Source organism: Pseudoflavitalea rhizosphaerae (assembly GCF_003991355.1).
In the GTDB taxonomy this organism is placed as follows: domain Bacteria; phylum Bacteroidota; class Bacteroidia; order Chitinophagales; family Chitinophagaceae; genus Pseudobacter; species Pseudobacter rhizosphaerae.
This window is the reverse complement of the sequence record NZ_RCSU01000010.1, coordinates 115,343-173,013: the sequence shown is the minus strand read 5'-3', so window position 1 is coordinate 173,013 and position 57,671 is coordinate 115,343. Positions and strand designations below refer to the sequence as shown.

Annotated in this window: 34 protein-coding genes (2 of these 34 running past the window's edge); 25 read left to right on the top strand and 9 right to left on the bottom strand. The window is 45.7% G+C overall.

What is annotated here, in order from left to right:
• Positions 1-242: the 3' end of a tetratricopeptide repeat protein gene (locus D9Y29_RS17840; RefSeq protein ID WP_127130708.1), read on the top strand. 754 nt of this gene lie to the left of the window's left edge; 242 of the gene's 996 nt are visible here — the last part of the coding sequence; its start codon lies off the left edge, out of view; the stop codon is at positions 240-242.
• 91 nt (positions 243-333) lie between these two features.
• Here D9Y29_RS17840 and D9Y29_RS17835 read toward each other — a convergent pair whose 3' ends face one another.
• The 3 genes from D9Y29_RS17835 to D9Y29_RS17825 form a co-directional block, all read right to left on the bottom strand.
• Entirely contained in the window at positions 334-3,468 is a 3,135-nt protein-coding gene (locus D9Y29_RS17835) for a metallophosphoesterase (protein WP_127130706.1), read from the bottom strand.
• Positions 3,469-4,016: 548 nt separating this feature from the next.
• Positions 4,017-5,411: a RagB/SusD family nutrient uptake outer membrane protein gene (locus D9Y29_RS17830; RefSeq protein ID WP_127130704.1), complete on the bottom strand. Its 1,395-nt coding sequence runs from the start codon at positions 5,409-5,411 to the stop codon at positions 4,017-4,019.
• A gap of 14 nt (positions 5,412-5,425) precedes the next feature.
• Complete coding sequence (locus D9Y29_RS17825; protein ID WP_127130702.1) at positions 5,426-8,398, bottom strand: SusC/RagA family TonB-linked outer membrane protein; 2,973 nt, start codon at positions 8,396-8,398, stop codon at positions 5,426-5,428.
• Positions 8,399-8,716: 318 nt separating this feature from the next.
• On the opposite strand from D9Y29_RS17825, the gene D9Y29_RS17820 reads away from it, so the two are divergent.
• From D9Y29_RS17820 to D9Y29_RS17775, 10 genes are all read left to right on the top strand, one after another.
• Entirely contained in the window at positions 8,717-9,106 is a 390-nt protein-coding gene (locus D9Y29_RS17820; protein ID WP_127130700.1) for a DUF1801 domain-containing protein, read from the top strand.
• Positions 9,107-9,577: 471 nt separating this feature from the next.
• Entirely contained in the window at positions 9,578-10,189 is a 612-nt protein-coding gene (locus D9Y29_RS17815) for an RNA polymerase sigma-70 factor (protein WP_164735461.1), read from the top strand.
• A gap of 67 nt (positions 10,190-10,256) precedes the next feature.
• Positions 10,257-11,510: a FecR domain-containing protein gene (locus D9Y29_RS17810; RefSeq protein WP_164735460.1), complete on the top strand. Its 1,254-nt coding sequence runs from the start codon at positions 10,257-10,259 to the stop codon at positions 11,508-11,510.
• Between the two features lie 213 nt (positions 11,511-11,723).
• On the top strand, positions 11,724-15,335 hold the full coding sequence (locus tag D9Y29_RS17805) for a SusC/RagA family TonB-linked outer membrane protein (protein ID WP_127130694.1): 3,612 nt from the start codon (positions 11,724-11,726) through the stop codon (positions 15,333-15,335).
• A 19-nt stretch (positions 15,336-15,354) separates the two neighbouring features.
• Positions 15,355-16,773 carry a RagB/SusD family nutrient uptake outer membrane protein gene (locus D9Y29_RS17800; protein WP_127130692.1) on the top strand — a complete coding sequence of 473 codons (1,419 nt, stop codon included), beginning with the start codon at positions 15,355-15,357 and terminating at the stop codon, positions 16,771-16,773.
• A gap of 26 nt (positions 16,774-16,799) precedes the next feature.
• The gene (locus D9Y29_RS17795; protein ID WP_127130690.1) at positions 16,800-17,729 is read left to right on the top strand and encodes a hypothetical protein; all 930 of its coding nucleotides are present in this window, start codon (positions 16,800-16,802) and stop codon (positions 17,727-17,729) included.
• A gap of 224 nt (positions 17,730-17,953) precedes the next feature.
• On the top strand, positions 17,954-18,883 hold the full coding sequence (locus D9Y29_RS17790; protein WP_127130688.1) for an ABC transporter ATP-binding protein: 930 nt from the start codon (positions 17,954-17,956) through the stop codon (positions 18,881-18,883).
• A 21-nt stretch (positions 18,884-18,904) separates the two neighbouring features.
• Positions 18,905-21,232: a Gldg family protein gene (locus tag D9Y29_RS17785; protein ID WP_127130686.1), complete on the top strand. Its 2,328-nt coding sequence runs from the start codon at positions 18,905-18,907 to the stop codon at positions 21,230-21,232.
• Positions 21,233-21,246: 14 nt separating this feature from the next.
• Positions 21,247-22,593 (top strand): MutS-related protein, encoded by a 1,347-nt coding sequence (locus tag D9Y29_RS17780; RefSeq protein WP_127130684.1) that lies wholly within the window; start codon positions 21,247-21,249, stop codon positions 22,591-22,593.
• Positions 22,590-23,909 carry a MutS-related protein gene (locus tag D9Y29_RS17775; protein WP_127130682.1) on the top strand — a complete coding sequence of 440 codons (1,320 nt, stop codon included), beginning with the start codon at positions 22,590-22,592 and terminating at the stop codon, positions 23,907-23,909. Before D9Y29_RS17780 ends, D9Y29_RS17775 begins: the two co-directional genes overlap by 4 nt.
• 87 nt (positions 23,910-23,996) lie before the next feature.
• On the opposite strand, the gene D9Y29_RS17770 is transcribed toward D9Y29_RS17775, so the two are convergent.
• The 3 genes from D9Y29_RS17770 to D9Y29_RS17760 form a co-directional block, all read right to left on the bottom strand.
• Positions 23,997-26,537 (bottom strand): DUF5686 and carboxypeptidase regulatory-like domain-containing protein, encoded by a 2,541-nt coding sequence (locus tag D9Y29_RS17770; RefSeq protein ID WP_127130680.1) that lies wholly within the window; start codon positions 26,535-26,537, stop codon positions 23,997-23,999.
• A gap of 79 nt (positions 26,538-26,616) precedes the next feature.
• The gene (locus D9Y29_RS17765; RefSeq protein WP_127130678.1) at positions 26,617-27,768 is read right to left on the bottom strand and encodes a FecR family protein; all 1,152 of its coding nucleotides are present in this window, start codon (positions 27,766-27,768) and stop codon (positions 26,617-26,619) included.
• Between the two features lie 43 nt (positions 27,769-27,811).
• Complete coding sequence (locus tag D9Y29_RS17760) at positions 27,812-28,357, bottom strand: RNA polymerase sigma-70 factor (protein WP_164735459.1); 546 nt, start codon at positions 28,355-28,357, stop codon at positions 27,812-27,814.
• A gap of 180 nt (positions 28,358-28,537) precedes the next feature.
• On the opposite strand from D9Y29_RS17760, the gene D9Y29_RS17755 reads away from it, so the two are divergent.
• From D9Y29_RS17755 to D9Y29_RS17710, 10 genes are all read left to right on the top strand, one after another.
• The gene (locus D9Y29_RS17755; RefSeq protein ID WP_164735458.1) at positions 28,538-32,002 is read left to right on the top strand and encodes a SusC/RagA family TonB-linked outer membrane protein; all 3,465 of its coding nucleotides are present in this window, start codon (positions 28,538-28,540) and stop codon (positions 32,000-32,002) included.
• 9 nt (positions 32,003-32,011) lie between these two features.
• The gene (locus D9Y29_RS17750; protein WP_127130672.1) at positions 32,012-33,463 is read left to right on the top strand and encodes a RagB/SusD family nutrient uptake outer membrane protein; all 1,452 of its coding nucleotides are present in this window, start codon (positions 32,012-32,014) and stop codon (positions 33,461-33,463) included.
• A gap of 206 nt (positions 33,464-33,669) precedes the next feature.
• A complete protein-coding gene (locus D9Y29_RS17745; protein WP_164735457.1) occupies positions 33,670-34,422 on the top strand; it encodes a DUF4843 domain-containing protein in 753 nt (250 codons plus the stop codon).
• A gap of 37 nt (positions 34,423-34,459) precedes the next feature.
• Positions 34,460-36,004, top strand: coding sequence for a PKD-like family lipoprotein (locus tag D9Y29_RS17740; protein WP_127130668.1), 1,545 nt, complete (start codon positions 34,460-34,462; stop codon positions 36,002-36,004).
• Positions 36,005-36,257: 253 nt separating this feature from the next.
• A complete protein-coding gene (locus D9Y29_RS17735) occupies positions 36,258-37,181 on the top strand; it encodes an ABC transporter ATP-binding protein (protein ID WP_127130666.1) in 924 nt (307 codons plus the stop codon).
• A gap of 12 nt (positions 37,182-37,193) precedes the next feature.
• Entirely contained in the window at positions 37,194-39,512 is a 2,319-nt protein-coding gene (locus D9Y29_RS17730) for an ABC transporter permease subunit (protein WP_127130664.1), read from the top strand.
• A gap of 1 nt (position 39,513) precedes the next feature.
• Entirely contained in the window at positions 39,514-40,857 is a 1,344-nt protein-coding gene (locus D9Y29_RS17725; RefSeq protein WP_127130662.1) for a MutS-related protein, read from the top strand.
• Between the two features lie 78 nt (positions 40,858-40,935).
• Positions 40,936-42,249 (top strand): MutS-related protein, encoded by a 1,314-nt coding sequence (locus tag D9Y29_RS17720; protein ID WP_127130660.1) that lies wholly within the window; start codon positions 40,936-40,938, stop codon positions 42,247-42,249.
• Between the two features lie 304 nt (positions 42,250-42,553).
• Positions 42,554-43,555 (top strand): SPFH domain-containing protein, encoded by a 1,002-nt coding sequence (locus D9Y29_RS17715; protein ID WP_127130658.1) that lies wholly within the window; start codon positions 42,554-42,556, stop codon positions 43,553-43,555.
• 5 nt (positions 43,556-43,560) lie between these two features.
• The gene (locus D9Y29_RS17710; RefSeq protein WP_127130656.1) at positions 43,561-44,655 is read left to right on the top strand and encodes a TFIIB-type zinc ribbon-containing protein; all 1,095 of its coding nucleotides are present in this window, start codon (positions 43,561-43,563) and stop codon (positions 44,653-44,655) included.
• A gap of 17 nt (positions 44,656-44,672) precedes the next feature.
• Here D9Y29_RS17710 and D9Y29_RS17705 read toward each other — a convergent pair whose 3' ends face one another.
• From D9Y29_RS17705 to D9Y29_RS17695, 3 genes are read right to left on the bottom strand one after another with little or no spacing between them, the layout of a single operon-like run.
• The gene (locus tag D9Y29_RS17705; RefSeq protein WP_127130654.1) at positions 44,673-45,590 is read right to left on the bottom strand and encodes a helix-turn-helix domain-containing protein; all 918 of its coding nucleotides are present in this window, start codon (positions 45,588-45,590) and stop codon (positions 44,673-44,675) included.
• Between the two features lie 34 nt (positions 45,591-45,624).
• On the bottom strand, positions 45,625-48,981 hold the full coding sequence (locus D9Y29_RS17700) for a PKD domain-containing protein (protein WP_127130652.1): 3,357 nt from the start codon (positions 48,979-48,981) through the stop codon (positions 45,625-45,627).
• Positions 48,959-49,291, bottom strand: coding sequence for a hypothetical protein (locus D9Y29_RS17695; protein ID WP_164735456.1), 333 nt, complete (start codon positions 49,289-49,291; stop codon positions 48,959-48,961). Before D9Y29_RS17695 ends, D9Y29_RS17700 begins: the two co-directional genes overlap by 23 nt.
• Positions 49,292-49,656: 365 nt before the next feature.
• Between D9Y29_RS17695 and D9Y29_RS17690 the strand changes: the two genes are divergently transcribed.
• The 4 genes from D9Y29_RS17690 to D9Y29_RS17675 form a co-directional block, all read left to right on the top strand.
• Positions 49,657-51,288 (top strand): hypothetical protein, encoded by a 1,632-nt coding sequence (locus D9Y29_RS17690; protein ID WP_127130648.1) that lies wholly within the window; start codon positions 49,657-49,659, stop codon positions 51,286-51,288.
• A gap of 36 nt (positions 51,289-51,324) precedes the next feature.
• Complete coding sequence (locus tag D9Y29_RS17685; protein ID WP_127130646.1) at positions 51,325-55,197, top strand: T9SS type A sorting domain-containing protein; 3,873 nt, start codon at positions 51,325-51,327, stop codon at positions 55,195-55,197.
• Positions 55,198-55,410: 213 nt separating this feature from the next.
• Positions 55,411-56,175 carry a carboxypeptidase-like regulatory domain-containing protein gene (locus tag D9Y29_RS17680; RefSeq protein ID WP_127130644.1) on the top strand — a complete coding sequence of 255 codons (765 nt, stop codon included), beginning with the start codon at positions 55,411-55,413 and terminating at the stop codon, positions 56,173-56,175.
• A 1,070-nt stretch (positions 56,176-57,245) separates the two neighbouring features.
• On the top strand, positions 57,246-57,671 hold the 5' portion of the coding sequence (locus tag D9Y29_RS17675; RefSeq protein WP_127130642.1) for an ATP-binding protein. 765 nt of this gene lie beyond the right edge of the window; only the first 426 of its 1,191 coding nucleotides appear in the window; its start codon is at positions 57,246-57,248; its stop codon lies beyond the right edge, outside the window.

Here is a 57,671-nt window from a genome sequence, read left to right as displayed (position 1 = left end):
ATGCTGAAGACTTAATAAAAGCATTTGACTATTCAGTAATTGATTATTCAAAAAGGGGCGATGGGTTTATCCTAGCTGAAATTCTTAGTATTTACAAGGAGCTTCATGAAATTGACCCTGATAATAGCACTTATCGTAAAAAGAAAATAATATCTTTAATGATAAAGCATGTCCGGATTTCGAAAACTTTTTTTTCTGCGATTGGTCGAATAATATTTCATAAACACAATCCTGTCAAATAAGTATTCCAAGTTATGTTAGATGTACTCGAGCTTTTTTCTATGTGGCCTACTCTTTGGCATAACTTAATTTAAGGAAATATAGTAAAAATTATTAGTCTCTATCTTTTGAGCGCTTTAGTAAAAGAACTTTCTTTGTTTTTTCAAAGCTTTGCTCGAATTTTTTTAGATCCATTTCAGGATTAATATGAAGGTTGACTTCTCTTATCTTTTCCCTTAGGAATGCAATCATTCTGTCATCATCGTAGCATTTGAATAACAACAAATAAAATAGCTTTATTTGAATAGACGATTTTATAATTGTCATTTTTGAAATAGAAATTAGCTCATCAATTTTAGATTTGTGTTTTTTGAAATCAATATCTAACAACAAACAATATAATATAAATAGCTTGTACTGGTTTACTCTAAAATTCTTTTTAAGTTCATCTATTCTCGAAAGTATTATAGTTTCAAGATTTATGTGTCCCATACTTTCATGAATAAATGTTTGGACGACGCTAGGTAAATAGTTGTTGAATAGTTGATAGATAATGTCAGGAGTTTCTGAATAACGCACTTCTTCTTGGTTTTCTCCATTTTTAATATTTTCCTCCAACTCCTCGATTAATAGAAATCCTATATTACAACTCGATTCAATAATAAAATCAAAAATTTCAATTATGAATGCTTCATCTTTTACGTTTTCGATGTTCTTGAACACTCTTCCATTGATAAACAGAAATCTTTCTAGTATATCAAATCTTTTTATGCTTACATCATAAATTTTCTTTGAACGAACCTCAACCGTCTTCCCTGGGTCTGCTTGGACTTCATCAAAGAAATCATCTTTTTCTTCTTCGGTTAATGGCGCCATTCCATTTGATTCAATAGATGCAAGCGTTCTGCTCATATCTAATGTTTGCTTCCCTTCAATTACAGACTGCAATCTTAGATCCAGTTCGCCATGCATCCTTTGGTTGAGTTCATTTAAAATACATCTTGTTTTTCCATAGATTTTATTTAGTAATTCTTTATTTTCGGCCTCACTTCGAAGAAACCCACTGTAAATCTCAAACTCATTTTTGAATGACAAATAGATGTTGTCATCATCGATTATCTGGTTTAGAAATTCTCTATTTTCGATGAAATAGAATGCAAGAAAATATTCAAATACTCCATTTAGCCTAAATGTAATGTAGTCGTCATCATTTTTTTTCAAAACACCACGATCTAAGAGGTAATTAATAATCTCAGAAGTTTTACCAACTCTCTTGGGATTTGCTTTCATGAAGGTGTCTACAAAAGTTGTGAAATCTGCATAATAAATTGAGTAGTTTTTGTCACTAAGTTCTATTAATAGTTTGTGTGCTAATTCTGATAATAATATTTTATAGTTTTGGTAGGAGAACCGGTTTTCAGGGTCACTTGCCAACCGATTACGATCCAAAAGATCATCAATATATAGATCAATTAGCTCTGAGTTGTTGTTAAAGTTAAGTGTGTTTTTTCCTGAAAAAATCCAAAGAAATATGGAGATTGTCCAGTAGTTAAAAGGCATACTATGTTGCTTTAATACTTCAATTATTTTATCAACAAATGCCTCTCGCTTGTTTTCTGGGATACTTGGCCATTTATATGTCAACTTTCTAATTTCCGACCTTGATATGTCATGTATAAATAGAGGCTCATATCCATCAATTCCGTAATCGATTTTTTCTAAGCTTCGCGCAATTGTTTGATCAGTTACGATCACATATTTGCAATTTGAATATTCAGTAATAAACTTGTTTAAGATTTCGTTTTGTTTTTTTGCTGTAGGATCAAAATTGTCTATTAGGAGTCGGATTTTATATTTAGTAAGTATTGTTTTAGCTCCCTCATATGAAGTTTCAAGGAATCTGGAAAGTAGTTTAATAAAGTCTATTGTTGAACCAGATCGAGCATAATCAGAAAGATTAATATAAATGGGTATTTCCGAAGATTGACTAAACTCTTTTAGTAAATCAATGTTCAACTTGTACAACAATGATGTTTTGCCGGTTTTGTCTTTTCCAAATATTAGGTAGTTCTTTCTTTCAAAAAGCACCCGAAATGGTAACTTTTTATTAGGGATGACATAGTTGTCTACTTCAAAGTTGGGATTAGTTCTCAAAACAGGATCGATAAATAGATCCAAGAAGCCACTCTGTGAAAGCTTATCTTTGGAGTGCACAAATAATTCATTTGCCATCTCTATTACTTCTTCCGTACGTTTCCGAATAACTTTAAACAATTTGAATTGATTTCGCTTTTCTTCATTCACCGGAAGTATGTAAGATTGCTTAGGTAGAGAAAAGAAGAAACGTTCTTCAAAGTCATACGATTTTCGATCTATCTTTATTTCAAGTTCATCCAGATCAATTTCTATGATACAAAACCCAATTTTCCCGTCCTCTTTTTTTGTAAATGATGCGTGCGCGTATGAACAAAAAATTCCCTCATTTTGAATTAGCCTTAGGCTATCTTCCCTTTTATGTAAATGTCCGGAAAGCATAATATTGAACTCTGAGTAAATTATATCTTCAAGTTCTGACTTATTAAATTCTCTCAAGAAATATAAAGGATGGTGAAGTAGTAGTATTTTTAAAGCGACGTTTTTTTCTTTTAGTTCTTTGACTGCTTTTTCCAATTCACTCTTTGGGAAAAATAAATTCGATGCATCATCATCTCCTGTTGAGCACCAAGCAGTGTTTATGCAAGCAAATCCAATTTTTTTATTGCCAATTTCTCTTGTATGTGTAGAGTAAAGCGGTCCTATTTTTGAGATTTCTAACTCTTCTCCTTTTTGGTATATTTTCTTTTCAAACAGAAAATAATTTTCGGTTGGCTTACAACTAAGCCCCAATTCGTCTTTTTTATTATTCTCGACGATTTTAGTTAAGTCTTCTCCCTTTCTTGACGCTCTTATAAAATCTTTTACTGGTATGCTTACATCTTTTCTATTTACGTCATGATTTCCAGGACATAATATTATGTTTCTTCCAAGTACATTAGTGGCTGATGCAACCTTTACTAAAAATGAATTGTAAGCAGAAATGAAATCATTCTTATTTTCTCCTGAGAAAACTAGATCTCCTGTAAATAGAATGAAATCAATATTTTTCTCATTTTTCAAATTTTCGACAAGTTTGTCAATAAGTAAGTCCTGAGCGGCTATATCTTTCTTTGAGTTCTTGAAATGGAAATCTGAAATGTGTAATATTTTCATGGGAAAGGTTATTAATGCAATAAATCAATGTATTAAAAGTTGTTTTCACTTACAAAATGAGTTTGATAAATCGAGAAATATTGCCTTATGTCAATTCATTTGTAGAGTTTTCGTAGATTTGAATATGTTATAGGCAAGTTAGCGAGTAATTATTGATTGCCTTTTGCCAAAAGCCCAGGTGTCAAATTCGGTGCACCAACCCATCTTGTCGAACCTAACATATTGAAAATAAAAGCGTCCAGGGACCCGGTTCATTTCCCTCCCTCACCGCAAAGAAAAGGTTCATAAAACGAAAGTTTTGTGAGCCTTTTTAGTTTTATAAAATTCTCAAATACGCTTCAGGTTGAAGAGGAGCCGGATCAAGGGATCAAGTTGAAAAATTTAGGGTCTATTTTTTCGCCCCCAAAATTCCAGTAAGAAAAACTTGATGCAAAGTTTAAGTGCATTGCCTGGTAGTAATTATTCAATTCATACAACCTAAATGAAAGAAGGGTGCCATTATAGACACCCTTCTTTTAGCCTGGCATAAATTTTATCTTATTACCTTATCAGTTGCAGGGATACTTTGAATCCCAATCCACTTCAGACAACAATCGGGGGAACTCAGTCCAAACCTGGTGTCCTGAGTTGTCTTTAGGTAATGTACTCAACCGGTCATATCGGCGCATATCGAACCAGCGATGTCCTTCCATGAACAGTCCATAGCGGCGTTGGTTCAGCAGTTCATCCAACACGGCAGCTGATGTTACTGCACCTGCATAATCATTCAGTCCGGCTGCGTCCCTTACAATATTCAGAACACGCACTGCTTCATCCAGATCGTTGGACTGTATGGCCGCTTCCGCTTTCATCAGCAACAACTCTTCATTACGGATGATGCCTACCGGCGAAGAAATCGTTTCAAACATCTGTACTTCATATTGCATCAGTGGAAATCCTGTTGGAGCCAGTGGATTAGTTCTTTGCTTCACTTTGGCTGTGCCATCCTTTTTGTTTTTAGGTACACCGAAAACACGTTTATCACCAGCTTCAGCTTCAGGCACAAAATTAACCTGCACCAGTGTGGTTGTATTTGTAGCGTTTTCGTTTTGAAAAAATGGATTGGTAGCATCATTGGCTGTTGTAGAATAGGTGAATTTCGGACCTGCATCCATAGATCCGGTCTCATTGATGAAAGACTCGTTCAATGCACTGCTCATGCCTGCCCAATCTTTCTGGTACATGGCAACGCGGGCGGCTACAGCACGGTTGAATTTCCCGAATTTATCAGGAGTTTCAAACCCGGCCCACCCTGTAGTCATAGGGAATGGAAATGTAGTGCTACCTGTTTTCAATGCCGCATTACCATCTTCCACCAATTGTTTAACATAGGCCAATGATTGCTCATAAGTGCTGAAACAGCCTGGCCTCAACATATCGCCGGGCACACGGAGATCAGTAAAGGAAGTGCGGATACCTTTGGAGTAAGCCATATTCGCAGCATTGAGCATAACGTAGGCCTGTACGGTTTTTACAAACCCTTTCACCGCAAGTTTTTCAGCATCGGAAAGTGCAGAGGACTTCTCTGCAGATTGGTGAAGGATTTCGGCACGGCGGCGGGTTTGGCTGGCAGCGCTGTACCAGGTCATCATCAAACCACCCGGATCGATGGGTTTGCTGCCCTGAAGTTCTTCATGGAAGCGGCTTTCTGTGGAAGCATAATAAACAACTTCCCTGCCTATACAACCGCTCCAGGTATAATTTGCGGAAAGGCCGTTACGCATTACAGACTGCACTCCAACTCCAAGCTGATTGATCTGTTCTCTGGAAGCATTGTTCAATACGGTTTCAACAGCCGGATAATTCGGGTCGGTGACCAGTTCGGTTTTGGTACAACCTTTCAACAGCAAGCCTGCTGCAAAAAATGTTGCCAGTGATATGCTGAACTTATTATTTATTCTCATGATAGCAATAGTGTTTAAAATTCAAAATTTAAGTGGAAGAAGAATCGGCGTACAGCAGGGTGGGGTGCCAGGTCAACGCCGGTGGATAAAGCGCCGCCTGCGTTGCTGGTATTGAAGTTGGAAGCTTCGGGATCATACCCATAGTAATCAGTGATCAGAAGCAGATTTGATCCTGAGATACCTACACGAACGCGCTCAGGTCCTTTTTTCAAAATGCTCTTCAGCGCAGATTCGGGAATAGTATAATAAAGAGATGCTTCTCTCAGGCGAATGAAGCTGGCATCAAAAATGAAATTACTGATTACCTCTGCCTGTCTTTCCCTGCCAATAACATCCTCTTTTCCTGGCTGGCTGTAATCATGTGTAGTACCACCTTCATCTTTCAGCAATTTGGTGAGTGAGGCATTATGTCCACCCTGGCTGGTATGCCAGAACATACCGAACTCGAATCCTTTTCCAAATCGCACAGTGTTTCCCCAGCTCATCTGGAATTTCGGTTGTGCCTCTTTGTAAGGAACAAGCGTCTTGTTTTCATCAGGACCATACCACAGAGTAGGAGATTGACCCTGCACCAGGCGTTTCCTTCCATAACTACCAAACCCTGAACTACCAACAAATGCAGGCGGAACATCCAGGCGGGTAATAAGCGATTTGTTAAACCACCATTGAATGTTGGTAGACCATTCAATATCTTTCCTCCTGATGATAGCAGCATTGAGACCCAATTCAACACCTTTGTTTTCCATATCTCCCACAGGGAAAACTGAAAGGCTGCTAACACCTGTTCCTGCCGACAGTGTGAACGGGAAAAGGAAGTCCTGGATCTTCTTCTTATAATAGGTGGCTTCCAGCACAACACGGTTGCCAAAAAGACCCAGATCAAAACCGAACTCCAGCTCGGTTGCCCTTTCAGGTTCCAGGCGGCTTAGTCCAAGGGTTACCGGTGCAGCCACACCCAGCTGTCCACCATAGTTTATCGGAGACATGCGTGAATAAGCTCCGTTGAAAGTGGGGAATCCGGAAGTTTGTCCATATGCGATACGCGGCTTCAACATCGTTACAGGAGCCACATTCCAGAAAGCAAAATTGGTGAGATTAACAGCCAGTGAAGCTCTGGGAAAATAGAACCATTTGTCGAAATTCAAACCTGCCAATGTGGATTTATCGGCCCTTACACCTACACGGCCGATCACTTTATCGTCCCAGTTGATATCCTGGCTGAGGTCAAGCGCCACTACCGCTTCTTTTTCTACCAGGCTTTCAGTAATCACACGCTGACCTGTGCTGGGGTTACGTTGACCACCGAGCAATCCATCACCCTGGATCCAGGAAATATCACGGCGCTGATCATCACGTAATACCACAGCGCTGGTGGTGAGATCGATATTCTTTCCAACATTCACATTGTATGCCAATGATGTTTGGAGATAGGTATAAAATATTTTATTGAGTGAGTAACGTGTAGCTCCTTTCAAACTATTGCCAGACTGGAACTGCATGTCTTCCGGCATATATGCCCTTGGCTCGGAAAGAATAAAATCGATACCGCTTCTGAATCCGAGCTTCAGGGAGGATCTTTCCTTACGCAGGAGCCATACGTTCATTTCACCTGAATACAGGAAACGGTTGGTCCTTTCCCTGTTCTCTGCCCTGTCTACCACTTCGAAAGGATTTTGACCGGTATTGGGAGACTCAGGATACTTACCATCTGCCGTTTTGTTCAGGTTAATGAAATTAGGAATATGGGCAATGGAATAAGCCAGTGCCACTCCATTATTGTCGTTACCGGCAAAACCGCGGCTGGTATTGGTGTTCAGATAATTGGTACTAAGTTTAAGATCGATGAAATCAGTAAGCTTATGGTCCAGGTTGAGACGGATGCTATGACGTTTGTATCCTGTATGTTTCTGGATGCCTGTTTCGCTTTGCATTGATCCTGCAATGAGGAACCTGGTTTTATCAGTTCCGCCGGATACAGTGGCATTGGTATTACTGATTAAGCCTGTATTACCCCAGATCAGTTTTTCATAGTCCCAGGTTTGTCCGTTGGCGGCACGGAACAATTCCAGAGTTCTATCCTTACTCAACGCATAACTTCCGTTGTCCGCATCAAAGTTGTTGATCTTTTCCTCAGTCCAGTTTTCTGAACCCAGTAACTTCAATGCGCGGCTCATACCAACGTCCTGAGAAACATTGATCCTCGTTTTACCTGATTTACCGCGACGGGTAGTGATCACAATTACACCACCATTGGCGCGTGTACCATAGGCAGCGGCTGCTGAAGGTCCTTTCAGAATATCGATTGATTCGATATCACCGGGATTGATATCCGAGATCCTGTTAGGGGCCTGGTCTTCAGATCCTGCATTGGCGCCTACCGCACCACTGAACGAATTCGTTCCTGCACCCGAAGGCAACTGACTGTTGTTTACGATGATACCATCGATCACATATAACGGTTCTGAAGAACCGATAACTGTAGATACGCCCCGAAGACGGATAGACATACCTCCACCCGGAGCACCAGTATTGGCTGCAATTACAGCTCCTGATACTTTACCGTTCATAGCGGCATCCAATGTGGGAGGACGTGTGCTACCTGTAAGTTCTTTGGCACTCAGTCTTGTAACAGCATTTGCTGCGTTCCTTCTTTTGATACCGCCTGCCAGGCCGGTAACTACCACCTCACTTAAGTTGATGGCTTCTTCCGACAAAACAATGGTGAGGTCGGCAGCAGCAGCCACGGTGCGTGTGGTAAAGCCCACATAAGAAACTGTAAGCTTGTCTTTTGATGCTACTGTGATAGTGAAAGTTCCGTTAGAGGAGGTCTGAATGGAATTTCCGGCTTTATTGATTACTGTTGCGCCGGAGAGTGGTAAACCATTTTTGTCTGTTACTTTGCCCGTGATTGCTTCCTGGGCAAATGAAAGGAATGGGAATAAGAGGGCCAGTAGGAGCAGACTGACCCCTCGAGTCAATTTCATCATGTGTTAATTGTTTGGTTTTTTTTAACTTAAACCGCATAATTAACAATTAGTTTCTGCTCTGATTATATACTTAATGACGAACTAAACAAATACCAATCTGAATCATTGTAGTATCAACTTGTATTCCCGGCTACAAAACACCGGAAATGAAAATAACCCTTCTGAATGCGCAATTTCCATATGTTATGTCAAATGAAAAACATCTATGAGCGCCGGTTTGGAGCTGTTGACAGCTGTTGTGAATACTAATAGCACATTCACAATACAGTGCAATAATTATCTATCTTTATTTACCTGTTCACCAAAACTATCTTCTCCATGCAAGAAGACATACTCGCCTACAACAACAATCAAACAGCCACTGACAAAAAGATCTGCCAAAAACTTTCGAAAGAAATCCTCCAGCAAATGCAAGATGCTGAAAGCAAAATATGGCACCGTCATCCGGTTTGGTTTCTCGATGGAAATCCGATCGTCGGCTACAGCAAATTAAAAAATTGCATACGCCTCCTGTTCTGGAGCGGGCAGTCCTTTGAAGAAGAAGGATTACAACCGGAAGGAAGCTTCAAGGCTGCGGAGGCTCGCTATACTGATGTAAAACAGATCAACACAGATGACCTTCACCGATGGCTTCAAAAAGCCCGAGACATCCAATGGGACTATAAGAATATTGTTAAACGGAAAGGTGTGTTGGAAAGACTATTCTAGCAGTGGAACTCTCATCAAAAGAATGCTGGAGAATTTGATATCAAACTTAACGGTATGCTATACCTGCTTTCCGTTAACCTGTATATCGCAGAGCTTAAATTTACAGCATATCCTCTTTGTAGCCCACTCCATTAGGATTTTGGCCCTATCCTTCCATGTAAGAAATCAACTGGAGACGGTATCAAAAATTGCAGACCAATCTTTGCGAACTCTCGTAACTCCTTCAGTCTCCCATTCATTTATTCCCGGATACTCATCTTGCCTCAACCGCCGTTTCCGTAACACATACATCCATTGTACTATCAATTACAATTACGCACTGCATTGCAGCAATCATTCACTTGTATGAGAAATACAACAAGAAGCGTATGCAGGCTTCCTTTTTCCCAAAATTCCCCTCCCCATTGACTAATTTACTCCTCTTTTCAGACCATTTCATTTTTATCTTTTTACATTTGTTCCCACCAAACTTTGGAAACCAGCTACTCATCATACCAGGAAAATGAACTGATCGCAACCTTCCGCGCCGGCAATGAACAAGCTTTCGCGGAAGTGTACAAGCGCCTGTACAAGCGGGTTTACCTCTTCGCCAGCAAATACCTAACCCAACCAGCCGATGCACAGGACCTCACTGCCGAAACCTTTGTCCAGCTCTGGAACAGGCGTTCTGATTTCCATAATTTAGACGGCATCGCCGCCTTCCTCCACGTCACCGTACGCAATAAATGCTTCAACCTCCTCAAGCACCAGAACATGAAGGAGGACAAAAAAGAAGAACTGCTTCAGCTCTTGAATGAACAAAACACTGAAGACTTCTACCTGGAGCGTGTACAGTCCGAGCTCCTGCACCGCATTTACGCCGAAGTGGACAAACTTCCGCCTCGCATGCGCGAAATATTCCTCTTATCCTATCGTGAAGGACTTAAACCAGCGGAGATCGCAGCAAAACTACAACTCCGTGTCCAGACAGTCACCAACCAGCGCGTAAGCGCTGTCAGGCTTCTGCAGCAGGCGCTCCGACAAGATCCCCTGGCCATTATCCTGCTGGTCATGCTTACAGAAGGCACCGGACTCTTATCCTGAAAAAAAATCAAAAAAATGTAATGATCGGATGGTTGTTTTTGATCATCCGGTTGTAGAATATAATAGTATGACAACTGTTGAGCAGATAGCAGACATATTACTAAAGCATCTTCAGGGAACTTTATCCGATGCAGAACAGGAACAGCTCCGGCAATGGCTGTCTGTTTCCGCGCAACGTCGCCATTTCTTTGCGCAGCTGGATGATGAAGAAAAACTGCGTGAACAGCTGCTGCTTTTCATTCCGGAAACAGAAGCGTCAACAGAAGACGCCATCTTCGCAAAGATCAATGCTATCAGGCATCAGGAGGAAGAAGCATTGGTTGTTCCTCTACGGAAACGAGGCTGGATACGCTATGCAGCGGCTGCCGTAATATTAGTAGGAGCTGTCAGTTATTTCTGGATCACCGGCAGCAAAGACCAGCCTTCACAGGCTAAGCCCGCACTGGCCAAAACCGAGATCCTGCCTGGAACTACTGGGGCAGTGCTCACACTGGCAGACGGCAGACAGGTAATACTCGACAGCGCGGGCAATGGCCTCATCGCCACCGAAAGCGGAACAGCAGTGGTATTGGAAAACGGGAAACTTCTTTATGGTACCAATGATGAAGGAACCGGCAAGACATCTTTCAATACTATGACCACGCCCAAGGGAAGGCAATTCCAGCTAATCCTTCCCGACGGCACAAAAGTCTGGCTCAATGCCAACAGCTCTATCCGCTACCCTGTTGAATTTGCCGGCCACGAACGCAAAGTATACATAGCAGGCGAAGCATATTTTGAAGTGGCAAAAGATATGCGCAGACCATTTTTTGTAAATGTGAACAATCTCGCAGACGTTGAAGTGCTCGGAACAGAATTCAACGTGAATGCCTACGATAATGAAAAACTGATCCGCACAACACTCATCAATGGAAGTGTGCGCGTAGCGGCTCTCGAGGCAGAACCCCGTACAGACGGGCGTTTGAACGAACTGATCTTAAAACCAGGACAAGAAGCGCAGGTAATAAATGTAACAGCCGCTCAAAAACAAAACCAGCGCAGGAACGCAGTTACCTTATCAGATGAAGTGGATATCGAAAAAGTCACCGCCTGGAAAAATGGTTACTTCAATTTCGAGAATGCCGATTTAGGTGAAGTGATGAGACAGCTCGAACGCTGGTACGATATAGAAGTTGTATACGAGAATAGTATACCTGATATTGATTTTGTGGGAGAGATCGGCAGGAATTTCCCGCTCAAAGATGTTCTCGATTTCCTGCAACGTGCAGAAGTTTCTTTCCGCCTGGAAGAAGGCAGGAGACTGGTGGTGCTCAATAAATAAAAACCTTACCCATATTCGAATAGTTCATCACCCGATTGAATAAAAAACCGCCACGGGTGCATCCGTGACGGCAAATGATTTCAGTCGGTCATAAATGGCTTTGCATTCACATTTACTAACAACCAAACCACTTTGCAATTTATGCAAAAAAACTGCTATTGGCTACCGGACAGGTTCAAAGAAATCCGGCGGCGCACAAAAACCATGCTGGTTATGAGATTGACTACTTTGTTACTGACTGCGGCCATCTTACAGGCCAACGCTTCAGGTCTCGCCCAAACCGTGACCGTATCAGGGAAGAACATCCCCCTGAAAAAACTCTTTTCCACTATCAAACAGCAGACGGGCTACGTGATCTTCAGCAATGCCATTGCATTCAAAGATGCTCACGGTTTCACGCTTTCTGTACGCGACATGCCACTGCGCACACTGCTGGATTCCATCACAAACGACCTGAACCTCACGTATGTGATCAAGGAAAAGACCATCGTACTAAGCCGTAAAACAACAAGCCCGGTAACCATTGATCCGGTGATCGCAGCGGCTTTCATTCCTCCTGCAAAAGTTTCAGGTGTGGTACGCAATTCAGATGGAGAACCGCTTGTTGGTGCTTCTATTTCCCTGAAAGGCCAGACGGTTGGTAAAGTAACTGGCTCCAAAGGTGACTTCAGTCTCAGCTCACTCCCTGAAAATGCTGTACTCATCGTAAGCATGCTGGGCTACGAACCACTGGAGATCAGCATCCGTAAACTAAATGACGGATATACTGCCGTTCTTGCAAACGCAGCGCTCAACAAAGGTTCTATCAAAGTAAGCTCCGGTAATAATGTAATCATCGATATCACATTGATGTCGAGAGAAACAAAAATGAATGATGTGGTGATCACAGGTTACATGACCATCGATAAAAACAAATATGTAGGCGCCGTTACCACCGTTGATCCGGAAAAGATCAAAGTAGCGGGTGAAGTTAGTATCGATCAGATGCTGCAGGGACATGTACCCGGTATGCTGGTGACTGTACCCTCCGGACAAGTAGGCTCCACGCCAAAGATCAGGGTGCGGGGCACTTCCACCATTCTCGGTAACCAGGAACCGCTCTGGGTGGTGGATGGTGTGATCCAGCGCGATCCCCTCCCCATGCCCAATGGAAGCGGCTCTCTCGCCGGTGATATGGGAGAGCTGAGGCTTATCGCTTCCAATGCCATTTCCTGGCTCAACCCTAACGACATTGAATCGATCACGGTATTGAAAGATGCCTCGGCAACTGCTATCTATGGTTCACAGGCCGCCAATGGTGTGATCGTACTCACTACCAAAAAGCCAAAGCCCGGACAAATGGCCGTGAACTACACCGGCAGCTACACTGTTGGTCAACGCCCACGTTACTCCATGTATGATCTCATGAACTCACAGGAACTGATGCAGTTCTCCAAAGAAGTGTATGAAGCCCGCGACAGCTATACTTACGAAGTACTGCCAATCGGTTACGGAGGTCTGATCCAAAAACTCCAAAACAAAGAGATCGATCAGGCTACCCTCGAGAAAGAATACAGGAAAATGGAATCGATGAATACAGACTGGTTCGATCTTCTCTTCCGTAATGCTTTCAGCCAGAACCATAGTATCAGCCTTTCAGGCGGTACCGAAAAACTCAGCAACAGAACAGCCTTCAATGTACAACAACAAAAAGGCGAAGCCATCGGTAACGACCTGCTGACATTCTCCGCCACATCCAATACCACCGCTCGTTTCAACGATAGACTTACCATCAACCTCCTGTTGAATGGAACAGTTCGTGAAGCCGACGGTTTTGCTTACGGAGTAGATCCATTCGAGTACGCTTACAACACTTCCCGAACAATCCCCATGTACAATGATGATGGCACACTTGCCTACCATTACAAAAGAGGAAATAGCAGTAATTCATTGCCAAGCAAATTCTTCTATAATTACAATATCCAGAATGAGCTGAACAACACAAATAATAACAACAATACGAAATCATTATCATCTACCGTTGATGCAAGATTGAAGATCACGAAAGACCTGCAGTACCAGGGCCTCTTCTCTTACAATATCGCAGCTACAGATGTGAAGTCGTATGCCACTGAGCTTTCTTATTATATCACGCAGCACAGAGGGTACGAATTCGGTTCTGTGTTGAGCAACTCTCCACAGGAGCTGGCCAGCGCACTGCCTTTCGGAGGACTGGTGCAATTGCAGTCGAGCACCAACAGGGGCTATACATTGCGCAACAGCCTTGTGTACAACAAGGTGTTCAATGATAAGCACGCAGTCACTGCACAGCTCGGAACTGAAGCCAGGTCTACCATTACGGAAGGAAGTGCGAATACCCGTTATGGCTACCTCCGTTACCGCGGAGAACAGTTCGCTCCCGTTCCTTTAGCCCCGGTGTCCAATGGAAACGGAACTGCAACGCCGCTTCATGAAGCCATGCGCCAGAATTCATCCATCGTGAATACCGAGCTCAACTACCTGAGTGAATATTTTTCAGGTGTATATGCTTTTGACCAGCGCTATATCTTCAACGTGAATGCACGCCTGGACGCCAGTAACCGTTTTGGTCAGGACAAGAACAAACGTTTCCAGCCTACCTGGTCTATCGGTGGTAAATGGAGGATCGGTAACGAACCTTTCCTCAGTAGCCTCCACTGGCTCAACAGTTTCGACCTTTCTGCATCTTATGGGTACCAGGGAAATACTGTGGAAGCTGTAAGTCCATACCTCATCGCAACGGATGGTGGCTTGAGTACGCTCTTCAAACAATACACGCTTTCCATCAAATCACTTCCTTACCTGGAACTGGGATGGGAAAAAACGAAATCCTGGAATTTCGGTCTTGATTTCTCTTTCCTCAGCGGCAGGCTGAATGCCACACTCAATTATTACAAAAAGACCAGCAATGTTCTTGCATCCAGGGAAGTGCCTGTTGAGAATGGTATGAACTCCGCCACAGTGTTCGGTTCTGAGATGGAGAACAAGGGATATGACCTCATCGTGAACGTGGTGCCTGTGCGTACCAAAGATTTCACCTGGCAGTTCTCTGTGAACACAGGATTGGCCAGGAATACACTCAAGGAAAACCAGCGTATCAATACCAGGGCTGATTTTCTCACTGGCCAGGCCATTGTGAACGGACAATCGTATTCCACTTTCTATTCCTATTCATATAAAGGATTGAATCCTTCTACCGGAAGACCCGAATTCAATAAAATGGATATCAAGCTTACTGCCAACGACCTGGACTACCTGGTGAAAAGCGGTAAGCTGGAGCCGGACTTCAGCGGAGGTTTCAATACTTCTGTTCGCTGGAAGAGCTTTTCATTCAGTGCACAGTTTGCCATGGCATTCGGAGCGCAAAAGCGCTTACCTGTTTTCTACAACAACAGTGGGGCGCCAACACCTGAACAGAATGTACCGAGATTACTGAATGATCGCTGGAAACAGCCGGGAGACGAGGCTTTCACAAATATCCCTTCTGTTCCTGCAGGTAATCCGAACAGGCTTTATGTGAACCTGCCTACAACTGTTCCCGTGAATATTTCAGCTTATGAAATGTACAATAATTCTGACCTGCGTGTAGCTGATGTTGATTTTATCCGTTGCCGCCAGATTTCATTGGCATATGATCTGCCACAGTCCCTGGTGAAGAAGATCCATTCAAAACGTTTGAATGTAGGCTTCAGTCTGGCTAATCCCTTCCTGGTATCATTCGATGATAAGTGGAATGGATACGATCCTGAAACCGGAGGCTGGCCTGCTAGAAGGACTGCATCATTGTCAATTAACCTGGCGCTCTAAACATTAATGATCGATCACAATGAAAAAGAAACTTTTCTATATAACTGCCATACTGGGAGCAACGCTTTTCGGAAGTTGTTCCAAATTCCTCGAAGAGAAATCGCAGAGCGAAGTGATCCCGAAAACAACTGTCGATTTCAGGGAACTACTCATGGGATCAGGTTATTATCCTGCACAGGAACCTGCCGACTTCCTGTATTTCATGGATGATGATGTGGAGTTCAATTCCACCTATGATAATGGATCGGCAGTGGGAAGCTCCACGGCCAGGATGTATTACCCAACTTTTTCCTGGCAGCCATCATTTGTTGACTTCAACGGATTGGGAGATCCTGTAGCACAGGACCCTGGTACTACCGGATACGCTACTTACTACAACTGGATCAAAGGTTGTAATGCCGTGCTAGATTATATCGATGAGGCCATCGGAACACAGGCGGAACGCGACCGGGTAAAAGCGGAAGCATTGGCTGTACGTGCGCTCTATTACTGGCGGCTCGTGAACCTTTACGGAGATCCATACAATGCCAACCCCAATGGACTGGCTGTTCCGCTGAAGCTTAACTCCACTATCGATGAGCAATACTCGAAGCGGGCTACAGTGAAGGAAGTATACGACGTGATCGTGCGGGATCTCAAAGAAGCGGCCCGCCTGATGGATCCGCTGCCTGTTGTTCGCACAGATTATCATATCAATCAGCCGGCCATTCATATCCTGCTTTCACGTGTATATCTCTTTATGGAAAACTGGGAAGGTAGTGTAGCTGAGGCCGATAAAGCCTTCGAACAGGGAAGCCGCCTCTGGGATATGACGCAGCTCACTGCCGCTTACCTGCACAATTATACCAACCCGGAAGTGGAGTGGTTGTACGGTGGCAGCACACAGCCTGATCAATCCACCTATATCCCTTCCAATCATTTGCTGGGTATGTTCGATGAGAACGATGCACGCCGTAAATATGGATTTGGTCTGAGTAACCAAAATGCCAATTATGTACTGGTTACCAAACTTGCTACAGGCGTTGATCTCAGGCAGAGCATCCGTACCTCCGAAGCTACCCTTAACAAGGCGGAGGCGAATGTGCAGCTCAATAAGCTTACCGAAGCAATGAATGATCTCAACGCATTGCGCAGGTACCGCATCCCCAACTATGCGGATGAGAATATTACAGACAAGTCACTGTTACTGCAAGCTATCCGCGATGAACGCAGAAAAGAATTCTGCTATGAACTATTCCGCTGGTTCGATCTCCGCCGTTACGGAATGCCTTCCATTTCCCATGTATACAGGCATGAGCCCGGTCAACCGGATCAGACCTACATACTGAAAGAGAAGGACCCTATGTACGTGTTGCCCTTCCCCAATAGCCTGCTGATCCGTAATCCGGCGCTGGAACAGAACCCCTCCGCACAAATGGGAGAAAGGCCAGGTAATTGATTTACTAACGCTTAACATTATTCGAAATGAAAAATATATTCATAGCCGGATCACTTGCTGCCATGCTTTTCGCTTCCTGCAAAAAGGATAAAGCCATCGGTCCGCCTGTAGAAATAAAACCAGACTATGTATTGCCCCAGGGCAATGCATCCACAACAGATAACAACAGGATCCAACAGCTTTTCAATACCTATGGTTCCTATTTCCTTTATGTATACACGCAGAAAGATTTCGAATGGACACAAGCCACAAGTACGGGCAATTCCAGGATCGATACAGCCGTACTTCCCCATCCGCAGTATGTAGGCCAGATGATCGACTTCCTCGATGATGTGTGGCTGAAGTTCCTGCCGGATGCATTCAAAAAGAAGGGTGGCATCCCTTATCGGGTATTCCTGGCCGATAGTATCAGGCAATACAGGACCGGCTATCCGCCAGGTATGGAATATCTCTATTCAGACATCAAGGTATCTGGTAAAGCCATCGGATTTGCCGGCGCAAACTCCGGACTGGCTGTAATGACGCCCGCACAGAAGTTGACAAAGAAGAATGCCATTACTACTGCAGTCTGGAATTATTACCTCGGCAATAATATCATTGAGATCCCTGCTGCCTTTTACAATGTGAGCAACTATGCAGCGGCAGCGCCCACAACTCCTTTGAACGCGTTGAATCCTGCCAATGTGGAGGCTTACCGTCAGAAGGGTTTCCTGCCGAGCTCTTACAATACAGTAACGCAGGCTCCTTTTGAATGGCATAACGGCGCCTATTCCTGGACCAACGCAAAAACGAATGATATCAACTCATTCATTTTTAACCTGACCCAGCGTACAGATGCACAGATGTCTTCTTATCTCACTTATCCGCTGATCAAAGAGAAGTGGGATATCCTCGTGAATCACTTTCAGACAAAATATGGTATCGATGTGCGTGCAATAGGCAACGCTGCGTACTAACTGCAATTCACCGGCTGTTACATTGAGCCGGAGTGCTGCCAGTCGCTCGCCTCCCGGCGAGTGACTACTGTTCCGTCGCCTCCGGCGACACAGTGTTCGCCGGAGGCGAACAAATAAAAGTCACTCGCCGGGAGGCGAGCGACTGGCGGCACTCCGCTTTAAATAAAAAATTGTAAGCGAAAGCTTACCCAGGCATCTTTTTCCCAAAAACTAAAGTTGAATGAATGGAAAATCCCATTGTTAAAGTAGAAAACCTGAGTCACCGCTACACCGCGCAGTGGGCTATCAGGGATATAAATTTCGAGATCCGCGATAAAGGCGTTGTAGGTCTGCTGGGATCCAATGGTGCAGGGAAGTCTACCACCATGAACATCATCTGTGGTGTGCTCAAGCAAACCAAAGGAGATGTGTTCATCAATGGCATCAACCTGAAAGACAAACCGGTGGAGGCGAAGCGCAATATCGGCTTCATGCCCCAGAAACTCCCGCTGCACCTGGATTTTACCGTGGAAGAATACCTCACTTACTGCGCCGATCTCCGCATGATCGATAAGCACAAAGTGAAAGAGATGGTAGGTGCTGCCGCAGAAAGATGCGGGGTGGCGCATTTCCGTGGCCGACTGCTTCGCAACCTCTCCGGTGGTTACCAGCAACGCGTAGGCATCGCCCAGGCCATTGTACACAATCCCAAATTTGTGGTATTGGATGAACCTACCAATGGCCTCGATCCCAACCAGATCCTGGAAGTGCGTAACCTTATCAAGGAAATCTCGCAGGACAGGTCCGTTTTGCTTTCCACGCATATCCTCACGGAAGTTCAGGCAACCTGCCAGGATATCAAGATGATCGAAGAAGGCAAGATCGTGTTTGCCGGCACCATCGAGATGTTCGACAACTACATCGAACCCAATTCACTTATCCTTAGCCTGGATATACCACCCCTGCAGGATGAGCTCCTGAAACTCGATGGCGTTAAGTCTGTAGAACAAATGGCTTCTTACAAATTCAGACTGGGATATGATGGCGATAAACGTACTGCGCAAAAAATCGCGGCTGCCAGCGTGAACAATGGCTGGGGCCTCATGGAAATGATGATCGAAAAAAGTTCACTCGATGCTGTGTTCGCCAGCCTGTCGAAGAAAAATCCAAATTAGAAAACTGATAAAAAGAAATAAATGAGACGGATTTTAAAGATCGCGAAAGCAGAATTGTTCACCCTGTTCTATTCACCCATTGCCTGGATGATCCTGATCGTATTTGCATTCCAGACAGGAATGACATTTGCTGAACTGCTGCAGGGTGTAGTACGCGCGCAGGATACCGGCTTCGGTAACTCATTCATCACTGCCGGACTTTTCGGCGGTCAGTTCGGACTACTCAACAAGGTGCAGGAATACCTTTACCTCTACATGCCACTGCTCACCATGGGTCTCATGAGCCGCGAGCTCAGCAGCGGCTCCATCAAACTGCTTTATTCCTCACCTGTTACCAGCACGCAGATCATCCTCGGCAAATTCAAAGCCATGATGGGTTTCAGTCTCATACTGATGATCCCCTTGTTCATCTACACCATCATCAGTGGAATAACGGTGGAGAATTTCGACCTGCCCAATGTCATCTCAGGATTGCTCGGCATCTATTTACTGATGTGTGCTTACTCGGCTATCGGCCTCTTCATGAGCTCACTCACTTCTTACCAGGTGGTGGCAGCGCTTGGAACCCTGGTTGTACTGGCAACACTGAGCTATATGAACAAGGTTTGGCAGGACATTGCTTTCGTGCGCGATCTCACGTACTGGCTGAGCATTTCAGGCCGCACCACAGAAATGATCAATGGTCTCATCAATAGCGAAGATGTGCTTTACTTCTTCATTGTAGTGAGCATGTTCCTGATGCTGAGCATCCTCAAACTACAGGCCAACCGAACACATGCGTCTTTCTCGGTAGTGTGGGGCAAATACTGCGGCGTGGTGCTGGCAACGGTATTGCTCGGGTATATTACTTCCAGACCAGTGCTGATGGGCTACTATGATACTACTGCCACCAAACGAAATACGCTTACGCCGAAAAGCCAGGATGTGATGAGTAAACTCGAAGGAGGACTCACCATCACTACCTACGTGAACCTGTTGGACCGCGAGTATTATCACGCCATCCCCAGTAAAGTGAACGAAGACCTCGAACGATTCAAACAGTATATCCGCTTCAAGCCGGAAACAAAAATGAAGTATGTATACTACTATGATACTCCAAGCAACAATCCCTGGGTTGAAAACCGCTTCCCTAAAATGACACTGGCCGAACAAGCCAAAGCCGTGGCGGATATGCGCGACCTCGATGTGGATATCTTCATGCCGCCCGCAGAACTGAAGAAGACAATCGATCTCACGGATGAAGGGAACACATTCGTGCGCCTCGTGGAAAGAGAGAATGGTCAGAAAGCATGGCTCCGTATTTATGACGACTTCCTTAAATTCCCCGGCGAAGCAGAAGTGACTTCAGTATTCAAGCGCATGGTGATGAAACTGCCAAGGATCGGATTCCTCGGCGGACATGGAGAGCGCATCATCACCGGCGACAAGATCAAGGATTATTCGCTCTTCGCTTCCGCCAAAACCTTCCGCTATGCGCTCACCAACCAGGGCTGTGATGTGGAAACCCTCGACCTAAGCGGCAACAATGAGATCCCCAAAGAAATGGATGTGATCGTACTGGCCGACCTCAAGACCAGTCTTGATGCCGCCCAGCAACGCAAACTGGATGAATATATCGCCAAAGGCGGCAACCTGATCATTGCCACCGAGCCTGGTAATGTTGTGATGGATTCACTCTTGTCGCAATTTGGTGTAGGTACCATGCAGGGGCAGCTGGTGCAACCCAAGGAAGAAGTGCTGGCCAATATCGTACTCACCAGGCCAACCACTGAAGGCATCGCGCTTAATGAGCATTTCAAATTCCTCAATGAAAGAAGATTGTTCGTTGGTATGTCCGGTGCAGCCAGCCTGGTACAGACTGCCGATAGGGGATACAAGATCGAACCCATTCTTCGTACGGATTCCATCAAGCTCTATGCAGTACCCGATACTTTCGCTACCTGGAATGAAAAAGAGACTATCGATTTCATGAACGATTCACCCCGCGTGAACAATGCAATGGGTGAAGTGGTGAAACAACATATCACTGGCATGGCTGTTTCAAGAAAAGTGGGAGCGAAAGAGCAACGCATTATCATCCTCGGCGATGCAGACTGCATCAGCAACGGAGGCATGCGTCCACAAACAAGAAGATTCCAGACCTCCAACTTCACACTGATCCCGGGAATGTTCAACTGGTTGTCTTATGGCAATGTGCCTGTAGATGTGAGCAGGCCTCCTTCGAAAGACAATGAGATCGGGCTCACCAAGAATGGAGCCAAGAGGATCAAGTATTCATTGATGTGGGTGATCCCCGGTATTGTACTGGTGGCCAGCACCATCCTGCTGATCAGAAGAAAAAGGAAATAATTAAAACGAAGTGCATGAGCCTCATCACCGATAAACAAACGCTCGACGATCTGAATATATTCGGAAAGAGGGGAGCGAACGCGATCTACAATATTTATAACCGCGCCTTCACTCGTGGGGGCGCGGAATTGCTGGAGGAAATTTTCCGCCGCCCGCTCGCTGATACGGATGCCATCAACCAGCGAAGCGCTACCATCCGTTTCTTTGCATCATCATCCATCCCTTTCCCATTCGAGAACGAATGGTTCGATGCAGCGGAACATTACCTTCAGCAAACCGATAACCGGAGCATGCTCAGCGAAACCGGGAATACGCTCGGCAGAAAATTCAACCAGCTCATCTCGGCCGATACTGAGCTGAAAGAGATCCAGAAAAGCGTGGCGGCCCTGGTGCAGATCCTCCGTAAAACGGATGAGCTGCTGAAGGAGATCAGTCCGAAAGCGGCTGGAACGCCCTATGCTGAAGAGTTACAACAGATGCAGCTGATTGTGCAGTCGCCCGAACTGGAACCTGCCTTGCAGGAATCCGCTCCGCAAAAACTGCCCTTTAACAAACTGGCTGAATTCGACAAGCTGCTCCGTTTCAAACAACGCAATAACCTGTTGAAATTGCTGGCGAAGATCTATCAGCTGGATGTGTACATGGCTGTTGCGCGCGTTGCGGTGGAAAAGAAATTCGCGTTCCCTGTGGCAAGGAAAAAAGAAGAGCAAATGTTAGTGCTGGAAGATTTCTATCATCCTGCCCTTCAAAACCCGGTAGTGAACAGTCTCACCATCACGCCACAAAGCAATATCCTTTTTCTCACCGGCGCCAATATGGCCGGGAAATCCACTTTCATGAAATCCCTGGGAGTGGCCATGTTCCTGGCGCATATGGGATTTCCTGTTCCTGCTTCGCGCATGGAGTTCTCTGTACGTGATGGAATATTCACCACCATCAACCTGCCTGATAATCTCGCGCAGGGCGCTAGCCATTTCTATGCGGAAGTATTGCGCATCAAGTCCGTGGCGGCTGAACTGAGTAAAGACAAATATCTCTTCGTGATCTTCGACGAACTTTTCCGCGGCACCAATGTGAAGGACGCCTATGAAGCCACAGTGGCTATCACGTCTGCCATTGCCAGGAGAAAGAACTGCATGTTCGTGGTGAGCACGCATATCATCGAAGCAGGAGCTGTGCTACGTGAGAAATGCAATAATATAAATTTCATTTACCTGCCTACACTGATGGAAGGTAACAGGCCCGTATATACGCATAAGCTGGCATCGGGCATCACTTCAGACAGGCATGGGATGGTGATCATCCGCAACGAAGGGATCCTGGATATTCTTACAAAGAAAAAAGCGGAGGTGATAGCATGAACTTCATAGCCGATACTCAAACACTGGAAGACCTGGCCCTGCTGGGCAAATTCAATCCCAATTCAGTTTTCAGCCTCTTCAATAAAGTGAAAACAAGGGGAGCAGAGAAACTGCTGGACAGGATGTTCCGCCATCCAATGACCGATGCGGATTCCATCAATGCGAGGAGTCAATCGTTCCGGTATTATTATGATAACGCAGTTTCATTGCCTGTGAGCGGTGAGCTGGTGGAAAAGCTGGAAGCCTATCTGGATGAGGCCCGGGGCGGTTCTTATGTAAGCAATCTCTGGACCAGCATGCGGAAGAAAGTGATGGCTTCACTCGTAAAGGACGAAAGCTATGGCCGCATTGAAGCTGGCGTACAACAATGCATCCTGTTCCTGCAGCAATCAAAGGAACTTTTACAAGAGCTGGAACAACTCAAGCAAAAAGAAAAAGCGCCCTGGAAGGAATGGGCTGATACATTGCTTAGCATCACCGGACATAGTTCATTGAGCGATATGCCTGATGGAAAAGATCGGCTGAGCCTGATGCAGGTGTCCAAACTGCATCACCTGTTTTCGCAAACAGTTCGGGAACCATTACAACAGTTGCTGGAGCTAACCTATGAGCTGGATCTGATGGTTACTGTAGGGCATGTGGCGCGTGCGCATAATTTCAATTTTGCAGTAGCCGAAGAAGGAGATCTGGCTGTTCTCGATGTTCAGGATTTGAGACACCCTTCGTTGAAACAGGCTGTTCCCAATAATATCCGCTTCGATACTGCGGGTAATACCCTGTTCCTGACCGGCGCGAATATGGCCGGTAAATCAACGCTGATGAAATCGGCGGGTATTGCAGCATACCTGGCGCATATGGGATTCCCCCTGGCCTGCTCCTCCATGCGCTTCACGGTGATGGACGGATTGTATTCATCCGTGAATGTGCCGGATGACCTGAATAAAGGTTACAGCCATTTTTATGCGGAAGTGCTTCGTGTGAAAACGGTAGCGGCGGAAGTGGCTTCGGAAAAAAAGCTTTTCGTGATCTTCGATGAGCTGTTCAAGGGAACGAATGTGAAGGATGCTTATGACGCCACACTGGCTGTAACAGCAGCTTTCGCTTCATTTCGAAAATCATTCTTCATTATCTCAACACATATCATTGAAGTGGGAGAGGAACTGATGCGCAGTGATGATAGTATCCGTTTCGTGTTCCTGTCAACCGTGATGCGCGGAACAGTACCAACCTACACTTATACATTACAGAAAGGAATCACAGAAGACCGGCAGGGTATGATCATCCTCGAAAATGAAGGCATCCTTCAAATGTTGTAAAGCCATGAATAGTCCGGCCCTTTGCAGTGAAGCCTGGGAGCAGGATCATCCCGTTTAATCCTGCTCCCGGCTCCTGCAAATAATAAACTATTTGAATTGAAGAGCTCCGCCCAGCAGTCCGCCTAATCCCAGTCGCAATGCTACCTGCCCTTTATTCCCGTTCAGGTATGAACCCACTACATCCACGCGCAGCACTTTGAAAATATTCTCCAGCCCTGCAAATACCTCCACATAATTGTTATCCTTGTTCACAAAGAAGGCATTGCCTCCGCCTACAAGATGCCAGTTCAGTTTTTTGAATAATGGAATTTTATTGGTGAGCATTCCATTGAAATGATGTTCGAGATGTGCAGCAGCATAAAATGATGCTGTAGTACTGTTGAGGTAATACGGAGCCAGTTGAAAACTGTTCAGGTATTCGCTGGCAAAAAGCAACTGGTTGCCATTGAAATGCTGGTAATCCTGGATCGGCACTTTCTTGTCGTTGATAAATCCGCCAATGGATACGCGGTATTTCATTGATCCGCGGAGTTTGAAATTCACATCATCGGACACGGAGAATTTCCATTTATCAAAATCCACATCACTGCCCAATACTTTATCGATGCCCTTATGATAAGCCAGTGTAAGCAAAGGATATTTCGATCCGATGGCCACCTTCCTCGTTGGATATTCGATGAATTGCTGTCCGGGTCTGTATTGCAGCTGTACGCGTGCAATAACGGCCTGATGACGGAAGAACTGGCTTCCCAACTTCTCGAAAGGATAATTGGGAGTGAAGATCTTGTCTTTATCCTTGAATATAGAGAAGTCGGTTGTGTTGTCCAGTGGCAGACGGTCTTCAAATAATACTCCACCGGTGATGCGCAGATCATTATCAAAACGCTTGTTGTACACCAGCTCGCCGAAGTAGTTCTCATAAATCTTCATATAATTCCGGCGATCAAATAGCGTATACAGGCTGTTGAACAAAGGCCAGATAGGATTTGCCTGGTTGAATTGGCTTACCCGCTTGCCGCCATTGATTGTCCAGGAACTGTTTTCGGCTGTAAGTCCTGTTCCGTCCCTTTCCAGTTTTTGTTTTGCAAACTGCAGGGTGCCCCAGGCGTTCAGGTGTGAATTGCTGAAACCGTAACGGAGATTGGGCGTAAAAGAGATCGTGTTCCCTGCCTTGGGCCACCAGCGGCGATAAGTGGCGCTGGCGCCAACCACCAGGCCTTCAACCGTATTGTACTGGACCTGTTTCAGCAATGGCTTCCATGTGATGTCTGCGGGCCGTTCCTTATTGAAGTTTGAAAAGCGCAGCCCATCGGTCCATAATACTTTCATAACGGTAATCCTTCCCTGTTTTCTACGCATGGAGTCGATATAGGCTTTGGACCAGGCGGAATCACTGCGATACGCATGCAGGCTGTCTTTGATCCTGTAATCCTTAATTTCTTCCGGCTCCAGGGCAACCGGGCGAATGGAATCCCAGTAGTTTTTTGATTTCTTATTGATGCTGGTATCGTAGCGGACGATCACATTATTGAAGTAATTGCGCTTGAACTCCGGCGTTAGTTCGTACTTGTTGTAAACATTCAGGAAAGTGCCAGTGGCATCGATGCCGAACTGGTTGAAGGTAAAATACACTACCTGGTCCTTGGTCTGCCAGATATCTTTCGCTACCGGCACATGGATCTGGCGGATCACCATGGTGTCCAGTATTTCCAGTTGCGATTGTTTGGTGAGGGTAAGTTCCAGGCTGTGAATGCGCCAGTCGCCTTCCGTGATATTGATGGTGCCTGCAAACAAGGGTTCATAGTTCCTGCGTGGGATCACCTTGATCTGGTTCACTTCTTTTCCATCTTCCCAATAGGACCCCAGGTACTGGTATTTGTAATAGTTCAAAGCCGCGTCGGCAATAGGGGAAACAAACCCCCGCGGATTGATCTGGTTGGCCAGAACGTTTACATTATTGTTGTAAAAATTAATGAAAGTGGGGAAATTGAAACCATAGCCCCCGGAGCCGCTTTCACGACCGGATAATACTTCCAGTTTTAACTTTCCCGGTTTCCTGTAAGCGATCTTTGTGAGGGATTCGGAGAGAAAGATCACGCCCTTGCCAATTGAGTCAACGCCCATATCCTGTTTGTCTTCGTCCTTTATTTTTTGCCCGAATACTTTCTTCGGCAGTTTGCGGGTCTTCATCAGTGTTTTGATATAAGCCTCGCAGGTAAAGGAATCGAGGGGAGCGAGGTAGTCTTTTCGCTTGCGGATGGCATTCCGGATGATCTCATATGCCGGGTCCTCTGCATTGGCCCGCACCACCACTTCATTCATGGTGGTCTGCTGCACCGCCAGCGTAAAATCGACAGAAACTGTACTGTTGCCGGATCCTACACTAACTGTTTTCTCTATACGCGCATAGCCAATGTATTGGCATACCACTGTATAGTTGCCGGGGGCAAGCTCCAGGAAATAGATCCCCTGGTTATTGCTGGTTGTGCCCTGGGTGGACCCTTTGATAAAAACTGATGCGTAAGGAAGGATCTCGCCTTTTTCATTGGTCACCCTGCCGGTTATGCGCCCGGCACGGGAAGAAAGAAAGCATAAGAAAAGGAAGGAAAGGAGTAAAGATTGTTTCATGCCGGCATGATACGGAATAGTATGCTGAAAGTTACAGCCTCCCCTGTTAAAAGTTTTTGAAAGGAAATATCCGGAATGGCTATTTCAAATGCAGGTTTCCATCCTTATCGAACGAGGATTCAATTTTTGCGATGGCTTTCAGATCGTCCAGGAATACTGTCACTGGCTTTTTCCTGTCGATCACCCCTGTAAACCTCCGGTCATTTATTGCAGGATTATCGATTTCCAGGTTTATCCCGAACCAGCGTGGCACAACTTTGCTGATTTCAGCGAGGCTGGCATCGTTGAAATAGTACAGGCCATTTCTCCAGCTCAGTACATATTTGGGATCGAAGGCTTCCTGGGCCACTGTCTGGCCGGCAGTATAGACTGCCTGGTTACCCGGGATTATCCTGCTTTCGCCTCCGGGAACTTTGAGGCTGACAGAGCCTTCCACCAGCGCCACTTTTTCTATTCCCCCATCATAGGTGTTCACATTAAAGGCGGTTCCCAGCACCTGCACACTGCTCTGCGGCAGGTGCACGATAAATGGTTTCGTGGCATCCTTCGCCACTTTGATATATGCTTCCCCATTTACCCTTATCTCACGCGTGGTACCGGTGAAGGATAGTGGAAATTCAAGTCTCGTTTTCGAGTTCAGCCAAACCTCCGTACCATCTGCCAGATTGATCCTGTAATCCGCGCCCACAGGCACATTCAGGGTACTGTTCCCGGGTGCAGCAGATCCGGTAAGTGAATAGTTCAGCTGCTTGCCGGTATTATTCAGTTTCGCAGGTCCGGCATCGATAGTTCCCTGCTGTTTGGAGAGATCGATCACTTTTCCATCTGCAAGTATCAGTTCAATGCCTGGTTTGGCAATGCCGGCCACAGGCGCCTTTGCTTCTTTTGCGGCGAATGGCTTCAGCAGGAACATCAATCCGGCGCCGATGACCAGTCCGGAAACCACTGCAGCGGCAAACCATTTCTTTTTATAGAACGGGACCAGTTTTGCTGATACCGGATTGCGAATATCTGCTGTTAGGTCCTTCCAACTTGGATTTTGCTGGCGATTGGAGAAATATTCAGCTGTGTTTTTTACAGGTATCTCATGCTTCAGTTCTTCATAGGCGGCATTGGCATGCGGATTCCGGCTGAACAATGCTGCCAGCTCAATTTCTTCTTCCGGGCTCAGCGAGCCGCTGATCTTGCCCAGTAGCAGAAATATTTCTTCCTCAGTTAATTTATCCAGCATATTAGAATGACTGTTTTTTCGATTGTAGTCACTAACCAAAAGCCTAATTTATTTTTAATTGCTGCCTTAGCATTTTAAGCGCCCGCGTCATATGATTGCTGATAGTGGCAGTGCTGATGCCCAATTCCTCTGCAATTTCCTTGTAGCTCTGCTTTTCAACATAATGGAGGCGGAAAACTTTGGCCGGCATCGGCGGCAGGCTGGTGATGGCGGCTTCCAGCTCCTGGCCGAGTTCACGATTCACCAGTTTGTCGCCCTCCTGAAAATTCCCGGCCTCTATCTCCCCGAACTGCCTTTGCAGCAATTTCCTGCGTTCTTCTTTTTTCTTCAGATCGATACTGCGATTACCAACAGACCTCACCAGGTAACCCACCAGGCCGGAATGGATATTCATGAAAATTTTGTTCTCCCAGAAATCAATAAAGAAATCCTGTACCAGGTCCTGCGCTGCTACTTCATCTTTCAGAATGGAAAAAGAATAGGCAAAGAGTCGTTCCCTCGTGCTGCGATACAAGGTATCAAAAGCAGCCAGATCAAAGGCCTTCAGCGCTTCTAACAATAGGGAATAATCTGTTGACTCGTTTTGCAAGCAGCAGTTTTTGGAAAAAGAATGATGGACGAATGTACATTTTTTAAAAATATTTCAATCCGGCTTAGTGACTCTTTCCTGAAAAACCGTCATTATGATAAGCGCTGAACTTTTCAACTGATCTAACAACCAAATCAACTGCGATTTATGCACGTAATGCTTCGGGTCAACTTATTGCTTGTGTCGATCTTCATTTTTTCATCTTCCACACTCTTTGCCGGTCCGGTATATGAACAGGGAAAGGAACAGACCAGGATCACCCTGAGTTTTAAAAACGTTCCCATCCGGCAGGTTTTCACATCTATCGAAGAAAAAGCAGATGTGATCATCATGTATGAGAATACTGACGAGATGAAAAGTACTAAGATCAGCATCAATGCCTCCAATATGAAGGTGTCTGATGTGCTGAACCAGATCCTGAAAAACAAATCACTGGAATGGACCATCAGGGATAATGTGATCCGCCTCGTTCAAAAGAAAAAGGAAACAGGCGTCAATGGCGGTGAAGCCGGTGGTAATGATAGCCATGAAAAAAACAATCTTTTCCAGTTCATCGTTTGTAAGGTGGTTGATTCAACCGGTGCTCCAATTGCCAGCGCCAGCTTTTCCATTCGCGGAACAGACAAGAAAGGTGCGGCAGACAATACCGGGCGTTTCGTATTACCTGATATAAAACTTACAGACGTCCTTATCCTTTCCGCAGTAGGCTATGTTCAACTGTCTGTTCCCGTTTCAGACATGTTGAGCATGCCGCCCGGAACTCCACTTTCACTAAAAAATGGAAAAGTGAAAAGAGGAGCAGGTACAGAATTCACTTTTATTTTATCGCTCCAGGAAAAGGAAATGGAAGAAGTGGTGGTAAGTACAGGTATGTTCGATAGAAAGAAGGAAACCTTTACCGGCGTTACACGCACTTACACAGGCAAGGAAGTTCGACTGGCCAGCAGGCAGAATGTGCTGGAAGCGCTCAACCTGCTGGACCCTTCATTCAGGATCATCCGGGATAATAACCTGGGTTCAGATCCCAACCAGCTTGCAAAAATAGAAATGAGGGGCAGCAGGAGCATGCCGCCCCCTACACCACAGAAATATAGCCAGCAACTGAAACTGCAGTATGAGAAAGATCCCAACCAACCCTTGTTTGTACTGGATGGTTTTGAAACGGACCTCCTCACTGTGATGAACCTGGATGTGAACAGGATCGCCAGTATCACATTGCTGAAAGATGCTGCTTCAACTGCATTATACGGTTCCAGGTCTGCCAATGGTGTAGTAGTGATCCAAACCATCAGACCTGCTCCCGGTGATCTGCGAATCACGTATTCAGCAACCGGCACTGTAGTGATGCCGGACCTTTCAGGCTATAATATGATGAATGCACGTGAGTTGCTGAAATTCCAGGAACTCGCATCCGTTGGCACCGGGGCGCCGGGTCCTTTTAATCAGGATGGATATAACGTGGTACTGCCTAAAGTAAAACATTCATTCAGGGAAAATGCCATCCTCCAGGGAGTGGATGAGAACTGGTTGAAAGTGCCGCTGCAGAACGCAGGCTCAGTGAACCATAATCTCTCCGTCAGTGGTGGCGACTCTTATTTCACTTATGTGGGAGGTCTAAGCAGGAACTCCAATATCGGAGTAATGAAAGGATCAGAGAATTCCAATACCAATGGTTATTTCAACCTCGCTTACAGGAAAGGCAATATCAATGTTTCTAATAATCTAAACATCAACGGACAAAAACAGTATGGAAGTCCCTACGGTTCATTTACGGAATATGTAAAGATCCCGCCCTATTACATGATCAATAACTCAGACCGTTACCTGGAGCAACATAATACTGAATATTATACTTCCGGTGGATTCCCTTTTGCTGCCAGTTTCCGATTCTCAAACCCGCTTTACAATGCAGGTCTCCCGTTCAGGAATACAGTGAAGGGAAATACGATCACCAATAATGTAATGGCCAACTGGGACGTATTCCCGTTCCTGAGATTATCGGGAAGTTTTCAATACCTCAAATCAGAAAGCCAGTCTGATTTTTTTGTGTCTCCACTCAATACAAAATTCGATGAAGTGGAATCGAGCCTGAAAGGATCTTATGATTACAGCAATCTTCATTCTGAATCATATTCGGGCAATTTCACCGTCACCTTCAATAAAGTAGTGGCAGGCAAACATATTTTCAATAGCAACCTGCGAAGCGAATTTCAGCAGGTCACTACAGAAACCAGCAATATTTCAGCAGTGGGTTTTGCCACCACGGCCGAACCGCTGATCTATCTCGCCAATTCATATACGCCTGACAGCAGGCCCGGAGGCACAACCACCAAACAGACTGCGATGAATTTCATTGCCAGTTTGAACTACTCCTATGATCTGAAATATAGCATGGACCTTTCTTACACACTTTCAGGCACCAGTATTTTTGGACTTGATAACCCTTACAAACCTTTTTATGCAATGGGTTTGAAATGGAATCTTCACCGCGAGAATTTCATGCAGCATATCAAATGGGTGAATGAGCTGGCCCTGGCTACCAATTTTGGTGTTACGGGAAATCAGAACGCAGGAAATTTTGGATCGAGAGCTACCTACCTGTTGAATAATACACCAACATTCTTTGGGGAATCAGTTAAGCTGATGAGCGTGGGTAATCCGGATCTCGACTGGACAAAAACATACAATCTCAGCTATAACCTGATCGGTAGGTTCTTCAATAAGCTGTCTTTGACAGCTTCTGGTTTCAGGAATATTACCAATCCGCTGATCATCGTTATGCCTTTACCTCCGTCTGTAGGTATTCCTGACGGCATTCCGCGGAATATCGGAAGGATGACGGAAACCGGTCTGGAACTGGACCTGGATGCAAGACTGGTGAATACGCGTGACTGGACCCTGAACCTCAGTCTTAAATCCCCGGTGTTGTATAAGCGCGAATACAGCGGTCTCGGAAATTCCCTGGAAAAATTCAATGATTCTGCACGAAGCGGAGGATACGCACAACGCTACTATGACGGAGCAAGTCCTGATGATGTCTGGGCCGTTCGCTCCGTTGGTATCGGACAGGCAAGAGGCATGGAAGTATTCCTTGACAAAAATGGGTTGTACACTTTTCTATTCGATAAGAACAATGAGGTGGTGATCGGCAGCAGCCGCCCGGTTACTCAGGGCGATATTGCCGTGAGAGCGCGGTATAAAAGGTTTACACTGGCTGTATTCTGCCGCTACATTGTTCAGGAAATGAAATTCAATGATGCGCTTTACAATAAAGTGGAAAATATCAGCAAGCCGCAAATGGAGTATAACCAGGACAAACGTGCGCTGTACGTCCGCTGGAAGCAGGCGGGAGACGATGCCAGCTTTCTCGGAATTACCAATACTACACTGGGTATGTCGTCTCGCTTTCTGCAAAAGGAAAATTCTTTTACAGTCAATAATATCACTTTCAATTACGATCTCCTGGACCAGTATTCACAGGGGCTGAAAGCGTATATCAGGAAAAAACTTGGTCTGCAAACCTTTGGTTTCTCTGTAACCACCACCAATATTTTCCAGTTCAAATTATCCAACATACAAAGGGAAAGAGGACTTGATTATCCTTTCCAGCGTAGCGTTACCCTGAATGTAAACATGACCTTCTAAAACTGCGTTATGAAAATCAAACCAACCGTTTTTATATATCTGGTGCTGGGACTGTTGTTACTGCACGCCCCTTCCTGTAAGAAATTCCTGCAGGTGCAACCAAGGGATTATATGTTTGAAGAAGAAGCCTTTTCTACTCCCAAAGGTGTGGAATCGGTGCTGAATGGAATATACCAGTCCCTGGCCGATTCCCTTTCCTATGGCAATGCCCTTTCCATGAATGCAACGGAGAATATGGCGCAATACTATTATTCATTCCGCGGGCCATACAGCAATGTATTCAGGGACTTCATTTATGTAGTGCCTGAAGCCAGAACGGCACTGAACAATATCTGGAGCCAGTCTTACCGGACCATCCTCGGCATCAATAATTTTTGTGAGAGGCTGGAAGCGCCTTCCTTCAATGTACTGCCTGCTGCGCAAAAGAATATCATGCTCGGGGAAGCCTATGCTATCAGGGCCTGCCTGCATTTTGACCTTCTTCGTATGTTCGGTCCCGTTTATGTGAAGAATGCAGCCAGCCCCGCCATTCCCTACGTGAAGATCGTTGCCAGGGAAGCGCAACCGGTGCTGCCTGCGAGCGAAGTGATCTCCGCCATCATAAAAGACCTGGAAGCATCACTGGCATTGCTCGAAAATGATCCTGTACGCACGAAAGGACCTGATTGGTCAACAGTTTCAGGAGAAGGGCAGGCCGTTGATTATTTCTCCAATCGCCAGAGAAGGATGAACTACTTTGCCGTGAAAGCCTATACTGCAAGGGTATTGCTGTACGCCGGTAAAAAAACGGAATCATGGAACACTGTACAGTCGATCCTCACTGCACAGGAAACTTTCTTCCCCTGGCCGGCAGAACCTGATTATAGCAAGGATCCTTTACTTAGTAAAGAAACTTTTTTCGGTATCGAGAACAGGAAAATGTACGAGTATGACCGCCGGATGTTCAGTGCCTTATTGAATGATGAGGTGATTGCAACCCCGGCTCCTGCCCGCCTGGCAGAGATTTACAATACTGCTTCAAAAGATCTTCGCCTGAAATACTGGTTCAAGGTTGGTCTTGAAGGAAATAAGACCTACAAGGTGATGGTAAAGTTCAGCAATACTACTGTTACCAATTCCTGGCTCAGGTATTTCCAGCCACTGATCAGGAAATCCGAGCTCTATCTCATTGCTGCGGAAACTGCCCCCACACTGGAACAGGGCTATTTTTACCTGAATACATTAAGAGTAAACAAGGGATTGCCACCTGTAGAATACCATTCCGGAAGTACTTCAGTGGAACTGATGACCAATATCAGGAATGAATACCAGCGTGAGTTCATAGGAGAGGGACAGTTGTTCTTTATGTTCAAAAGACTGAATCTGGGAGAAATCCCTTCCTATACAGGAGAAAGCACTATTGCTATGGATGACTATAAATATGTTCCTCCTGTGCCGGATGATGAATCCTGGTATCGTTGATCCTATGCAAAACCATCACACAAGACTATACGCTTAAATAATTATATATGCCCGGGAAAAAAAGATTTTGTTTACAGATAGCCGTCTGCATTACAGCTGTTCTTTCGCTTGCTGCATGTAAAAAAGTGGAACCTGAAAAATTTTCCGCTAACAACTTTCTCTATTTTATCAATAAGAATTACAGTGAGGCAATACTTACTGTTAACATGAGTGCGATCTATGCAAAGCAACAGGAATATAATTTCCTGATCACCTGGAACCAGACGGATACATTTCGTACCAATATCGATCCAACACTTCAGCTTTATATCCAGGCGGATGGAAGACTGGCCAGCAGAAAGCGTCCTGTTTCACTGGAGATAGAAGGAAATGGAAAGGAGTTCGCAGTTTTTCCTGATCTGGATTCCATCTATATCCCAGCGAATGCAATCGGATATAAACTGGACATAAAACTGGCCAGACCACCAATTTCCGATACCGGCGTTAAAACCCTGACCATAACGCTGAAGAACAACGAAGATTTTAAACCCGAAGAACATGCCTGGAATAAAGTGACCTATGTATTCGGGAATATGGTAAAGCCCCCCAGGTTCTATAGTTCCATTATCGATAAATACGGAGAATTTTCACCAGCAAAGATGTATGCTATGAGAGAGGCAGTTGCAGGAAAGGACAAATCATTCTGGGAAACAGATCCTGATGTGATACTACTGAATACCAGCCTGCAGAATTTAGGTGCAAAGAAGTTTCGTTTCGATCCGTTTACGCTGGATCAACTGTACAACGTCATGGACGTAACATCCTACCTGCAGATCCCTGAGCAGCAGGGGCCGGTGCAGGATGCCTACTGGAGGCTGACGCAAAAAATGATCTCGCTCACAGAAGAGCTTATCGATGAAAGAAGAGCTGCCAACAACCCAATACTGGATGCGTCAGGAAAAGAAATTTTATTTCCCTGATGAACCCCTCCCACTATAATTCAAAAATATCAGCATAATGAGATCATTGTTCTTTTATACAAACCTGCTGCTCTGCTTTGCAGCTGTTCTGATCAGTGGCTGCAAGAAAGATCTGGTGAACAACAATAAAAAACTACCGGAGCATTTTACTGTTGAGCTACCCAAAGAAGAACTGACGCTGATCAGGGGCCTGGAAGGCGCAGACTCTATCAAGGCTAGGATCAAAATACCAGGACAATCATCTGCGCAATTTGATACTGCGGCCTATTCCTTTACCTGGACAAGCCTTTCCAACGGAGACACGCTTAGTTATAAGCCATATCTGATACCCAGTGATTTTGACGGATTGCCCGCTGTTCTGAATTCTGTTTTACTGACAGTGAAAGAAAAGAAAACAGGAATAATGGAAATGGTAACCAGCTCGGTTTCCATCACTACACCAACCCGGGAAGGATGGATGATACTGGGGGAGAAAGCTGGTGCTGCACAACTCGGCATGCTCACCTATACAACCCTGGGCTACAAGAAATTCGTGGACCTGGCAACAGAACTGGGAAAGAATATTTCGCTCAGCGGAAAGCCTGTCTGCATCAACGCTATAGGCAGTGATATCTTTTTCGGCCTGAGCGTACTGCAATGGGTGGGCATCACTACAGACCAGGAGATCAAAGTTTTGCAGAGCATGGACTTTGTGGTGGACCAGAATATTTCCAATTTCCTTACCAATACTTTTCAACCCAGTCCGGCTAACCCTGTAAAACTCGAAAAGACCGGCTATACAAGTTTTGCGGCCAACAAAGGCGATGACCTGTTTTTTTCAAGCTTGTTCTATCTGAAATATATGGGCCTCATGATGACCCAACAATTGAATGTATTGAATGGTCAGCCCTTCCATGTGTCTAAGGTGCATACTTATGTAGGACCAGGTCGCGGGCCTTTTGATTATAGTCGCCTGGTGTATGATCTGGATGAATACAAATTCAGATGGGTGCCTGATGACGGGTTACATGATCTTACGCTTCAAACTCCTTTTGCAATGGACGGATTTCAACCCTATGCCATACAGAACAAAATGAGTGAGCCGGGAGAAGAAAGCCTGATCCTTTCCTTGATGCATAATCCGGTTACACAGCAGAGTTTTATGTTGCAATTTCTGACTAATGGAATAGTGAAAGAAACGAAAGAGATCGCTTATTCCGATGCCGCGGATATCATTGCATCCAGGTTCATCGAGATCGATCATAACACAGGATATATCATTTATGTAAAAGGAAACAAGGTGATGGCTTATGATTACACCATCGGCCAGACCTTCATGCTGCTGGATATGGGTAATGAATCCATCAGCCTGATGAAATTTGAAAAATACAACCAGGGATTCAGCAAAATGCCGGGACGTGTTGAAGTGTATGATGAGTTGTTCAAAAGACTGGTGGTATGTACCTATGATGCAACCAACCCCGATAATAGTGGAAAATTCAAATTATACCAGATCCCATTGGGACATCAGTCGCCCGTGCTTGAATTGGAGGAAGGCGGCTTCCCCAAAATAGTGGACGCATCGTTTGTGCCTATCCATTAGACAGGCAAGTATCACCGAGCACAAAGAACAATTGACAGTGGAGGTAGAACTGCCTTCCGGGGATCTGTTTGCCATAGAAAAACGAAATAGTCGGAGTGCTGCCAGTCGCTCGCGTCCCCGCGAGTGACTTCTATTCCGTCGCCTCCGGCGACACAGTGTTCGCCGGAGGCGAACACATATGAGTCACTCGCGGGGACGCGAGCGACTGGCAGCACTCCGCTTAATTCAATCATTTTTTAATACTGAAACCCATATGAGTAGCATTTTAAAGATCGAAAATCTTTCTCACCGGTATAGTGCAGCCTGGGCTGTCCGGGATATCAATCTCGAAATAGCGCAAACCGGCGTCATTGGCCTGCTGGGATCGAATGGTGCAGGTAAGTCTACCACCATGAATATCATTTGTGGTGTGTTGAACCAAACAGAAGGAAAGGTTTATATCGATGGAAAAGATACAAGAAAGGAGCCTGAAGCTGCGAAAATGAATATCGGATTCCTGCCACAGAGCCCGCCACTGCACAGTGATTTCACTGTGAATGAATATCTCACTTATGCTGCCGGCCTTCGATTGATGGAGAAAAGCAAGATCAAAGGCGCAGTAGAAGAGGCCATGGAGAAAACAGGAATTGCCCATTTCAGTTCCAGGCTGATCAGTAATCTCTCCGGTGGTTACAAACAGCGCGTAGGCATTGCACAGGCGATCATTCATAAGCCCAGGCTGGTGGTGATGGACGAGCCTACCAATGGCCTCGATCCCAACCAGATCATTGAAGCGCGTAAGCTTATCCGTGAGATCGCGCAGGAAAGAACTGTACTCCTGTCTTCCCATATCCTTTCTGAAATACACCTGCTCTGCAGGGAAGTGATCATGATAGAAGCCGGAAGGATCGTGTTTTCGGATACGATGGATGCATTCAACAATTATATCCAGCCAGGTACTATGCTGTTGAAAATGGAAAATCCGCCGCCGCTGGCTGAACTCCTTTCCATCAAAGGTGTGTCCAATGCTGAGTACCTGACGGATAAGCAGGCAAGGCTTTATTTCGATGGCGACCAGGATGTAACGGAAAGGATCATCGAAACCGCCGTGAAGAGCGGATGGAGAGTGCGGGAAGCCAACCTCGACAAAAACCTGCTGGACGACATCTTTAAACAATTATCTACTCAATCCTTATAATTACTGACAGACATGAAAACAATTTTGCGGATATCAAGAGCAGAACTGCGCAACCTGGTCTATTCTCCCGTTGCCTGGTTCCTTGCTGTGGTGTTTATGGTTCAATGTGCCTTTTTTTATAACAGGATCGTATATGCGTGGGCGAGGATGCAGGAGCTGGGTATGAAAACTGCCAAATTCAAAGGATTCGATCTTTCCCTTACCAAATCTATGTTCCTGAATCCGGACGGAATGTTCGTGAATGCAATGAGCAATCTTTATTTATTCATTCCACTGCTTACGATGGGCCTGCTGAGTCGTGAAGTGAATAGCGGTAGTATAAAACTATTGTATTCATCTCCCATCAAAACAAGACAGATAGTATTCGGAAAATACCTGGCCATGATGGTGTTCAACCTGGTGCTGATTGCCATCATTGGTTTCTTTATGGTGTCTGCCGGTTTCAATATCAAGTCTGTGGATTATGGTTTGCTGATTGCGGCATCTATCGGGTTCTATTTGCTGGTGTGTGCGTATGCAGCGATTGGTCTTTTCATGTCGAGCCTCACCAATTACCAGATCGTATCCGCCATAGGAACATTTGTTGTTGTGCTGGTGCTGAGCCGTATCGGAGGGTTATGGCAGAAACATGATTTTGTAAGGGACCTCACTTATTTTCTCTCGATATCCGGAAGGGCAGAGAAAATGTTGAATGGACTGATTACCACCAAGGACCTGTTCTATTTTTTTGCTGTGATCTGTATGTTCCTTGCATTCACTTTGCTGAAATTAAGATCTGTGAGGGAAGTGAAGCCCTGGTATGTGAAAGCTGCCAGGTACTCCGGTATTACTGTAGTAGTGCTTCTTTTGGGATATATTACTTCACGTCCTGCATTGATCGGCTACTGGGATACAACAGCTACACAGGCCAATACCATCCATCCGAGAGTGCAGAAGATTGTGAAAGCGCTTGGCAAGGAGCCGCTGGAAGTAACCCTGTACACAAACCTGATGGGGAAAAATGGATCATTGGGTTTGCCTGAGAACAGGAATAATTACCTGTCTGAGTTATGGGAATATTATGTAAGGTTCAAGCCCGATATCGAATTCAAATATGAATATTACTATGACGCCAAACCTGATCATTACCTGTTCAGGGCTTTCCCAGGAAAGAACATACATGAAATAGCAAAGGAACTGGCGAAATCGATGGACCTGAACCTGAACCGATTCAAAACTCCTGACCAGATGAAGCAGATCCTGGATCTGGAAGATGAAGACTATGGCCTGGTGATGCAGCTGAAGTACAAGGGCAGGACCACTTTCCTGCGAACCTTTGTAGATTATCCCTGGCCCGGCGAAGAGCATGTGGCAGCTGCCCTGGCGAGGCTGCAATTCCCTAAAATGCCTACCATGCTTTTCACTACAGGTAACCTGGAGCGCGACCCGAATATACTGGGCGAGCGTGGCTACTCCATGAGCACAACAGCGAAATTGCAGCGGGTGTCTCTGATCAACAATGGTATCGATATCGATACCATCAACCTGGAAAACAAGGATATTCCTTATGACTCGATGAATATCGCGGCGCTGGTACTGGCCGATCCCAAAACTGAATTGAGTGAAACGGTGAAAAGGAAAATACAGGAATACATCGATAAGGGTGGAAACTTCATGCTTTTGGGCGAGCCGAGAAAAGAAGATATTGTAAATCCTGTATTGAAGCCATTGGGTGTTCAGTTTGAAAAAGGAGTGATGGTGCAGGTATCCAAACACAATGCGCCGGACATGATCATTCCATTTCTTACCAATACTGCTTCTGATCTGGCGGAAGAAGCCATGTTGCTGAAACTGAAAAGTAAAAAAATCGACAGCCTTTACATCAGGTCCGAGACCGTACTTCCCATTACCACGCTGGATAGTTCAGTCTTCACCGTTAGTCCGGTTACGATCGCCATGCCTGATGTGTGGTTGAAAAAAGGTGTATTGGTAAGGGATTCTGTCCCCCCTGTATTTACACCTGCTGAAGGGGATATCAAAAACGGCGCATTCCAAACATCGGTTGAGCTTACACGTAAGATCAACAATAGGGAACAACGGATTTTCGTGTCTGGTGACGCAGATCTGATTAGTAATAAATTCCTGGGAGGTGATTATTTCGGCAGGGCAATCTACAGCTGGCTGGATAATAATGAATACCCGGTTTATGCGCCGAAGCCCCAATATAAGGACAATCTGTTCCTGATCACTCCGGAAACAGCGGACCTGCTGATCACTATCAATACATGGATCATTCCTGCAATCCTGGCTATCATAGGAACAGTTATCATTATCCGAAGAAAAAGAAAATAAGATGCGCCTTCAAACAGACGAACAAACCATCGAAGATCTCAGGATCTTCAGTAAGAAAGATAGTCCGGGTATTTATGATATCTACAATCAAACCCATACCCGTGGCGGGGAAGCTGCATTGCAGGAAATGTTCCGTCATCCTTTGGGAAGCCGGGAGCTCATCAACAAACGCAGTTCGGTGATTGAACAGTTCTCGAGGTCCGGCGCCCGCTTTCCGTATAGCGCTTCCTTATTCGATATGGCGGAGAAATACCTGGTCCATGCAGGAGAACGGGATACACGGTCCCCGAATGGAGTGATATTCGGAGAAAAGGAAATTCAGAACGGCGTAGGTGCAGTAATAGAATTGATCAATGTCACTCATTCTTTTCTCAATTCAAAAGAATTGGAAGCTGTGAAGGATTATGCAGAGGAAAAGAAAGAAATATTGCTGCTGCTGGCTGACCCTGCTTTTGAACCGGTTATGAAAGATCACTCCAAAGGAAAGCTGTCTTACGCTTCTGTAACTGCCTTCGATACTTTGTTCAGGGTTCGTGAGTATGCGAAGATCAAAAAACTGCTGGGGTATATTTTTCGTATCGATGTATACCTTTCCGTTGCGGAGGTGGCCAATAAAAGGGATTTCGTTTTTCCAAAAGCGCTGGAAAAGGGGAATTATGCACTGGAGATAACCGGCCTATATCACCCTGAGCTGAAAAATCCTGTGAGCAATGATATCAGCCTGAATGCTGTTTCTCCTGTGTTGTTTTTGACCGGGGCGAATATGGCAGGTAAATCCACCTTCCTGCGTTCGCTGAGTACAGCAGTGTATATCGCGCATATGGGATTCCCGGTGGCAGCAAGGTCTATGCAATTCCCGGTAATGGATGGTATTTACACCACCATCAATCTTCCGGATAACCTGGGCATTGGTGCGAGCCATTTCTACGCGGAGGTATTGCGTGTAAAGAAGATGGCGGAGGAATTGCATGCGGGCAGGTCATTGTTCGTGATATTCGATGAACTGTTCCGCGGAACCAATGTGAAAGATGCTCATGAAGCAACAGTGGCTGTTACCAATGGATTCTCGCAGAAGGGGAATAGTTTGTTCGTGATCTCTTCCCATATTGTTGAAGCCGGCGAACAGCTGATGCAGAATCCGAAGATCGGGTTTCAATACCTGCCCACGCGCATGAATGGGCATACACCTGAATATACCTACAAATTGGAAAGAGGAATAACCGAAGACAGGCATGGCATGATCATCATCAATAATGAAGGGATCCTGGAAATATTGAAAAATGGAATGAAATCCAGGAAAACGAAACCGCAGGGAGCCAGTCGTTCGCCTCTGGCGAGTGACTGATATTTGTTCGCCTCCGGCGAACACCGCGTTGCCGGGAGGCGAGCCACTGGCGGCACTCTGATATTTAAAATCAACAAAATGAGTTTCAAGATAGATAAACAAACCCTGGAAGAGCTGAACCTGCTGGGCAAATTCAGGCAGGGGTCCGTATATCATTTGTTCAATAAGGTGAAAACAAGAGGTGGTGAGAAACTGCTGGATGATATGTTCCATCATCCATTGAGGGATGAAAAAGCAATCAACAACAGAACAGCCGTTTTCCGTTTTTTCCAGGATCAACATTTCGTTTTTCCATTTGATGTGATGCAAATAAACCTGATGCGTGAATACCTGGATGGGGGAGGGAAGAACAATGAGGCGATGGCACTGATGGATATCATGTACAAGAAATTATTATCCAGTCTTACCCGGGATGAACGATTCAAGAAGATCGTACAGGGCTTACAGGCCACCATCGTTACCTTGAAAAAATGTGCCGTATTTGTAGAAACGATACAAACGAAGAATGGTGTATTTGAAAACAGGGTACAGGCCGTGAGAGCCGTTCTGGGCGGGAAGCAGCTGAATAACCTGCTCAATACAGATATTTACCAGAATCTTCCTTTGAAAAAGATCGCACAGTATGATCACCTGCTTAAGAATGAGCTGGCAAAGGCTTTGCAGGAGGTCCTGGAATTCATTTATGAACTGGATGTGAATATTGCCGTGGGTAATATTGCGGCCGCTCGCGGTTTCACTTATGCGCAGGCCTTGCCTGCGGAGCGGGATATCTTCTCTGCCGCCGATCTCAGGCATCCCTGCCTGGAATCTGCCATCGGGAATGATATCCTTATGAGTGAAGTTAAGAATGTGATCTTCCTTACCGGGGCCAATATGGCGGGTAAATCAACACTGATGAAAAGCATCGGTATCCTGATGTACCTGGCGCACATGGGTTTCCCGGTTGCGGCAAAGGATGCAGCGTTTTCTGTAAGGGAAGGAATGTATACGAGTATCAATGTGGCTGATAATATCGGGCTGGGCTATAGTCATTTTTATGCAGAAGTGGTAAGAGTGAAGCAGGCTGCGGAAGCAGCGGCTTCCGGAAGCAGGTTGTTATTGATGTTCGATGAGCTGTTCAAGGGAACGAATGTAAAAGATGCTTACGATGGAACACTGTCTGTTACCCAGGCTTTTTCCGGGTATACCGATTGTTTGTTCGTGGTGTCTACCCATATCATTGAAGTAGGCGAGGCGCTCCGGGAAAACGATAATATCCGTTTTGCCTATATGCCAACAGTAATGGAGGGATCAAGACCCAGGTACACGTACAGGTTACAGGAAGGGATAACAGAAGACAGGCAGGGAATGATGATCATCAGGAATGAGGGGATCCTGGAATTATTGAAATAGAATAATAGAAAAATTTCTCATTGGTGCAATTACTCCTATGCAGTGGGGCTGACTAAAAAGGGCGGAGAGCTGGCAGTCGCTCGCCTCTGGCGAGTGACTTGTAATTGTTCGCCTCCGGCGAACACTGCGTCGCCTGAGGCGACTAAACCAAACTCACTCGCCGGGAGGCGAGCGAGTTGGTACAGCGAAATGAAATGTAACATCCTTTTTGGTCAGACCCTTTTTTTCTCCCCCTCCCGGATTTTCTGTAATTTTTCCCTCTGATTCGCTACAAACTATTCACAACTCAACTAAATCAACACATATGGGCCTGTTTGACTTCATCAAGAACGAATTTATTGAGGTGATTGAATGGGTAGACGATACCCCGGATACTGTCATATATAAATTCCCCGACAAAGGCAATAAGATCAATAACGGCGCCCAGCTCACCGTGCGCGAGTCCCAGGTGGTGGTGCTGATGAATGAAGGCGAATTCGGTGATGTATACATTCCCGGAAGGCATGAGCTCACCACCAAGAACATGCCCATCATCACTACGCTGAAGTCCTGGAAATATTTATTCGATTCACCTTTCAAGGTTGATATATACTACGTAAGTACCAAACAGTTCACCAACCTGAAATGGGGTACGGCCAACCCGGTGATCGTGAGAGATAAGGAATTCGGTCAGGTGCGCCTGCGTTCTTTTGGTACCTATGCTGTGCGTGTGATCGATCCAAAAAAGTTCATCAAAGAGTTTGCCGGCACCAATCCCTGGATACGTATCGAAGCTGTTAATGAACAACTGAGGAATATCATCGTCAGCAAACTCTCAGAAGGTTTGGCTGAAGCGAATATTTCCATACTGGACCTGGCAGCCAATTTCACAGAAATAGGAGAGAAGCTGAAGCCCGTATTCCAAAAGGAATTCGACGTATGGGGCATCGAGCTCGGACAATTCTATATCGAGAATGTTTCGCTGCCGGAAGAAGTGGAAAAGATGCTGGACAAAACCACGCAGCTCAACATGCTCAGCAATAAGCTGAACCAGTTCAATCAAATGCAGGGTGGTATTGCCATCGAGAACCTTGCCAATAATCCCGGCGCAGCAGGAACTGCAGGTATCGGTGCTGGTGTGGTGCTCACAAATCTGCTACAACAGGCACAGCAACCCAATGCCGGAGGAAACACAACCGGCAATGAAGCCCAGGACAAACAGAAACTCCTCGATCTGCTGAAACAGCTCGGAGAGCTGAAAACCCAGGGCATCATTACAGAAGATGAGTTCAATCAAAAGAAAGCCGAGATACTAGGTAAGCTCTAAGCAACATGGAATTGACATCTACCGAACCCCTGTTACTATTTCCTTGTCCCGGCTGTAATTCGCAGTTGTACTTCAATCCACAGAACCAGCAACTGGTTTGCGAACATTGCGGTACAAAAGTGGACATAGAAAAGTCCACCAACCTGATCAGGGAGAATAGTCTGAAGGAGCAACTGAATGGGGGCACAGATGCAGCTGCCATCACCATCGAGCAGCAGGTGTACAAATGCAACCGTTGCGGTTCACAATCTGTATTCACCACGGAAACCCCCATTTTTGTTTGCAGCTTCTGTAATTATGAAGCGGTGAACCCTGTGGCTTACAAAACGCGTATCATACAACCTTCTGGTATGATACCTTTCATGATAGATCAGCAGCATTCCATTTCGATCTTCAAAACATGGCTGGGCAAAGGATGGTTTGCGCCCGCCGACCTCAAGGAATTTGCCCGGCAGGATGCACTGCACGGGATCTATCTTCCCTTCTGGACCTATGATGCGGAAACGCATAGCCAGTGGAGCGGATACGGCGGACGTTACTACTACGTCACAGAATACTATACGGACGGAAATGGTAAACGGCAGTCCAGGCAGGTGCGTCATACGCAGTGGGTCTATCGTGAAGGAACATACGATCATTTCTTCGATGATATCCTGATCGGCGGCGCCGATGAATTGTCACAGGATGAATATGAAAGCATCTTCCCTTATGATCTGCAGGCGCTGGTGAATTTCGATCCGCGATATATGTCGGGCTGGAAAGCGGATGTGTACGATATCGCAGTACATGATGGATACGATAAGGCCGAAGCCATCATGAGTGAATGGATCCACGAAGCCTGCGCAGACCAATGCCGGATCGATACCTACAAAGGGTTGCAGGTTAATACTGAATATGCTGCTCAGACCTACAAGCATATTCTTCTTCCTCTCTGGATCTGCTCATATGTGTACAAAAAGAAGACCTACCACTTCCTGGTGAACGGTCAAACAGGTAAGATCCACGGGAAAAAACCTGTTTCAGCGTGGAAAGTGACGTTGGTAGTGGTTTTGGCGCTGTTGGTAGTATTTGCAATAATAATGTTGTTCCAAAATAGCTGATCAACTTGTTAATCAATTCAAAGAATCACGCCCGGCTCTGTTCTGAATACCCGGGGACTTTTTCCCGTATGTTTCTTGAAAAAAAGATTGAAGTACTGCGGATAGCTAAAGCCGAGACTATCCCCGATCTCTGTGATATTCCAGTCGCTGTTCTGCAGCAGATCGATGGCTTCATTCACTAATTTTTCTGCGATCAGTTCCGATGTTGATTTGCCGGTTGCTTCCTTGAGGCAATGGTTGAGGTGATTCACATGGGTATGCAGTTTCAGGGCGAAGTCGTTCGGTGTTTTGAGCCGGATGCTGTTCTTTGGTGAATCGATGGGGAACTGGTTATTGAGCAGGTCCATGAATTCGTTCACCAGCCTTTCACTTTTGAGCGGCTTTTGGTGCGGTGATCTGGAGGCTTGTATTTTGAGTGTATTGTAAATGATGAGTTTCAGGATGCTCCGGATGATCTCATGCCTGTAGGCAGAATGCTCTGCAAACTCGCTCTCCATCAGTCTGAACAGGTTTTTGAACTGTTCGTATTGTTCAGGTTCAAGGAAGAGGAAGGAATAAATGCTATGCCGGAACCTTTGCTTGAGCTTGCGCAATTCCCTTTTTAATTCTGCATTCAGGTATAGGTCGTTGAACAAACAAACATATCCATCCTGTTTGCCGGAAAGGTTCTTCCAGCCGAATTCGATTTCGGGATCATTGAAGAAGATGGCCGGCCGGTTGATGGGCACTTCTCCTTTATCTGTTACCAGTACGGCATTGCCACCTGCGATGGAGATCTTATAGTAATCCCTTCTGCTGAAGGGGATGGTAGCCATGCAGTTCTTACGCTGCAATACGTTGAAATGGCTGGCTCTTCCCTGCGATGCCAGCAGGTCTTCCGGAATTTCCCGGTTGGTGCTGGTATAATACTGTATGATCGACTCTCTCTGTACCATACACCAAATTTAATCAATTCAAAGAAAATGGAAATCAACGGACAAGTAGTACCATGCCCCTGGTGTTCACCGGTCCACAGATGGTGATTGCGCGGATGAGGTAGGCATAAGCACCTGCTGGTTGCATTTGTCCATTGAATCTTCCATCCCAGCAGATGGAAGGGTTATTAGTGCTGAACAGTTTTTGTCCCCAGCGGTTGAAGATGGCAAACTCTTCAACTTTGGCATCTCCCCATCTTGCGATACCGAAGCAATCGTTCTTACCATCACCATTAGGCGAAAATGCATTCGGCACAACAAAGCGCGGGATACCTGCCTGAGAAACATTCAGGCGAACAAATGCGCTGGATTCACAGCCGTACTGGTTGGTGCCGATTACCTGGTAATTGGTGGATTCGGAAATTGCTGCAACGGGATTGGCCCGGGTAGGATCATTCAGGCCAGTTGCCGGCAGCCAGGTATAGCTTACACCACCAGTGGCGTTAAGTATTGCTGTAGGCTTGTTGCAGTTGATATCATTGGATTTGCCTGCTTGTATGAAAGGCAGTGGATTTACAGTTACATCGAGGTGGATGGTTGAATCGAAGCCGCAGGTATTGTCCTGTATATGCACGGAATAAGTAGTGTTGATATTGGGACTTGCAACGGGCGAAGCTGTTGAAGGATCATCAATGAAATTGGAGGGTGCCCAGCTGTATTGATCGCCTCCACTGGCGTTCAGGGTAACGGTTTTACCGAGACAGATATACCTGTTGCTGGCAGATGCGGCAAATTCCGGGTAGGGTAGAATGTCAACTTCAACGGAATCCATCTTTTTACAACTATTGATATCAGTTACCTCCACTTTGAATTTCATTTTTTCAAGTCCCACATGAGCATTGGGTTGGTTGCTGTTGATATCGCTTATGCTGGCAGCAGGCGACCAGTTGTAACTAACGCCACCGCTCACACGGAGCGGGAAATTGGCGAAACGGCACACGGTGGTATCCGGCGTTCTGGTGATATTGATCTCTGGGTAGTGATCGATGGTCACTTTGTCCTGCGCAATACAGCCAAGGGCAGTCTTTCCGGTAACGGTATACTCAGTGAGCGCAGCGGGAGCTGCGATGGGTGATTGAATGGTTGCATCGTTGAGGGAGGCAGCAGGCGTCCAACTGTATTCAGCAGCACCGGAGGCGTTGAGTTGAATACTGGCGCCGGGGCAGATGGTGGCGTCGGCGCTGGCAGTCACCACCGGGTTTTCCACATTCACCTTGATCCTGTCTCTTTTGATCAGCACTTCTCCGAAAGAAATATCATCCAGCGCAAAATCATTTCCTGCAAATTGCAGGTTTTGGTTCACAATGGAAATGGTGGCAGTAGTATTGTTGCCTGAATTCCAGGTTGCGTAGAATTGCGTCCAGTCACAGGTTGTGGCCGGTGCGCTGATGAGGTTGCCGAGTGTTAACCCATTAATGGAAAATTGTAAAAGTGCAGGGTTGACATTGGCGGCGCTGGTGATCCAGGTGGAGAAAGCGTAATTGGTATTGGGTGTTACGGCAATGGTTTGTTCCCATACTACCATATTAAGAACGGGAGAACCATTCACTACCATCATATTGCCATTGCCCGAAGTGTGGTCGCCGCATGACTGGAAACCAGTATGCCAGTTGGTGGGATTGTTTCCTATCCAGTACAATCCTTCAGGAAAGCCGTTGGCGGCATAGGTATATTGAGAAGTGAACCCGGTATTACCTGCACTGAAATCACCATTGCCGATTAGGTTGTTACCTATCACTTTTGCGTTGAGATAATAGGTCATATCTGTAACTGGAGTGGCTACAGGATTGAGCGTTCGTGGATTGTCGAGGTCCGTGGACGGGCTCCAGCAGAAATCGATGGCGGGTACTGTTTCAAGCTTGAGACTTGCCCCAATGCAGATGGTGGTGTCTTTGGTGGTGATGAGGTTATCGTCGGTAACGAGGACACGGATTACCTTGGTGATCACTTCGTCGCAGGTGCCGTTGAATGCGGTGAGTGTAATAGTATAGGTACCGAAGGTATTGTAAACATGGCTCACATTCTGACCGGTAGCTGTATTGCCATCGCCAAAATCCCAACGGGCGTTGCTGACGTTGGCGCCAAGAGCTGAAAAGCTGAGTTCATAGGGATTACAGATGTTTTGAGAAAAGCCGAAATCCACTTGTTTATAATACTCAACAAAGAATGTATCTGCCGCTTTGCAGCCAAACATATCGATATCCACCCAATATTTTCCGGGAGCTGATACATCTATTTCCTGTGTAGTGGCGCCTGTGTTCCATAAATATTTTGCATGCGTGGTGGGTGTACCTAAACGAACAGTTCCATTAAGACATAGTGGTAGCAATTTATTGGGACTCTGAACTGGAGCAGGCATCACTACCAGTTGGTGGCAAACGGATGATTGTGTAGGTAGACCATCGTCGATAGTAAGATTGATATTGTAAGTACCGGGTGAATTGTACTTGATGGGAGGCGGAGTTTGTGCTGTTGAACTTTGTTGGCTGGCGTTGGTGCAGCCGGCGAACTGCAGTCTGGTAATAGAGTTGTTGTTGACGTTGGTAACAAAGGCAAAGAGGTCTTCGTTTACCCGGAATAATTTGGAGATGGAGTGGGGGAAGGCAAGGTTACCGAGGTTTCCCAGATCTGTTCCAATTGGCGGTTGGCCGAGGCCGTTTATAAAGTCCATCCGGCTAATGGAAGGATTACTGGTATTACCATTAACAATAAATGCCACCGCTTGATCGCAGTTCCTGATGATGGTGATATCTCTTGGGTGCTTCAACACATTGTTTGGGTTACCCAGGTCTTCTCTTACGGGAGTATTGAGCAGGGAGTTGCCGAAATCGAATCGGACGATGGAAGAATTACTTGTTTGATTATTTCTAAGGTCATCTCCGGAGTCAATCACAAAGAGACGCCAAAAACCATTGTCGTTTATCACATACAGACCCGTTGGAAATGCCGTGAGTCCCACGCTTCCCAGGTCTACGCCGGTAGGTGTATTGTTAAAGCTGCTGGTGAAATCAAATCTCAATAGATGACCATGCCTGTTCATTGTGATGCCATACCAATTGTTCCCATCTTTGAACATATGTAGGTCACTGTTGGGATCGAGACCTCCGAAATTGCCCCAGTCAGTAACGGTGGGAGAGGTATTGGAGAGGTCGGTGCCAAATTCGACTTTGATCATTTTGGGGGTAGAGGCCGGAAGAATGCCGCCTGTGATGATCGCATACCATTTATTTTCATTGAAGATGATCTGAATGCCTTCTGCATTTGGAATGATTGCGCCAAAATCACCCAGATCGATGCTGTTGGGTATATTCAGCAGACTGTTCCCGAAATCATGGGCGGACCAAAGTCCCATTTCCGAAATTCACAGAGAAACCATACCAGTTACCGTTATACTGTGCATAATCCATAAATACAGGCATGTTCAGATTACCTCCGATATTACCGAGATTGGTGCCGATAGGCGCCTGCTTCAGATCAGCTACACAAAAATTCCAGAAATACGTTTGTGCTCCAACGGTGGTGTTGGTAATTGTGAGATTATTGTTTATACAGATGGTGTCCGGAATAGAAAAGGAAGGTGTAACCGTAGGCTGGGCATAGCTTACACTTCCAGCAAAAAACAGGAACAGGCACCAGGCAGGGATTCTATAAGCTGAAAACATGGGCGTTAATGGATGCAAGAATTTTGAGTTTACCGGGGCTGGTATTCGGAAAGATAACAATAAAAAATAAGCCTGTCAATAAATACAAGCCTTTCCCAACATGCAGGGGAAGCCCGGAGCCAGTCCGGCATTGAAACAGTTTTCGCAAAGAATCCGTTTTTCCTCATTGATAAAAGATGTAGCATGAGTACTACAATAAGATAGAAAACAACCTACGTATGATATATATTATTTGACCGTATTTGCTGAATATTCGCAGCATTCAGGCAAGTTTTTTCACCCGTTTGTCTGATGTTGTTTATCTGTTTGAATGCCATCGGCATAAAAACATCTTATATCCTTAAAAAAATATATAAAAGTCCAAAATGACAAAACTCTACCCGTCCAGGCGTCTGTTGCTATTATGGAAGCACAGGCTTCTCTTCATTCCTTTTTTCATCGCGATTTTATTTTCAGGTCAAACTTACGGTCAGGCATATGTGAATTACAGCCGGGTGTTTACCAGCCCAAGTACAGATGCTGTTCAGGGACTGGTTACCGATGAGGCCGGCAACAGTTATATGGTGGCAAATTTCAATTCCGTACCTACTTCATTTACGCCTACCATTCCTGGAACGCCTCCTGCAACTCCGCTTAAGCCAATGCTGATAAAGTTTTCAGCTTCCGGTGGTATTGTGTGGAGCCGCTTTCTGACTACCAGCACCGGGCAATATATTGGCGCCGACAAGATAGCTTATGACAATGGAAAGCTTTATCTGATCAATGGCACCAGTACCCCTGGTCTACCAACAACAGATGGCAGCACCTACAACGGCGGCACTGCCGATGCACTATATGTTGTATTGAATGCCAGTTCCGGTGCGATTGAGACCCTCACCTACCTGGGTGGATCCGGCGAAGATCAAAAAGGTTATGGCATTGTTGCAGAAAACGGATTTGCGTATGTTGTTTATGCTACCAACTCTCCGGATGTACCTGTAACAACCGGGCCAGCGTTCAATGTGCAATATGACCATGTTGTCACCAAGCTCACGTCAAACGGATCTGTGGTTTACAGTACTTATACAGGTAATGCTACTGGTGGAGGAGCTCAATCCGGAGTTGTAAGCCTGGCAGTACACAATGGAACTGTTGCGTTTGGCTGCCTGGTTACAGCGGATAATAATTTCGCCATTACAACCGGTGATCCTTATAATGCTGCTAACGGCGCTGATTGGGGGATCGTTAAGCTCAACGCGGATGGCTCCACTGCATACAGAAGGGTAATCGGGGGAAGTGGCGCTGAAGAGAACAGCTTTAATGTGCTTGTAAATAATGGTGAAGTTTTTATAGCAGGCACCACACCTTCCGCTAACTACTCAACAACAGACGGGACCAGCACTACCGGTTCTGTCAGGTACCATGTGGTTACCAAATTCAATAATGCTGGTGCTACTGTATTTAGTACCGTGGTAGCTGGAGTAGGCGCCAGTGCTACCATCTCACCGATCAAATTCAACAGCGGTTCTGTTTTTGTGCATGGCTCCAATGTAGGAGGCCTTCCTGTTATGAATGTAACAGATGCATCATCAACTGGCGGCAACTATATTGCCCGTTTGAATCCTGCCAGCGGACAACCTTTGTATGCTATCCGGTATGGAGTAGGAGCCAGATCGCTCGCAAGCGTGGGACAGGCATTGGATGTTATCGATGGACGGGCAGTTTGTATGACTTCCACTTTGAACATTACTACCAGTATCACCACAGATGGAACTATCAGAACAAATAATTTTGGTAATTACCTGGCTGTTTTTTCTCCTGAAGGCAAACTTACCTATGGAACGTACAGGCTAACAGGTCAGGGTACGGGTGGACAACAAACATTTCTGGCAGCCTCCAATAACAGGATCTATACTGCCGGTGTTCACAATGCATCTGTATTAAATCATTATCCTCTTACAGAACCCATGCTGGGATCACCGAATGGTGCTGAAGTTCAAATGGTAAGTTTTGTTTAGTGCCCTTCATTGCCAACACAGAATGATATCTCGCCGTTGACCCAGACGATCTGTGGCGGTGGCTTCACACAGGCGCTTACCGGTAATAAAGTAGCGCTGCCCTCTTCAGATATGCCAACACTGATCAGGGGTGGAGTAACTATTCCACAAACTGAGATCTCTGCCAGGTATCAATGGCAGACGGCCACTGCTGCTGCAGGTCCCTGGACAAATATCTCAGGGGCTGCCGGAACTTTAAAGGATTATTCGCCTCCTTCATTGGCTGAAACACGCTACTACCGAAGGATTGTGTTGCCGGCAGCAGGCTGCGGTGAAACGCCTGTCAGTACTTCAGCAGTTGCCGAAGTGGTGGTTGGGGCCAACAATAGCCCGGTTATTACTTCCAGCGCTTACACCACCTGTGTTGGATCTCCTGTTAATATCGAGGCCACTGTTTCCGGAGGCGCTACTCCTTATACTTATTCATGGGATAATGGCATCGGCAGCATAACCAATACTGCTACCGTTACTCCAACTACCCATAGCGTATATACGCTGACAGTTACTGATAATAATGGTTGCGAACAAAAAGGACAGGTGGTAGTGAATGCATATGCAGCCAATGCAGGCCCGGATGCAATTGTTTGCGCGGGCAAGCCAGTTCGTTTAGGTGTTGCACCTCCTGCAGGTGTTGCCGGTATGGTGTATGCCTGGACGCCAGCTACCGATCTGTCTGATGTAACTATCGCTCAGCCATTGGCTAGTCCAACTACGGCTCAGACCTATTCACTGGAAATGACCGTTCCCATTACCGGTGGCGGTACCTGCACCACAACTGATGATGTGAATGTCAGCATAGTTGCTGGTCCTGTTACAGCCAACTTTGCCGGCAATGATGTTGCTGTTTGCAAAGGATCTACAGCAGTTTTAGGAAATGCTGCCGAAGCAGGTTTCTCTTATACATGGAGCCCTGGTAATTACCTGAATGCAACCAATGCCAGCACAGCAACTTATGATCCTGGCTCAGGAGATGCAACGCCTAACCCCATCACTTATACGCTTACTGCTGCCAGTGGCGGCTGTTCATTTACTGATGATGTAACCGTGTATCAGCTCAATGTTGATGCAGGCGATAGCAGGATTTGCGGACCCCGTACTGTTGGTGCTGGTGATCCCATGCCAGCTGTAACCGGTAAAACATTCCTGTGGGAAGTGGTATCCGGTACCGGTACTATTACAGGAGCCACCAATACTGCCACTACCACAGTATCTGAGTCGCTCGGCGGCCCTACTGTTTATCGTGTCACTATGTCTTATCTCGGAACCAGTTGCTTTGATTTGGTAACTGTTCCTGTTTGTGGAGATGCAGCTGCCTGTGCTTTGGACAGCATCGAGGTGATTGCAGATCACAGTTGCCCAAGTACGGCATTCGGCGCAGTTACACTTCGCGCAGCACCATCAAACCTGAATACAAACGACTGGACTTACACCTGGTCTTCTGCTCCTGCGGGAGGGATCTCTTCTACCACAGGGCCCATCATTACCCTTACCGATAATGTCGAGAGGGATGTTACAGTAACTGTTGCTAGTAAAAACAATCCCAATAGCCGCTGTTCAAAAACCATTCGTGTGAATGGAGCCAGCTGGGCATTGCCTACCTTCACTGCACAGGACCATGTAATCTGCGAGGCTACCCCGGTAAATATCGGGCAGGCTGCAGTAGCTGGCTATTCATACTCATGGACAAGTGTGGATCCTTCAGACCGGTACGCTTCCAACCCAACGGTAAGTCCTGCTGTAACTACCAATTATTTGGTTGTAGTGAAGGAGCCAACATCTGGCTGTTCAATGCGTGATACAGCTACCGTAAAAGTTGCTGCCGTGGTAGCTGATCCCGGCGCTGACTGGATAACCTGCAGCAATGCGGTAATTCAGTTGGGCTCACCTGCCCGCCCCAATTATACTTATTCCTGGACTCCGGCTGTTGCGAGTTACCAGGATGGTACTACTAACACATCTGCACAACCGAAAGTGTTGGTAGCTATAACACAGGACTTCACGCTGCGTGCTACAGATACCGAGAGCGGTTGTTTCAAGGATTCAACTGTTCATATCGTAGTGGATGACAATCCTGTACTGACAACCCTGAGAGATACCGCTATCTGTCGCGGTACTTCCGCTGTGATTGGTAACCCAATGAATGGCAATGTTACTTTTGCATGGAGCCCTGCAGCAGGACTGAGCAGCACAACGGTTGCACAGCCAGTCGCAAATCCAACAGCTACACAAACCTATACATTGGTGGTTACCTATTATGATGCTGCCAATGTGCCTGTCTGTACCAAGAGCGGTACAGTAACGGTTACCGTTGGTGGTCCGGAAATCACCATGACTGATGCATCTGTCTGTACTTCTGATGCGCTGTATAACCTGGGCAATAATGCCTCTGTTACAGGTACTATCGATACATATACATGGAGCCCGGAATTATCCGTGTCTAACCCTGCCATTATCAATCCTGCTGTATTGGCCAATCCAACAACATCTGCTCAATACACATTGGTTGTTCGTGATGTGGATGGATGTTATGATACTGCAACAACCATATTAACGGCAACTACCACTCCCCCCAATGCAGGAAGTGCTACCGTTGTTTGTGCAGGAAGCAGTGTAATGTTGGGCGATCCAGGTAATGTTGGAACCTGTACCTGGACCGTTACACCTACTCCGGATGCAGGATCATTCCCTGTAACGACTGGCCCCAGTCCTGTGTTTACGCCTTCTGTGGCTGATGCAGGAGCCAGTGCTTTGGTTGGCCGGGTGTTTACCTTTACCTGTTCACAGGATATAGGAGGATGTATCAATACTTCAACTGTTAATGTAACTGTACGTGCGTTCAGTTTACCTGCGATGCCTGTTCAAACCGTATGTGAAAATGCATCTGCCAACATCGGGGTAACACCTGCTGCTGGCGTGAGCTATAGCTGGAGCCCTGCTACCAATCTTGCAGATCCTTTTGCCGCCACTACACAGGTGAGCAATGTAACCGGTACTTCTTCATATACACTCACTGCGGTACATGAAAATGGATGTGTGGCTACTGCCGACGCTGTTGTTGGTGTTAATCCAACACCTGCCCCAACAGTGTCCATTGCAGATGTTACTACTAAATTCGGAACACCTGCGCCATCCTTCAACCCACAGGTGAATCCGGCTGCAGGCAGTTACACGTATAACTGGACGCCAGCCAACAAAGTGAACGATCCATATATCAACAATGCTATGCCTACAGAAAACAGACTGGGCACTTATACTTATTCCTTGTCTGTAACAGATGGTAATGGTTGTACCTCTACCGCACAGGCCCTCCTGCGCATAGAGAACCTGGATATATTGCCGGTAACGCTTTCTTCGTTTACTGCTACCAGCAAGGATTGCGGCGTTACCCTCAACTGGAAAGTGGAATCAGCTTCCAACTTCTCTCACTTTATTGTTGAAAGAAGCCTGAACGGTGGAAGTTATGTTGCCGTGAAGAAGGTAAACTATGAATTCAATCGTATCTATTATAACTACCAGGATGCAGAAACCGGCAATGGTAACTGGAGCTACAGGCTCAAAATGGTGGATATCGATGGACGATATGAATATAGCAGTATTGTTCGCGCTACTGTGAAATGTACATCTGCAAACAGCAGTCTGAAAATATATCCCAACCCTGCGTCCAGTATCCTGTACATCAACAGCAGTAAACCTGTGAAGTCAGTAGTGGTTTATACCCTAACGGGTAGCCAGGTACTTCGCAAGGATTACGCACAGTCAGCTGCAGGTGTGTTATCATTGCCTGTGAGCAATCTCGTGACCGGTATTTACCTGGTTCAGGTTATTGCCCAGGATGGTACCAGCCAACCGGCAAGACTGGTGAAGGATTAGAAAGACCAGTAGGTTTAAAGAAAACGGTGTCTCTTCTGAGGCGCCGTTTTTTTTCTTTGACCGGGTAAGATAGTTGTACGGATCATCGGCAGATTTGGGTGGTTCAGTGGTGTTTCGATTTACGCCCAGCGGCTTCATGTTAATATTGGGCAACCGGAATCCTCTACAGGAGCAGATTTCTGCCGGTAATTTTATTATCATCAATTCACCAATATGAAAAGAGTAAGTTATCCGTTAAGGAAAACGATGTGCGCCTGCGCAGCAGGGTTTGTGCTGCTCATACTAGCCTGCAGCAATAAAGACAGCGATGAAAGCAACTCCGGCAACAAAGGGTATGTAACAGGCGCTATTACAGACACGCAGGGCAAACCCATTGCAGGCGCTGAAGTAGTGATCGACAATACCATGATCTACAATTCCAACCTGCTTGCCAATTCCGATGCAGCAGGTAAATACAAAGTAAAATTGAACGGCCATTTTACCTGGTCGGCTTCGGCAACTTTCAGTAAAAACTATAATGGAAAAAATTATAAATTCCATTTACAGCCCGATAATAATGACGGCTTTACATCAGATGGCGCCGTGCGCAATTTCTCCTGGAAGCTCACGGGGCAGCGTCCTGAATCGAATACCAGTTTCTATGGCTCCTGGATACAGCTTCAAAGTGAGATCGGTAGCGATATCCTGGCAGAAAATGTAGATTTCATTCTTACGCCTGATGGTCCGCTGGTAGATGGCTCTACCGGGCAGACCATCACCAAAAGAGGCGGCGCCCCGCAAACTTATTCTTATTTCAAATTAATGGATATTCCCCTTGGAAGGTATAAAGTGAAAGCGAGATATCAGGGTAACTATCTGACCCTGAAAAATCTTATCAATAATGAATCCGGAACAGAAATCACATTGAACTTCGAACCTGAGATCGTGTTGACGGGCCTGGTTTGCGATAATTGCGCAGTAATTGAATACAAGAGTTAATGTATTGATTTAATCAAGGAGCTGCCAGCAGCCTGTTCATAACCTGCAACTCGCCGATGATGCCGGGCGCATCTTTATGATTTTTTCCGCGAACTCACTGTTCGGATAATTGAAATGACGTACCGTATAAGTGTGTGCACATTTCACACCAATGTAATCATGATCGCGGAACCGACTCAGTACGGGACGCAATAAACAGATTGCTTTGATCAGGGTATCGAACATTTCCTGATTGCGATGTTTGTGGAATTTCTTTTCATCTTCAATTGCCCGGAGTTTGCGGCGCATTCATCGCAGTTTTCAAATACCTCTTCTTTACATATTTGCATTGAATTTTTGGGTGAGATAATAAATGGGGCAGGGGATGCCTGGGTGGTAAACCCTGTACTGTGCAGTGTTAGCACGTCAGTTGAAAATGTCCATGTTTGATAAAAGATGAAATAAAGAGAAGGTAAGCATTGAAGAACCCTGCAGATGATGGCATAAAAAAACTATAGGGTTGATACCTGCCTGCCTTCTGCAACACTGGCCCTGACAAGGCCCCGCCTTTCGGCGGCCGATTAACAGAAGACAAAAGTAGGCCCAACCCTATAGCAAGACGATATGTAAATGCGCTATGTACTTTTCGTAAAGCAATATACGAATGGAGGAATAGATTTGGATTTGAGATGGGAAGAAAATTGATAAATATTTTAGTAATAACGTGAATGTATAAGTGAAGAGGCGATAAGAAAGATGATGTCTTCCATAAGTATAGCCGATATTGTCGATGCGTACAAACATGCTTCCATGTTCTCCAATACTTGTGTGTAGTTGCAAATAGTTATCTAAACCTTTATTTGTTTCCTTTAATATTTGCAGGGAATCCAATTTGCAGGGAATCCAAAAAAATTGCAGATTTTTTGATCACTGATGTATTCCGCTAACAAAATACTTTTCTTTTAATTGTATGATTATTAGATTGTTATATGCAATTTTGCAAAATTGCTCTTTCCATATAGCAATTTATTTAAGTTTTTGCTCTTTGTAAAGAGCAATTTTGGCTATTTTTGCTCTTTGTAAAGAGCAATATGGAAAAATTATTTGAGAAGTCCTTTAAGAAACTGGACCAGATGACTTACAAATTCAGCCGTCATCTTCTGGACGAGATTGATTTCTCCAGCAGAATGATTGGTATTAAAGGTGCGAGAGGTGCCGGTAAGACTACACTTTTGTTGCAATATGCACATAAACAATTACCATTGGATCATCAGGTTTTATATACAAGCTTAGATGATTTATGGTTTACTGAAAACAATCTGGTAGACCTCGCTGATGAATTTGTGAAGCTAGGCGGCCGTTATCTTTTGCTCGATGAAGTTCACCGATACCCCGGGTGGTCGCAGGAACTAAAGAATATATACGATGACCAGCCTGAACTTTCAGTTGTTTTTACAGGATCTTCCATTATGCACCTGGATAAAGCCAGGGGAGACTTAAGCAGACGCGCGGTGATG

What these genes read in the sequence shown, in the direction of transcription:
- D9Y29_RS17835 (WP_127130706.1), bottom strand. Translation starts at nt 3,468, where the DNA reads ATGAAAATATTACACATTTCAGATTTCCATTTCAAGAACTCAAAGAAA.
- D9Y29_RS17830 (WP_127130704.1), bottom strand. Translation starts at nt 5,411, where the DNA reads ATGAGAATAAATAATAAGTTCAGCATATCACTGGCAACATTTTTTGCA.
- D9Y29_RS17825 (WP_127130702.1), bottom strand. Translation starts at nt 8,398, where the DNA reads ATGATGAAATTGACTCGAGGGGTCAGTCTGCTCCTACTGGCCCTCTTA.
- D9Y29_RS17820 (WP_127130700.1), top strand. Translation starts at nt 8,717, where the DNA reads ATGCAAGAAGACATACTCGCCTACAACAACAATCAAACAGCCACTGAC.
- D9Y29_RS17810 (WP_164735460.1), top strand. Translation starts at nt 10,257, where the DNA reads ATGACAACTGTTGAGCAGATAGCAGACATATTACTAAAGCATCTTCAG.
- D9Y29_RS17805 (WP_127130694.1), top strand. Translation starts at nt 11,724, where the DNA reads ATGAGATTGACTACTTTGTTACTGACTGCGGCCATCTTACAGGCCAAC.
- D9Y29_RS17800 (WP_127130692.1), top strand. Translation starts at nt 15,355, where the DNA reads ATGAAAAAGAAACTTTTCTATATAACTGCCATACTGGGAGCAACGCTT.
- D9Y29_RS17795 (WP_127130690.1), top strand. Translation starts at nt 16,800, where the DNA reads ATGAAAAATATATTCATAGCCGGATCACTTGCTGCCATGCTTTTCGCT.
- D9Y29_RS17790 (WP_127130688.1), top strand. Translation starts at nt 17,954, where the DNA reads ATGGAAAATCCCATTGTTAAAGTAGAAAACCTGAGTCACCGCTACACC.
- D9Y29_RS17785 (WP_127130686.1), top strand. Translation starts at nt 18,905, where the DNA reads ATGAGACGGATTTTAAAGATCGCGAAAGCAGAATTGTTCACCCTGTTC.
- D9Y29_RS17780 (WP_127130684.1), top strand. Translation starts at nt 21,247, where the DNA reads ATGAGCCTCATCACCGATAAACAAACGCTCGACGATCTGAATATATTC.
- D9Y29_RS17775 (WP_127130682.1), top strand. Translation starts at nt 22,590, where the DNA reads ATGAACTTCATAGCCGATACTCAAACACTGGAAGACCTGGCCCTGCTG.
- D9Y29_RS17770 (WP_127130680.1), bottom strand. Translation starts at nt 26,537, where the DNA reads ATGAAACAATCTTTACTCCTTTCCTTCCTTTTCTTATGCTTTCTTTCT.
- D9Y29_RS17765 (WP_127130678.1), bottom strand. Translation starts at nt 27,768, where the DNA reads ATGCTGGATAAATTAACTGAGGAAGAAATATTTCTGCTACTGGGCAAG.
- D9Y29_RS17750 (WP_127130672.1), top strand. Translation starts at nt 32,012, where the DNA reads ATGAAAATCAAACCAACCGTTTTTATATATCTGGTGCTGGGACTGTTG.
- D9Y29_RS17745 (WP_164735457.1), top strand. Translation starts at nt 33,670, where the DNA reads ATGAGTGCGATCTATGCAAAGCAACAGGAATATAATTTCCTGATCACC.
- D9Y29_RS17740 (WP_127130668.1), top strand. Translation starts at nt 34,460, where the DNA reads ATGAGATCATTGTTCTTTTATACAAACCTGCTGCTCTGCTTTGCAGCT.
- D9Y29_RS17735 (WP_127130666.1), top strand. Translation starts at nt 36,258, where the DNA reads ATGAGTAGCATTTTAAAGATCGAAAATCTTTCTCACCGGTATAGTGCA.
- D9Y29_RS17730 (WP_127130664.1), top strand. Translation starts at nt 37,194, where the DNA reads ATGAAAACAATTTTGCGGATATCAAGAGCAGAACTGCGCAACCTGGTC.
- D9Y29_RS17725 (WP_127130662.1), top strand. Translation starts at nt 39,514, where the DNA reads ATGCGCCTTCAAACAGACGAACAAACCATCGAAGATCTCAGGATCTTC.
- D9Y29_RS17720 (WP_127130660.1), top strand. Translation starts at nt 40,936, where the DNA reads ATGAGTTTCAAGATAGATAAACAAACCCTGGAAGAGCTGAACCTGCTG.
- D9Y29_RS17715 (WP_127130658.1), top strand. Translation starts at nt 42,554, where the DNA reads ATGGGCCTGTTTGACTTCATCAAGAACGAATTTATTGAGGTGATTGAA.
- D9Y29_RS17710 (WP_127130656.1), top strand. Translation starts at nt 43,561, where the DNA reads ATGGAATTGACATCTACCGAACCCCTGTTACTATTTCCTTGTCCCGGC.
- D9Y29_RS17705 (WP_127130654.1), bottom strand. Translation starts at nt 45,590, where the DNA reads ATGGTACAGAGAGAGTCGATCATACAGTATTATACCAGCACCAACCGG.
- D9Y29_RS17700 (WP_127130652.1), bottom strand. Translation starts at nt 48,981, where the DNA reads ATGGGACTTTGGTCCGCCCATGATTTCGGGAACAGTCTGCTGAATATA.
- D9Y29_RS17695 (WP_164735456.1), bottom strand. Translation starts at nt 49,291, where the DNA reads ATGTTTTCAGCTTATAGAATCCCTGCCTGGTGCCTGTTCCTGTTTTTT.
- D9Y29_RS17690 (WP_127130648.1), top strand. Translation starts at nt 49,657, where the DNA reads ATGACAAAACTCTACCCGTCCAGGCGTCTGTTGCTATTATGGAAGCAC.
- D9Y29_RS17680 (WP_127130644.1), top strand. Translation starts at nt 55,411, where the DNA reads ATGAAAAGAGTAAGTTATCCGTTAAGGAAAACGATGTGCGCCTGCGCA.